Here is a 57,671-nt window from a genome sequence, read left to right as displayed (position 1 = left end):
AATCCTTAGTTTGCCGTGAGGCGTATCACGGAAGTGATTAAGTTTGGTAATTTTTTGATCTAAAGCCATTATTAATGGATCAATATCATTAAACAGCTGTTCTCCAGCCGGTGTTAATGACACACTCCGGGTTGTTCGTGTGAATAATTGAATGGCTAAGCGCTGTTCAAGGGTTTTAATTGTGTAACTTAATGCGGATTGTGCGACGCCTAGCTGCCCAGCGGCTTTTGTAAAACTGCCTGTATTGGCAATCATGACAAATGCGCGTAAGTCATTTAAATTTTCAAGCATACAAAGAGACCTATCAATGATCTATGTTGGGGAATAACAAGGCGATGATTGTAACCGTATTGAGTATAAAAAGCATAGATTAATAAAAAAAATATATAACTCTAATCAAAATGTCGGGCTTAATGAATATCGGCTGTTTCTGTTATAGTGCTTGCCGGTAAATCGGGCGCTATAATGTCAAGCGGTCGCTATTACTTTGATTGTAATTTTTAAAGGGCAAATTAAAATATTAACGAGTAGACGGTTAATGATAAAACATAATCACACAATATCAAATTGGCTACTGATGGTCATTCTTGCCACTTTAATGGCAGTTACCTCGTTGTCAGTTGATATATATTTACCTGCAATGCCACAAATGCAACATGATTTATCCGGCGATATTGAATTGACGATTACTGGTTTTTTAGTGGGTTTTGCTTTAGCGCAACTTGTTTGGGGGCCCATTAGTGATCGTATTGGGCGCCGGAAACCACTTTTTATTGGCATGATACTCTTTATCATTGGGTCTGTTGGGTGTGCACTGTCACAAGATATTGAACAAATTATTTTTTGGCGCATATTTCAAGCGTTTGGCGCATGCACTGGACCGATGATAGCAAGAGCGATTGTGCGTGATCTTTATAGCAAAACGAAAGCGGCTCAAGTGCTATCGACGTTGACTATCGTTATGGCGATTGCGCCTATTGCGGGGCCATTAATCGGAGGGCAACTCATTCAATTGAGTTCATGGCATAGTATTTTTTGGTTATTAGCCGCTATTGGGACTGTAATATTATTGAGTATTTTATTTTTACCTGAAACCCATCTGCCACCGCAACGGGTAGTGAGTTCAATTAAATCAACGTTTTCTACTTATTATGCTTTGTTAGGTAATTGGCAGTTTATGCGTTATACCTTATGCGTGACATTTTTTTATGTGGCGGCTTATGCATTTATTGTCGGTTCGCCATTTGTCTATATCGATTATTATGGTATTTCTGCACAATATTATGGCTGGTTATTTAGCATTAATATTATTGGGTTGGTTATGGTAAGTTTTATTAATCGCCGTTTAGTGATGAGATATAGCCTTGATTTATTGCTACGTTGTGCAACGATTATTGCCCTAGTGGCATTACTCATTTTAGCCATTTTATTTTATTGGCAAATTGGTGAGGTCTACAGCATTATTATCTTGGTGTTTATATTTTTCTCTATGAACGGCATTATTGCTGCCTGCTCAACTGCAGCAGCGTTAAATTCAGTCGCTAAAATAGCCGGTTCTGCATCAGCCCTAATTGGTTCATTGCAATACGGAAGTGGTATTATATCTTCCGCATTATTAGCATGGTTATCTACTGATTCGCCGGCAACAATGATTGTAATTATGACGCTTTTTAGCTTTGTCTGTGCTTTTGTTATCTTTTTACCCCATAAAGGTGCTAATCATCCCCATTAGCCATAATGTTTATAATAGTAACTTTACGAAAGGGCTATGTTTGGTTGAAAAACAGCATATCACTATTGAATCCCAGTTAGGATTGTTCCCATCGTAATAATGCAATAAAAGCAATCATGGCCGGGGTTTTATGTTTATTTGTTGGGTAGTAAAGATACATCGGTGGATAGGTAATGGCTGATTTTTTTAGCATCTCAACTAATCGACCGGCTTGGATATCCGCTTGTACAGTTGTGCGAGGGAGCCAAGCAATGCCTAAACCGTCAATGACTGACTGTTTGACTAAGGCTTGTGAATTAAAGATCAGGTTTTCGGGAACGCGGATTTTATTGAGCTGTTTTTGTTCCATAAACTCCCATTCACTTAAGCGATATTCTGGATTGAATGAGACGACAATACAGCGATGGTTAATCAAATCTTTAGTGTTTTTAGGTTCACCAAACTCGGTAATATATGGCGGCGCAGCCACTACTGCCATCGTATTTTCATCTGAAATTTGTACCGCTATCATATCTTGTGCGACATCTTTGCCTGAGCGCACGCCAAAATCAAAGCGTTCTGCAACAATATCGCAATAAAGATTATTAATAAATACTTCTAATTTGAGATCAGGATTGGTGGCTAAAAAACCGTTAATTTTGGGGTAGATTAACTCAAATGCCGGGCGCTCTGGGCAGTTAATGCGAATCCGTCCACTCATTCTATCGGTATAATCAGCCAGTGCACTGAGCTCTTGTTGGATACTGGTAAACATCGGTGCGGTGCGTTCCAATAATTGTTGCCCCGCTTGGGTGGTAGAAACTGAGCGGGTGGTTCGGTTTAATAGTTTGATTTTTAGACGTTTTTCCAAACTATTTATGCGATGACTTAAGGCGGATGGTTGCACGTTTAACACCGTTGCTGCTTGGGTAAAACTGCCCAATTTTGCCACCTGAACAAAGGCATAGAGATCGTTGAAGTGTTTGCTGTCGTCCATCATTAACCTATTGCTGAATTTTATTCACAAGCTCATTATGATTATTCTATCTTATCATGTTAATGCTGTCAGCCTATAATCTATCTTATCAAATAATTACTCAGCATATCACCATGAAATATTTAAAAATCACATTACTTGCAACGGTATTCGCTGCAATATTAGGAGGTAAGGCTATGGCCGCAGATTATAGTAATAACCCATTTACGCTAACATACGATAATGCCATCACGCAAAATGTGGCAGGCAAAGTGAATATTCATCCGGTTAAATACGTCCAACAACAAACGGGAATTGAAGTGGTTGCAAACGTGTATACGCCAGCTAATTATGATCCGGTCAAAACCTATCGAGCTATTGTTGTTGCCCATCCAAATGGTGGCGTGAAAGAGCAAGTGGCAGGCTTATATGCGCAAAATCTGGCGGAACAAGGCTATATTACTATCGCCTTTGATGCTGCCTATCAAGGCGGAAGTGGGGGTACCCCACGTTATACTGATAAGCCACAAAATCGTATTGAAGATATTCGTGCTGCCGCCGATTTTATTAGTCAATACCCAGGAGTGGATACTACTTATTTAGGTTTACTCGGCATTTGTGGTGGCGGTGGTTATTCGATAAAAGCGGCACAAACCGATAAACGTTTTACCTCTATCGCAACAATCAGTTTATTTAACTCTGGCGATGTGCGTCGTAATGGATTTATGCGTAGCCAAAAAGAGTCGATTGGGCAGCGTTTAGCGGATATTGCTAACGTGCGCGCGATGGAAGCGGCTGGCGGTGAAATCCAATATACACCTGCATTTGGCCAAAATATGACCGCAGAGCAAGTCGCCGCATTACCGTTTGAGTTATATCGTCAAGGTTATGAGTATTATGCACAAACTCATGCTCATCCCAATTCGCAAACGAACAATACGGTCGATAGTTTGCTCGATTTGATGGAATTCGATGTGAATACGAATGTTGATTTAATTAATCAACCTTTACTCATGATTGCTGGCGATAAAGCAGATTCACTGTATATGACGCAAGAGGTGTTTGCTAGCGCTACTGGTACCAATAATAAAGCGCTGTTTTTAGTACCTAATGCTACCCATATCGAAACGTATTGGAAGCAGCCGTATGTAAAGCAAATAACTGACAAGTTAACGGCATTTTATGGTGAAAATTTAAAATAATCATTTTTACACGTAATGCCATCGGCACCATCATTTAGATGGCATTGACAATCAAGAGAACAGAAATGGCTAATATTACTAACCTGTTGACGGCGCTTTCGCTGACGGTGTTTACGCAATTTGCCACGGCGGAAATTATGGATACTAAACTGACTGCAAAAACCGAGCAGCGCTTACAATCGGCAGATAGCCACCATTTTAGTGGTAACGCAGCTTTCGCTCGCTTGCCAACACTGCCAAGTCATGGCGATGTGATACCCGCAGTGGTGCATTTTGAGCCGAATGGCTTTACCGATTGGCATTCGCATAGTCAAGGGCAATATTTAATTGTTATTGATGGCACAGGGCGTTTTCAGCAGTTTGGGCAAGCAGAACAACTCATCACGAAAGGTGATGTGGTATGGATTGCGCCCAACGTTAAGCATTGGCATGGCGCGGGTGAATTTACCGCAATGAGTCATATTGCGATCAGCCCTGCACAAGGAAATACCGTAACATGGTTCGAAAAGGTGATACCAGAAAATACTAACTATCTTGTTCATATCGAGCGGATTGCGGCTGATGGATTTACGGCTAAACAACTTAAAATCATTCCGCTAGCAATTGCGGTTACTGACGGTGATCAAATTGCTGTCACCGCCGCAACTGAGCAAGGTTTGCATGCTGGTTTAACGGTGAGTGAATTGAAGGAAGCGATATCGCACCAATTTTCGTATATCGGTGCACCAAAAACGTTAAACGGTATGATGACATTAAAATTGGTGATAGAGCAGCGAGCTAAACAGGGCATTATTGATCCGCCAGGGAGAGCTGCAACGGAATTGGGTCAAGTTGACTATTACGCGTTAGGGACCCAAAAATTAGCCGCATTGACGCAGCGTTCGACCCATACGCCAATCTTTGATTTTGCGCCAGCGGTGGATTATGCCATTAAAGCGCAGCTATTTGGTTACCAGTTTAGCCGTGATAATTTGGGTGATGTTGAGCGTGAACTTGCTACTATCGGTAGCTTGCTAGGATTAGGTGAAAGCGTCAATGCTCAGTTACGTTCACATTTAACCTTACTGAAAAATCTTGGTTTGACTGAACATAGCTTTACTCAGCTTACTGATTGTGTCAATCCACAGCAGGCAAACAATCTTCGTGCTGTATGGGATGATGTGAATAAATAATCGTTTTATTAATGGAGTGTTAACATGACCCAAATTAATCGTGTTTTAGTGGTGGGGGCAACAGGTAGTATTGGGCGAATTGTGGTTGAAGAAGCATTAAAACAAAAATTAACAGTATATGCGTTAGTTCGTGATCCACTGCGGGTCAATTTTGAGAGTAATGTACGATTAATTCACGGAGATTTAACTAAAGCGCTTACATTAGAAGCGGTTGATGCGGTGATATTTGCCCAAGGTAGTTACGATAGTGAAATGGCCGAATCAGTAGATTACAATGGCGTACGTAATGTTTTGTTTGCCCTGAAAGGAAAAGTCAAACGGCTGGCATTAATGACTTCGATTTATGCTACCGCGGAGCGCGAAAATAGCCGTTGGAAGCGCCGTTCTGAACGTTTAGTTCGTGCTAGTGGTGTGCCTTATACGATTATTCGTCCAAGTTGGTTCGATCACAATCAAGCTGATGAGCTTACGTTGGTTGTTGCTCAAAATGATGATCGATATCATTACACATTTACGGCGCAAGATGGTGGTGTCTCTCGCCGTCAAATTGGTGAAGTTCTGGTTCGCAGTTTGCAAACAGTCAATGCGACTGATCGTACTGTAGAACTATTTTCAGTCAAAGGTGATCGTACTACCGATTTTGAAGCTTTATTTGCTGATGCATTAGTTGACCGCAAGCAGGATAATTTTGATGGTATAAATGATCCGAATAATTTACCTCTTTCACCAGAACCTGAAAGGGTATTGCGAGATTTGGCTGTAATAACAACATAATAGCAAATGCGATAGCACATCAATGTCGCTATTGCATTTTATGATTAAACCATCTCACCGTTTTATCTTAATATTTTAATCGTGTTATTTTAAGTGAACCTGAGACAATAATGGCAATGCAATCTTATAAAGGACAACATAATGAAAAAACTTGCGACCTTCACAGCACTCACTCTAGCGATGTCTTGCGCTAATGCCACCCCTGTCAGTGTAAATCCTTTAATTATTGAACAACAAGGCAGCTTTGCGGTTGGGGGCACAGTTAAAACCAGTGACGGAACTTACCAGCCTCGTCCCGAAATTACGCAAAATCACACCAGCAATGAGTTTATGGCGGTATTTAACGAAAGTATTGCGAGTGGTGGGCAAACCTTGCATGGTGATCATGCTACCGTCAGCTACCAAATTCCAAGCAATGCCAAAAAGTTACCGTTGGTATTTTTACATGGTGCCGGGCAGTCTATGCGGACTTGGCAAACCACACCCGATGGACGCGAAGGTTGGAACAACCTTTTTTTACGAAAAAATTATGCGGTTTATTTAGTTGATCAGCCGCGTCGAGGTTGGTCTGGGCGTTCAACCATAGATGGCAAAATTTCAGCCACGCCAGATGATCAATTTTGGTTTGCTCAATTTCGCATGGGGGAATATCCGCAATTTTTTAACGGAGTGGCCTTTCCGCAAGATGCTGCAAGTTTAGATCAATTTTTCCGTCAAATGACGCCAAATACTGGTGCATTTGATGTCGATGTGATTGCTGAGAGTTTAACAGCCTTATTTGAACGTATTGGTAATGGGGTATTGGTAACACATTCTCAAGGGGGAATTGCCGGTTGGTTTGCTGGCATCAAAGCGCCAGATTTGATCAAAGGCATCGTTGCGATTGAACCGGGTAATTTTCCTTTCCCTGATGGTGAAGTGCCCGCAACGATTGACAGTGCATTTGGTAATATTGAGCCGACTAAGGTGAGTAAAGCTGAGTTTAAGCAGCTGACTAATATGCCCATTATCATCTATTTTGGTGATAATATTGCTGATCAACCATCGAAAATTCAAGGTAAAGATCAGTGGCGCATTCGATTGTCTCTGGCAAAACAGTGGGCGCAGGTAGTCAATAAACATGGTGGCGATGTTACAGTAGTTCATTTGCCGGAGGTTGGCATTAAAGGCAATACCCATTTCCCAATGCAGGATTTAAATAATGTCGCAGTGGCCGATCATTTAGCCAATTGGCTGAAAGAAAAAGGATTGGCAGAATAAGGCGTTGATAAGATCAGTTGTGTTTGCCATTATTATGCCAATTGGGCTAATTCAATGATGACCGGGTTTTCGTATTGTAGGTAGCGTATTAAAATTTGATAACTATCACGACTAAAACTCGGTAATGGCCCAACTGGTGTATCACCTAAATCTGCTACCGAGCCTAAATACCGCCATTGATTGATAATATGAAATGCTTTGCATTGGTAAAGTGAGTCTTCCTCAACAATGGCTATAGCTGATTGCCAAGGCCAGGCTATCAGCGCATATTGTTCAAATGCTTGCATTAAACGATGATTATGACTATCAATTGTCTCTCTACCGCAGCAAGCGCCACGACAACGCTTCAATTGATAATTAAAACAGCAGTGTCGATGCGCTGATTCTAATCCAAGCACTTTAGCACACAGTTCATTTTTTTCAATTAACTGCAATAACCACTGCTTAGCACTTGCCTGAGCTCGGTACAAACCGATACTCATTTTATCATCACAAATATCATCGACTCGGTGTAATATAGGTTTAAGCTCATCATTTAAGACCCAAGAGTAGAGATTTTGATGCTTTCTTAAACGCCTATTGTAGATTGGCTGTCGTTTTTTGATTTCGGCTGACTCAAGTAATAAAGCACCTAATTCCCCTGCGGTACAGGTAAAATCAATATACGCTGTTTGTTTAATTAAATCGGCATGGCGCTTAGTTTCATCGTGACGATAAAAATGCGACAGTACTCTTTTACGAATGTTTTTACTTTTGCCTATGTAAAGTAAAATATTGGCGTTATCATAAAAATAATAAACGCCAGGTCGCTCTGGTAATGTATAACAGCAATCAAGAATCATGATTTAACCCTCAATAATTCATTCCACCGCGTTGTATAGCGTGGGCTTAGTAATTCGCGTTTAATCTGCCAAGGCGCTTGTTTTCTAACGCCGCCTAATTGCACCGTGTTTTTACCCATTTTTTGGTTAATGGCATCAAGGGTTTGCATTAGTTTATCTTTTTTAGCTATTTGTTGTGTCCCTTGTGAACGTGTAAATAAATCAAACTGAATGTCTGAATTTTTGGCTTTTAAGTCAACAAGCATGACGCCGGCTTTCATAAATAAAAAATTTTTTTTATAAATAGCCAGTAATCCTTTTTGTGCAGCTTGAATAATTAGCCTTGAGTCATCACTAGGTGAGGGCAGTGGCATAACAATTGAGGGATGATACTGCGTTAACTGTGCACGAAATCGATTGGTTTTTAAAAAGACCAGTACGGCACTGGCAACCGAATGTTGATGCCTCAGTTTTTCAGCACCACGACTGGCATGGACACGAATCGCTTCTTGTAAATCAAATAATTTATCCGTTAATTGACCAAAGCTACGTGAGGTCATGATATTTTGCTTTGGTGTCGTTAAATCATCCAACTCAATGCAAGGCGTTCCTTGAAGTTCTAATACTGTGCGCTCAAGCACGACTGAAAACTGTCGCCTAATTTGTTTGGCATTCGCCTGACGTAAATCCCATGCAGTATGAATACCTAATATCTGTAGTTTTGATGCAATACGCCTGCCAACGCCCCATACATCCCCAACTGGAAACTGTTTTAAAGTCTTAATCAACAACGCACTGTCGTTGGGTAAATAACACACGCTTTGATAAATGGCTTGTTTTTTAGCGATATGATTGGCTACTTTTGCCAAGGTTCGGGTTGATGCAATACCAATGCTCACCGGGATACCGGTATGACGTATTACTCTTGCCCTTAATGATTGACAATGTGATATAACGTCGGGTAAGCCATCTAATATGATAAATGCTTCATCAATTGAGTAAGGTTCGACATCGACAGTATCGTCTCGCACGGTATCAAAAACTCGCTTACTCATGTCACCATAAAGTTCATAATTAGAGCTTAATAGTATCATTTTTTTTCGGATATTTGCTGGGATCTGGTAAGCCGGCATGCCCATTGGCACCAATGGTTTTAATTCATTGGACCGCGCAATTACACAGCCATCATTATTGGATAAAATACCAATCGGCTTACCTTCGAGTTTGGGATTAAACACGCGTTCACAAGAGGCATAAAAGTTATTACAATCAACTAAACCAATCATTAATGTCCTCGTAATGAATGGATTGCGTGAATCACAATGCCCCAAATATGTACCTCTTTACCTACTAAGGCAATGGGCGGATAGAGTGCATTACCGGATAACAAATGATATTGGCCTTTAATTAATCCTAAACGTTTACAGGTCAATTCACCATCAATCGCTGCAATGACAATATCATCTATCTGTGGCGCTAAAGAGCGATCAACAATGAGCAGATCACCACTAAAAATACCGCAGTCAACCATCGAATCACCTATTGCTTTAATATAGTATGTGGCACTTGGATGCTTAACTAAGTGTTCAGTTAAATCAAGTTTAGCTTCTAAATAATCATCTGCTGGTGAGGGGAATCCTGCTCTAACTGGCGTATCTACCAATGGTAAAGGGTGTGTTACAGTATTATCCACACGGCCGAGCACGAGACAACTGAATTTTTGCAACAAAAATCTCCTAAAATTAGCGTAATCGTAATCACTATTTTTAGTAATTACCGTGATTAAAAACGATTATGTATAAATATACAGTATAAAATGCGAACTTCAATAGATTTTCGTGTAAAAAAATGGAAATAATTTATAAAGTAAGTAAAGTGAGATAACAGAATAAGGCTAAGTTCACTTTGTGTTACCAGTGTTTGATTAGTGAAGCACCTACCGCTGCTATTTGCTCGTTAAGCTGATTCATGTTTGCCCAACTGCCGGTTAAGTAGATAACGACGATACGGGCAGGTTTATCATCAGGACCCAATACGGCGATAATGCCCCGAGAACCACGTTCTCCTGCTCCTGTTTTGTCAGCAATAAACCAGCCATCAGGTAGCACAGAACGTAAAAGCGGTCCGCCGACTTTATCAGCCACCATCCAATCTATGAGTTGCTGCTTTGATGTTTGAGTAAGCGTGTTGCCAGTTAATAGCTTATGTAATGTGATTGCCATTGCTTCAGGCGTAGTGGTATCACGTTCATCATTAGGTAGTGATTGGTTTAACATGGGTTCAATGCGATCGAGACGAGTAACTGGGTCATCCATCTCTCGCAAAAATTGGGTTAAGGCGTGTGGTCCTCCGATTGTTGATAATAATAAATTGGCGGCGGTATTATCGCTCATTGTGATGCTTGCGCTGCATAATTCAGCCACGCTCATCCCCTCTGACAGGTGGTCTTTAGTAACGGGTGAATAGGTAATGAGGTCATTTGGGTGATAGACGATGCGGCGATCAAGGTGCTCTAATCCGGAGTCAACGCGCGATAATACCGCGCCGCAGAGCAGGACTTTAAACGTACTCATCATAGGGAAGCGTTCTGTTGCTCGATAGCTTTCAAGCATTAAGCCGCTGTTGAAATCGAGCTCGGCATAACCAACTCGAGTATTAAGCTGGCTTTCAACTGCTTTTATTTTATCGAGTGTTGCTTGTTCGGCAAAGGTCGGTAGGCATAGTGCTATGTAAAAAGCAATCAGTAATTGACGAAAATATGGCATATCAACATCCTTTCTAAATTTTATGGTCTATCATTTATTACATATATTAAGGAAGAGCAATTCAGTTAACATTTCGCTATCACGCCTTAAATATTAGTCATTATAGCCGATGTTGCTACGATCTTGAGCCTACACCTAATACTATTAACAAGTCATAACACAAGCGAGTGAATACCAAAATTTGATACAGATATCGTATTAAATATCAGATAGCTCATCAGACAAAAATCATTAATGTAGTACCATAACTTTTCTGTTATCTACTATCGCGATACTACAATATATGATGCAAATAATAAAATAGCGTTTTTGGTGCGGACTATTGGCTTTTTTAACGATGTGTTATCATCTATTGTCACAACCATCGCATCCACTAAAATATGGATTTGTTTAGCTCGATTTAACTTGGCTTAATAGTGGGGGAGCACGCCCCCACCAAGTGGCTTGATATTAGTCAGGGACTAGCTTAATGTTAGCTGTTCTGGTACTTTCAAATCACTTGCTTTACGCCAGACTAAGGCGGCAATAAAACTCACAACAATACTGGTACCAATGTATATTATTGGATTCATTGGCGTATCGCCGAAAAACATGGTCAAAATACTTAAATAAGTGGGTGTCATGGCACCAAATAAAACAACGCCAGTGTTATAGGTGATCGAAATGGCTGAAGCGCGAATTGCGACCGGATAAGACTCAGAGAACATGATCGGTACTACTCCCCAATGCGCTCCTATCGAAAATCCGATAATTGACATGCCAATTAATGCGCCGTTATAGTTGGCATTACCTGCTGTTAAATAGTAGAAAAAACTAAAAAAGGCGATACCAAAAATGGTGATCCCACTTAACATCACCGTTTTACGTGATAGTTTATCACTACAATAACCGCTAAGTGCTACACCAAATAGCGTAAAGGTTGGCGTTATCAGCGATATCCAGTAGCGTTGGATATCACTTAATCGTAATAATGATTGAATAAAGCCCGGCAAATAGACAAATACCCCATAAAATGAGACGGTTCCGACCATATTGAGCGCAATACAGCGTAGAATTTGTGCAACGTAAACAGGTTGTCTTAATGTTTGGCCGATGGTTAATTGCACCACATTACTCTTGCTACGCGCAAGCTCCGTTTTTTTAATATAGTCTGAAAAATCAGGCGTTTCATCAACACACTTATAGATATAATAACTTAAAGGTGCCGTAATAAAGCCGATTAAAAACGGTAAACGCCAACCGACATCCACAATCGCTTCATGGCCGATAGTATATTGCATTGATAACGCAACAATATTGGCAATAATCGGCGCTAATGCTTGCGCTAACATTTGAATACTGGTAAAAAAACCGCGTCTATTGGGCGGTGCAAACTCCATTAAAAAGGCGGTGGTAGTCGAAAATAATCCACCAATTGCAACGGCTTGGATTAGCCGTAAAAGAATCAGTAAAATTGGCGCAAGCATACCCGCTTGCGCATAAGTTGGCAGTAAACCAACCAAACCTGTGGTAAGTGCCATCACTAAAGTTAGTCCTGCAACGATTGGCTTACGGCCTATTTTATCCGCATAGTAAGACACTAGAATGCCGCCAAATGGGCGGACAAAAAAACTTAAACCAAAAACCGCATAAGCTGATATTTGTGAAATCAGTTGATTATCTGAAGGGAAAAAATGCCCAGCAAAGTAGATCGCGAAAAATGCATAAATCGTGGTATCGTAAAATTCCATGGTGTTACTTGGAACCGACACCATAATCGCCCGATAACGAGCTTTACGTAAAGATTGGGATGTATTCATATCGACTCACTAAATTAGATTTTATTATAAGGGTAAACGTGCTTGTACCACAGAGGCCCAAAACGCAACGCCAAAAGGGATCACCTTGTCATTAAAGTCATACTCTGGGTGATGTACCGGCTTAGCCGTATTGATACCAATAAATCCATAAACTCCTTTCGCATGTTGCAGGTAAAAAGCAAAGTCTTCTGAAGGGGTTTGTGGCACAACACTGAGGTTAACGTTGTCAGCGCCCATTTGCTTTTTAATGCCGTTATATACACTCATTGCCAAAGTTGTATCATTAATTACGGCAGGGCAACTTAATACAAAATTCAGTGCTATCTGGCAATTGAATCCGATTTCAGTTGCTTTTACGAGCGCTTGCATCCGTGTTTTAAGCAACTGGCGTACATCATCATTATATGAACGTAGGCAGCCTTTAAGTTGTACTAAATCAGGAATAACATTAAAGGTTGTTCCACCTTCAATTGCACCCAAACTTAATACTGCTGACTGTAATGGTGGAACGTTACGACTCACAATCGTTTGTAAATCAGTAATCAGCTTGGCTGCGATCATAATTGGGTCAATTGATAGATGCGGCGTTGCACCATGACTACCATTACCTTTAATATTGATAGTAAAATTATCCAATGCAGAAAGCGCAGGGCCGTCATTAATTGTGATATGCCCTAATGGTAAATCAAATGTGTTATGTACGCCATAGACTTCTTCAAAGGGAAAACGCGTCATTAATCCATCTTTTAGCATTTCAGCTGCACCACTTAAATTTTCTTCACCTGGCTGAAAAATCAATACGACTCGGCCCGCAAAATTGCGTTGCTCGGCTAAATATTTCGCTGCGCCGAGTAACATGGCGGTATGGCCATCATGACCACAACCATGAAAACGGTTCGGTATTACAGAGCAATGAGGACGCTCTTCACCTTGTGGTACAACTTCTTGTATTGCTAACGCGTCCATATCTGCACGTAACGCAATACTTTTTCCGGGTTTTTTACCATTAATGATGCCAACAACACCATAACCACCCACATTTTCATGCACTTCATCGACATGACATTGGCGTAAATAGTTGGCAACAATACCCGCTGTTCTTTTCTCTTCATAAGCAATTTCTGGATAGGTGTGAATATCTTGCCGTATGGCTGACAATTGGTCTAAAGCTTCTTGTGTTAGGTAAGACACCGTGAATCTCCTTATATTCAGCGTATTGATTAAAATGCCGGCAAATTATAGTCTGAAACGGATTAAAGCAGAAGATGAGAAGGAACGTGGAAAATAGACAAAATAGTACACGGTATAAGATGGACGTGCTCATGTTTTTTTTATTTCACCAAAAGAATAAAATGGTAGATAAAAGATAATAACGCAGTTAAATAAACTTAAAAGATTTTTTCTGGTTTATAAAGTTCATTATTGATGAATTGTTTTTTTTACTGAAAAAATAAATTTAAATTAATATGAAAATGCTAAAAAAATATCACATTATTGATGCAACAATTCGCACTAAATCATGAGTCATATGTGTTAGTTTGCCATTTTAGCATTAAATTTAACTAAAATTTTACTAAAAATGAGATCTATTTTTACGTATAAGTTTAATAGTGGCTGTAATCGTTATCGTTGATTGATCGGTGCAATTAGCGTTGTTGTATAAACAGAACTAATTAGACTGTGAGAATGTGATAAACCATAATAAGGGATAGATATGACTAAGGTAGAACAGATGGTTGGGATGCTGGCAACTTATGCGATGTGCTCGATTAACGCAAATGATATTGATTACCTGCAACTTAAAAACAGTAAAAAACTGTAAATTAATAATTGGAGCGGGAAACGAGGTTCGAACTCGCGACCTCAACCTTGGCAAGGTTGCGCTCTACCAACTGAGCTATTCCCGCATAGAGATAAGATAAATGGTGCCCGGGGCGAGACTTGAACTCGCACGGCCCAAAGGCCGAGGGATTTTAAATCCCTTGTGTCTACCGATTTCACCACCCGGGCGTTTTTAACAGAATGTTACCGTTGAAAACCAGCGTATTATACGGTTATAAACGGTAACATCAACTATAATTTTGCATTTTGATGATTAATTGATTATTTTTAAATCAGTCATCGGAATTTAGCAGGTCGTCACGTGAAACCCATAAATATTGGCACATTGACCAGAGGGTAAGTGCTGCGGCAACATAAAGGGCAATTAAGCCGGCATAAATGACCCAATCACATGGTTGCCATAATAACCAAGTTAAAGCGGTCATTTGGGCGACAGTTTTGACTTTACCTATGTACGAGACTGCAACATTTTTGCGTTTGCCTATTTCCGCCATCCATTCACGTAATGCAGAAATAATTATTTCACGAGAGATCATGATAATTGCTGGTATTGTTACCCACCAGGCATCGTAATCTTCAGTAATTAATACTAAAGCAATTGTCACCATGATTTTGTCAGCAACCGGATCTAAAAAAGCACCAAAGCGAGTTGTTTGACCGAGTTTCCTCGCTAGATAGCCGTCAAACCAATCGGTAAGTGCTGCAATTAAAAATATCAGGGCAGTAAAAAAAGCAGACCAGCTACCTGGAATATAAAACGCTAAAACAAAGAACGGAATTAAGATAACCCGAAATAGTGTTAAGTAGATTGGCACATTGAGTTTCATAGCAGACTCTAATTATTAATATTAAACACATCAAAATGAAATGTTATAGCATTGTTTAACTGGTAGTATAACATCATGTTGCACTAAACATTTCAATCTTTCAATACTTTAATTAAAATTATCATTAAAAAATTTTTAAAGATCAGCCGGATCAATGTGATGAATGTTATTTTAGCGTGTTGACGTTAGATAATTGCTTAATTACTGCTGCAAATTATCATAAATTTTTTGTGCTAAAGATTTCGATATTCCTTGTACTTGTGCAATTTCGTCTATTGTGGCATTTTTCAGTTCTCGAAGTCCTCCAAAATGCTTTAATAGGGCTTGGCGGCGTTTACTGCCTACGCCTTCAATATGTTCAAGTACGCTGTCGGTTAGTTGCTTCGCATTTTTTAAGCGTTGACCCACTATGGCGTGATCATGTGAAGCATTACGGATTTGCTGAATCAGTAACAGTGCAGGGGAGTGTGAATCTAAATAATGTCCGACACCGTGCGCTTGAAAAAAAAGTGTTTCCAGACCTTCTTTACGCTCAGAACCTTTAGCAACTCCGATTAAAATCGGGTGGTTTTTGTTCCAGTTGACATCCATCGAGTCAAATAATTTGATTGCCTGATTGAGCTGCCCTTTACCGCCATCAATAAAGATGGCATCGGGAATTTTCTCTTCTGGAAGATCTTTTTTGTTATAGCGGCGACTTAGCACTTGATCCATAGCAGCATAATCATCACCTTCGGTAATACCGCTAATATTGTAACGCCTAAACTCTGATTTTACTGGGCCTTTATCGTCAAAAACCACACAAGAAGCAATCGTATTTTTACCCATAAAGTGGCTGATATCAAAACACTCCATGCGTTTAATCTGTTCAATGCCTAAAAATTGTTTTAACGCTTCATAGCGTTGCTTAATGGTTGAACTTTGCAGTTGCTTGTTTTTGACCTCTTTTTGCGCATTTTCAATGGCAATTGATAGCAGCTTTAAGTTATCACCTTTTGGTTCATCAACCAGTTTAACTTGGTGATTAGCTACTTGTGATAAGGTGTCTTCCATCGCTTTTTTATCTGAAAATGAGTAGTTGAGTAAGATTTTTTTCGGAATATTACGATTAGCATCGCCTTGTAAATAAAATTGACCTAAAAAGGTTTCAATCACTTCTTCAAGTTCAGTATTTGATGGCACTTTCGGGAAATAAGCGCGGTGACCAAATGTTTGGCCACTGCGGATAAACAGCACATAAACACAGGCAATCCCTGCTTGATAGTGAAAACCAATGGCATCTAAATTATCATTATTATTATAGATAACTTGTTTTTCTCTAATCTGATTAATAGCGTTTAGCTGATCACGTAATTGTGCCGCTTTTTCGAAATTCAGTGCCGCACTAGCTTGTTGCATATCGTGGGTGATGATGTTGACAATTTCATCTGCTTCACCGCGTAAAAATAACCGTACATAATTGACTTGCTCATTATAATCATGGTCGCTGACCAGTCCTGCAACGCAAGGGCCAAGGCAGCGCTTTATTTGATATTGTAAGCAGGGCCGAGTACGGTTCATATAAGTGGTGTTTGTGCATTGGCGAATCGGGAACATTTTTTGTAATAACGCTAAAATTTGTTTCACGCCATAAGAGCTCGGATAAGGACCAAAAAATTCATCTTGTTTTTTATTAATTGAGCCACGATACAGCGAAAGTTGTGGGTGCGTTTCTTTACTGAGTTTAATAAAAGGATAACTTTTGTCATCCTTCAGTAGCACATTATAGCGTGGTTGGTATTTTTTGATGTAGGTTTGTTCAAGTAGTAAAGCTTCTGTTTCGGTATGGGTTAACGTAAATTCGACATGATGAATTTGACTGACTAAAATGTCTGTTTTAAGCGTTTTTTTGCTACTATTAAAATAGCTCTTTAAACGATTATTCAGATCTTTTGCTTTGCCAACATAAATGATGATGTCTTTATCATTAAACATCTGATAAATACCCGGTAAATGGGGTACTGTGGCTAAAAAAGATGCTGCATCAAATTTAACGTTATCCATAATTAGTGATCAGTAGAGGTCTGTTGTGGAAGCTTGACGACAATTAAATTCGTTCAAATTTTAATGCTCGCCATTCAATTAATCGCATAATAACACTTAATAGCCCATTAATAACTAAATATATTAAGCCAGTTAATATCAAAATCGAAAAATCATAATAGCGACCATTTAATAGCTGATTATAGCCCATCACATCCATTAGGGTGATAGTCGATGCCAACGCGGTTCCTTTAACGACAAAAATAACTTCGTTAGAATAAGATGACATTGCACGTTTTAGGGCATAAGGTAAAATAATTCGTAGCGATTGAAACTTAGTCATTCCAAGTGCGGAGCATGCTTGCCATTGACCTGATGGCACGGCTTTTAGTGCGCCATAAAAAATTTGAGTCGTATAAGCGGCGCTATTGAGCGATAAAGCCAGATAAGCACAGAACCAAGGTGAAGATAATAAACTCCATAAATGGGGTAGATATTGCTTAATTTGATTAAATTGTGCCGGACCATAATAAATTAAAAACAGCTGGACCAGTAAAGGTGTGCCGGTAAAGGCAATTAAATAAGCGCGAATCACTCTATTTAAATATTTTTTATTTAATGAGAGCAAGAGCGAAAGGATAATCGCTAAAAGACAGGCGGTAAATATACCTGCTACACTTAATGATAATGTAACAGGGAGGCCTTGTAATAATGTTAAGAAGTAACCTTGAAGTGTCATATTAGCACCTATTCCTTAACCAAATGTTGTGGTTGTTCAAAATATAATGAACGTTTCTCTAATGCATCAAGAATTTTTTGACTGATCATTGAGATAACAAGGTAAATGGCGGCGGCAATTAAGTATCCTGTAAATGGTTGATTATCACTCGCAATCGTCGTTTTAGTTTGTAGCATAATATCGTTTACGGTAATGAGCGATACTAAGGCGGTATCTTTTAATAAAACTAGCCATTGATTACCAAGTCCAGGCAATGCATGACGCCACATTTGCGGAATGATAATACGTCTCAAGGTTCTTGATTTACTCAGTCCAAGCACCTGAGCTGCTTGGATTTGACCTGTTGGAACCGCTTTAAATGCCCCGCGAAGAGTTTGCGAAGCATAGGCGGCATAAAGAAGGCTAAGTGCAACAATACCACAAAAAATAGGGCTAATATTAAAGTCAGTAATCTCAAGGTGGATAGTCCACTGGGTAAAATAGAGAGGAATGGTGATATCCATACCGCCATTTAATATGTTATCAGCAATAAAAATCAATAATAGTGGAATACCATTATAAATAGCAATGACCACTAAAATTTCTGGTAAGGCTCGAATGATAATAACAAAAATCGATACAAACCAAGCAAGTGGCTTAAATCGTGCTAGCTCTAATAGCGTTATCATAAATGCCAAGACTAATCCAAATACTAGTGAGATTAGTGCTATGAGTAATGTTGTTTTAGTCGCCTCTATTAAAGGAAACTGGTTAAGTAAATCAAACATAATAAATTATTATCAAGCCATAAAAAAAGAGCGCCGCATAACGCGGCGACAAAAATTGATGTCAGTTACGAGCAATTATTTGCTAAACCACTTAGCATAAATTTCATCATAACTACCATCATTTTTCATTTCGGTTAATGTGTTATTAAATTGTTCAAGCAGATCGGTGTTACCTTTACGAACGGCAATACCTAATCCTGAACCAAAGTACTCAGGATCAACGACTTTTTCACCAAGATCAACTAAGTCGCTATCTTTTTTCAACCATTCATCAGCAACAGCGGAATCACTGAATATCGCATCAATTCTACCGGCTTTTAAGTCAAGAACAGCATATTGATAGCTGTCGTAGCTGACAACTTCAAGTTGTGGAAATTTGTCCATTAAGTATTTTTGATGAGTAGTACCGTTTTGAATACCAACGCGTTTACCATCAAGCTGATCAATTGCATTAAAAGCTCCTTTTAAGGTTATAAACTGCGCGGAGTTATCATAATATGCTTGCGTAAAATCGACTTGTTCGCTTCTTTCCGGCGTAATATCAATACCAGATATTGTTGCATCAATACGACGTGTTTTTAAACTTGGAATTAAGCTATCAAAAGATTGATTCACAAATTTACAGGTATATTGTAAATTCGCGCAAATTTTATTGGCAATATCAACATCAAAACCAACTAATTGGTTATTTTCATTGTTATATTCAAATGGTGGATAAGTCGTTTCCATACCAAATGTAAGATCTTTTGCTGATACACTAAATACAGTACCGGCTAATGCAATGGCGAGTAACGCTTTTTTCATGATTTCACCTTAATATTCTTTAATAAATTAATGAGATAAATACATTTGGAACGCTTTAGAACAAGGATGAATAAAGCATGAATTATCACCTTCTTCAATGATTTTTCCTTTTTCCATATAAACAACACGTGATGCAACTTTTTTAGCAAAATCAACTTCATGTGTGACAATAATTTGCGTGATTCCTGTTGCTGAGAGTTCATTGATGATTTCAGCAACTTGTGCGGTAATTTCTGGATCTAGTGCCGCAGTGGGCTCATCAAACAGTAAAATTTTAGGTTCCATCATTAAAGCTCTAGCAATGGCAACACGCTGTTGCTGACCGCCGGATAGGTGGAGCGGATAACGTAGCGCCATGTTATCTATTTGTAGTCGCTCTAAAATTTTTAAGGCTTTTTCTGTCGCTTCTGCCTTATTCATATTTAATACCTGACAGGGCGCTTCAATCAAATTGTCTAAGACAGTGAGATGTGGCCATAAATTATAATTTTGAAAAACCATGCCAACATTGGTTCTTAATGAGCGGATTTGTTGTTCAGATGGTGGATGACTGAAGTCAAAATGTTTGCTCGCAATCGTCATGTCGCCAGAGCTCGGCACTTCAAGCAAATTAAAAACTTTTAATAAAGAGCTTTTACCGGCACCACTTGGTCCAAGTAAAACAATTGTTTCACCCAATGGATAACAAAGTGATATATCGCATAAAGCCTGATGCGAACCATAAAAGCAATTAATATGGTTTAACTCAATATTCATAATCTAGCTATAACAATCTCAAATTTTTTACTGACTAAATATTACATTTTCTTGCATAAAAATGCAATCTAAATTACGACAATATTCCGCTATCTAATGAGATTTTATTGAGGTGTTTTCTGGTTCTGTCTCTGCGACTATCGGAAGCAAAGGGCCTAAAAATTTGGGTTCTTTCTTTAAGATATAAAGATCAAAAAATGTCATCAGTCTGGCAAACATTTCACGAACGCGTATCATTTGAATGTTATCTGGTGTTGGGACAGCAAAACACTGTGCATCAATCCCCTGATATTGGGCAATAAATAGGGCTCTTTCACAGTGAAATTGCTGAGTAATAATGGTAAAATGATTCGCATCAAACACTTTGTTTGCTCTCACAATCGAATCTAGCGTCCTAAAACCCGCATAGTCAAGTACGATTGCAGAATTAGGAATGCCTGCTTTTAATAAATCGCTGCGCATCATAATTGGTTCGTTGTAGCTGTACATGGCATTGTCGCCACTAAGTAATAAGTAATCAACTTTTTCTAGCCAATAAAGATCAATTGCTCCATTAATTCGGTTTTTATAAAAGGCATTAATGCCACCACCTTTGATATATTTTGATGTGCCCAATACGACACCCACCGCGTTATGAGGGATGGCGTCATAATCTTCATAGATATAAGGCTTGGTTTTGAGACTAATCCAATAATCTAATGAAAACACTATTACAGCTAAGATAATGAGCAAACAAACTAGGTATTTTAGTGCTTTTTTTATCATCTATTGCCTTTAAAACCAGGTGTAAATTGTAACCATTATTGGGAATAAAAAGGGCGCTGCCAGCGAGGTGATTATACCGCATAACACAAGTGCTAAAGAGCTGTAAGCTCCTTCGTGATAATCCACCTCAATGCATCTTGCTGTGCCAACCGCATGAGCAACACTACCAATTGCAAGTCCTCTAGCTGCAGCAGATTTGATTCTAAACAAATTTAGTAGTTGGTGACCAAAAATGGCACCAAGAGTACCAACAAGGATGACACATAAGGCTGAAATTGACGGTAATCCACCTTGACTTTCAGAGATTGTAACAGCAATTGCAGTGGTAACAGATTTAGGTAAAATAGATGCCGCTATTTCAATATTTCCGCCCAGCCAAAAGGCAATGCAAACACCTGATATCATTGAGGATAATGAGGCAACTAAGGTAATAAACATGATTGATTTCCAGCGTGACTTGATTTGTGGAAGCAATTCATAGAGTGGATAAGCAAGTGCCACAACTGAATAAGGCAGCAGTTCGTGTATCCAACGTACGTTATGAAAATAGTCGCTATAAGCTGTATTGGTTAAGAGCATAATCGGAATCAAAACAATTACGGCAATAACGAATGGATTAAATAATGGGCTCTTGATTTTAATCGCAAGTTTACGAATAAATAAGTACACAATAATAGTTAGAGGTAGCATCCAGATCATTTAGCCACCTGCTGATGATGTTCATGCCGCTTTTGCGATCTGTTTTGCATATACTGTGTTAACCAACCTATAAAAATCATAACAAGGCAAGTACTCGCAATGCTACTAATGAGAATTGGCGCCCAGCTATGAATAAGATAAACATAATTATCCATAATTCCCATTGCAGCAGGGATAAAAAGTAGTGTCATATAGCGCATAAAAATATTACAACCGTTACGCACCCACTTAGTTGGAATAATCTGAAAAGCCAGCAAAAAAAATAAAATCAGTAGTCCAATAATACTACCAGGAATCGCAATTGGAATTAAGCTTGAGATGTAATTTCCTATCCAAAGGCAGAGAAATAAAATCACAAAACCGCGTCCATAGCTGAAAAGAGTATAATATAAAGAGTATAAACGGTGGCGTAATGTCGCATGCCGAGCTAAAAAGTGTTTCATGGTCATTCTTTATCAATAAAAACCGTTCTTTTATGAGCTTATCATACGCCTTTATCAATCAATGTGCAAAATTATCGCGGTATATTGTTAGGGGATTGGGTGATGCCGCAACTGACATTTATGTATCTTACATTGATGTTTAGGTATACTTAAGATGTGACGAGTCAATTAATAAAAATAAGAAGAAAATATAAAAATTCTAAATCTATTATTAAATACCAACATATTGAATGTGCACTTAATAGAACTTATATACGGAATTCTCAATATGATTTTTAGGGATAATTAAAGCCTTTTAGATAAAAGGTTTTTAGATATATGCCAAAGGCTAGTTAGTAAGTTAATAATCAATCAATACCGACAAAATATCAGCATTTACTGAGGTAATTATAGGTAACGATAGGAATGATAATATTGCCTCGGTAATTACAATAGGTATAATGATTAAACAGCGATCTGACCATTAAATTCACACTGTTGATGCGATGAAATAATAATTTATTGAGTAGTTATTAACACTTGGGCACCTTATTATGAAAAAAATCATTTTTATTGTATTGGGGTTTTTATCATTTGCGTTGGGCACGGCTGGTATTGTAATCCCCTTATTACCGACGGTGCCTTTCTATCTATTGACCGCTTATTTATGGTGTAAAAGCTCTAAAAAATTACATTCTTATTTAATTAACTCTCGTTATTATAAAAAATACATTCATGAAACGTTGGTGGAAAGAAAAGTGACACCCAAAAAGTTGATCAAGATGTTATCAACCCTCTTTATTATTTTACTCATTCCATTTATTGTGTTTGATTCGCTCCATGTCCGTATTGTTTTAGCTATCGTCTTTATTGCTCACATCATTGCAGGCTACTACTATTTTATCCGTAAACCAATTAAAGCATGATGCTTAATTGAGTATCGGTCTAAAGTGAGTATAATATCGTCATAATTTATTCTTAGCGTTTGGTTATTATGATTCATTTGACCGATAAAAATTCCCCTCTACATGAAAAATTAGAAATTGGGTTACTGTTGGCAATTGTCGGCGGTTTTTTAGATGCTTACTCTTTCTTGTGTTATGGCGGCGTATTTGCTAATGCTCAAACCGGTAATATGGTTTTATTAGGTATTTCGTTAATTAATGGTGATTATATTAGTTTTTTTCATTATTTAATTCCCATTATTGCTTTTTCGCTTGGTATTTTAGTTACCGAGTATTTATTAAAGCATCTATCTGGGTATTTTTATATTTGGATATTGATTATCGAAATCTTGATTTTATTTATCATTGCATTTCTACCTGAAAATATGCCACAAGTGATTGTCACAGCATCGATTTCACTGATGTGTTCGATTCAAATCGGCAGTTTTCGTAAAATTTGTGGTGCGCCTTATACCAGTACAATGTGTACTGGCAATTTGCGTTCAGCGATGGGGTTATTGTTTGTTGCCATGACAGAAAAAGACAGTAACGCTTTGGTACAAAGTTTACGTTACTTAGTGATTATTTTATTTTTTTGTATTGGTGCGGTTGTGGGAGCTATTTTTGTTGATTGGTGGGGTAAATTATCAGTATTAATCTGTTGCTTATTATTTTTTATTTTATTGTTGCTCATTATTAAAGATTTGATCCATATTAGAAGCAAGCAACAGCAACTCGATAAATTGTTAAAAAGTCAGGATTAATCAACTGAATGGGTTAAGCAAGAATACGAACGATAATCCAAGCTAGATTTTAGTGTTATAAACGATGATGAATGTAACGGCATAATATCGTTGCAATTTTAGTATTAAGGAATAGAAAAATTATGTTAAAACTACTGATGGATTGGTACCGTAGGCGATTTAGCGATCCCAACGCAGCATCGTTGATGATTGTGATTATATTGTTGTTCATCTCAATCTACTTTTTTAATCAAATATTATTACCGGTGATTATTGCGATTGTATTGTCCTACTTGTTAAATACACCGGTTAATTTACTACACAAAAAAGGGATACCCCGCACGCTTGCGGTGACGATTGTCTTGTTGTTATTTATTTCTGTCGTGTTACTGGGTATGATTATTCTGCTGCCACTGATTTGGCAACAAGGCGTAAGCTTGGTCAGAAATATCCCTAACATGTTGACCTTTTTTAATAATTTTTTAACCACTTTACCCGAGCATTATCCGGAATTAATTGATGTGGGATTATTTGATACGATTATTCAAGGGGTGAAAGATAAAGTGGCACAAACGGGTAATTCATTATTGCAGTTTTCAATTGTGTCAATTTTCAGCTTAATATCTGTGATTTTCAATGCCGTCATGGTTCCAATTATGATGTTTTTCTTATTAAAGGATAAAGACACGATTTGGAACTATTGCTCTAAATTGTTACCACGTAATCGTAGAGCACTAAATAAAGTTGCGGCGGAAATGGATAAACAAATTGCCAACTATATTGTGGGTAGTGTGTTGCATATTATTATTTTATTTTTACTGGCTTATGGCGTATTTTGGTTCTTAGGCCTAGATTATGCGTTATTGTTAGCTTTTATCGTCGGTATTTGCGTCCTGATTCCTTATGTTGGGATTATTATCTCAACGATTCCAGTTATGATTGTGGCGATATTCCAGTGGGGCATTAGTGCTGATTTTGGCGTATTTGTACTGGCTTATGTAGTGATTCAGATGATTGATGGTAATATTACAGTGCCTCTTTTGTACTCAGAAAAACTGAATTTACACCCGTTGGTGATTATTTTAGCAACGTTGGTTTTTGGTGGGTTATGGGGATTTTGGGGAGTATTTTTTGCTATTCCGCTTGCGACATTAGTCAAAGCAATTATTAATGCCTGGCCAAAAAATGATAGCGAGAATAAAAAGTTATCTACTAGTTATACTAAAGCTTGACATGATTTATTCGTAATTTATATAAAAAAGCGCGTTAATTCGCGCTTTTTTTAATACTGGAATAATATTATTTGGTGTGTTCTTTGAGATAATTCAAAACAATATCATGATGATTGCTGGTCTTGAAGTTATCAAAAATATGTTCAACCGTACCATCTTTAGCGATTAAAAAACTGATTCGATGAATACCATCATAAGTTTTACCCATGAATTCTTTTTCGCCCCAAACTCCGAATTTTTGTGCAATTTCATGATTTTCATCAGAAAGAAGGGTGAAATTTAATAGCTCTTTTTCAATAAAACGCGATAGTTTTTCGGGTTTATCAGTACTAATCCCAAGGATGGTTACGTTATATTTTTTGAACTCTTCAACATGGTCTCGTAAATTGCATGCTTGCACCGTACATCCTGGTGTCATTGCTTTTGGATAAAAGTAAATCAGAATACGTTGATTCTTCAAATCTTGAGAATTAATATATTCACCATCTTGATCGGGAAGTGAAAATTGCGGTGCTTTTTCACCTACTTTAAGTGGGTTAATCATATCATTATTACCTGTATAATCATTGGCTATTTTAATGTTTTAAAAAATCGTTTTGCTGCATCGATGGTTTGATTAATTTCGTCATCTCCATGGGCAAGGGACATAAATCCTGCTTCAAAAGCAGATGGTGCAAAATAGATACCTTCCGATAGCATATGATGATAGAATTTTTTGAATAATTCAACATCACTTTTCATGACATCAGCATAAGTTGTGACGTCTTTTTGAGTTGTAAAAAACAGGCCAAACATGCCACCGACATGATTGACAACAAGTGGCACGTTAAATTGGTTTGCTGCGGCTAAAAGGCCATTAGCAAGTTTTGCCGTTAGGCTATCTAATTGTGGATATACGCCTACTTGAGTTAATAAATTTAATGCTGTATAACCGGCTGTCATGGCAATTGGGTTACCCGATAAGGTGCCAGCTTGATAAATAGGGCCAATTGGTGCAAGTTGTGCCATGATTTCAGCACGGCCACCAAATGCTCCTACCGGCATACCACCACCTATAACTTTACCTAAGCAAGTTAAATCAGGGGTAATGTTGTAATATTCTTGTGCACCGCCTAATGCAACGCGAAATCCTGTCATGACTTCATCAATGATGAGCAAAGCTCCATATTGATCACATAAATCACGTAAACCTTGTAAAAAATCAGGTTTAGCCGGTACGCAGTTCATATTTCCTGCGACGGGTTCGACAATGATAGCGGCGATCTCATTAGGATATTGTTCAAATGTTTTTCGTACCGATTCGAGATCATTATAGTTACAAACTAGGGTATGTTTAACAAAATCAGTCGGTACACCAGGTGAGGTTGGGTGACCTAAGGTCAAGGCTCCTGATCCTGCCTTAACCAATAAATAATCAGCATGACCATGGTAACAGCCTTCAAATTTGATAATTTTATCACGTTGTGTAAATCCTCTCGCAACACGAATTGCGCTCATCGTCGCTTCTGTGCCTGAATTCACCATCCGTAGCATTTCGATTGAGGGCATAATACTTGTGACTAAATTGGCTAATTCAACTTCGATTCCAGTCGGTGCACCATAGCTTAATCCTTTATGAACGGCTTTACACACAGCATCGGCTATATCGGGATTATTATGACCTAAAATCATTGGGCCCCACGAACCAACATAATCAATATAGGCTTTACCATCAGCATCATAAATATAGGCGCCATCTGCTTTTTCAATAAAAAGCGGGGTACCACCAACACCATTAAATGCCCTGACTGGTGAGTTGACTCCACCAGGCATGACAAGCCTTGCTTGCTCATAGAGAGACTGTGATTTGTTCATTATGAATTCTCATTGCAACATAAAGTGCGTATTTATTCATAAAATTAATGAGAATTCAAGCGTCTTAATAAGTAATTAACGAATTTTACTAATTGGTTTTATTTGCAGTTTGATATTTAGTCCTGCATTATATTGTAATATAATAGACGTTTATTCAATGATTCAAATACCGTTATCGCTTATACTTTGCGCTCAATTTTGCGGTAACTGAAAAGAGTAGTTAATAATGTGCTGTTTCTAATGAGCGTTAGAATAAAACAGTGTAGGAGAAATCAATGAGCGAAGCATTACCGTTAGTTTTTACTGATGCAGCAGCAAATAAAGTAAAATCACTAGTTGAGGAAGAGCAAAATCCTGATCTAAAATTACGTGTTTATATTACAGGGGGAGGTTGTAGTGGTTTTCAATACGGTTTCACCTTTGATGAGAAAAATAATGATGGTGATTTAATCATTGAAAAAAATGGTGTGGCGCTGGTTATCGACCCGATGAGTTTGCAATATCTTGTTGGCGGGACAATCGATTATGTAGAAGGTTTACAAGGTTCTAGATTTGTTGTTGATAATCCAAATGCTACCACAACGTGCGGTTGTGGCTCATCATTTAGTGTATAAGCAGGCTCATTTTCATCTCTTACCAATTATTGTAAGAGATGAGGTTACTTAATGATACTTTTACCTAAGATTATTAAGTCACGCTTAATCTTATCCAATTCGGCCACTTTGGGTAAATGTCCCCATTGTTCGTACCCCAATTTTTTAAATAATGCTAAGCTTGGAGCATTATGACCAAAAATATAGCTTAGTATTGTTTCAATACCTTGTTGCTGAGCAAATTGTTCGAGTTTATAGGCAGCATATTGTCCCACTTTTTGACCACGATAATCAGAATGAATATATAGGCTAATTTCAACCGTTTTATCATAAGCAGGTCTGCCGTAGAATGTTGATAAACTGATCCAACCACATGGTAAATCGTTGAGCCAAATTATCCATAATGGTCTTGTTTGCGGATTATGAGAGTGATACCAGTTATGGCGACTGTCGACAGTTATTGGCAACGTATCTGCTGTTACCATTCTACTTGCAATTGTTTGATTATAGACCTCGACAATAAAGGGAAGTTCACTCTCTTTAGCATCGGAAAAACGGATATTTTTTGTTAAGTTATTCATGTTAAACTATTTCGATAATAGGGTAATGAATTATTATGTCGTTAATTGTTGAGATAGGGAATAGGGTTAGTCAAATTATTTGTCTTTGGCTGTAATTAATGATGAATGTACATTCACAGCTTAACTTCAGCAATAATCGGTTAAAAATTATTACTGTCTTTACCATTTATCGATATACTATTTTGCATAATCTCTTTTAATCAGTGTGGCTATATATGGCTAATCAGATCGAAATTTTTGATATTGCAAATCCCTGCAGGCGTGTGTGTGAAACTGACAAACAGGGGTATTGCTTGGCGTGTTTTCGTTCTCGTGAAGAGCGATTTGGTTGGTTAACCTTTTCGCAAGAGCAAAAACAAGACGTTTTACGCTTATGCCGTCAACGGGTATTACGAAAACGTTATAGTTTATATCAACAACAAAAAGCATTATCAGAGCATCGAGATGAGAGCGTGCAACTAGATTTGCTTTAAAACTGATTTAAGCCACAGTGATAAAACAAAATGCATCAAGCTTTTTTAACAAAGCAGGCTTTTAGCATTACCTTCATACCGTCCATTTTACAGTCGATTTCATGATCACCATCAACTAAACGAATTGCTTTCGCTTTTTCACCTTTTTTTAATACGGTAGATGACCCTTTTAATTTCAAATCTTTAATCAAAATAATATCATCGCCATCGCTTAGTAAGTTTCCATTACTGTCTTTAACGATTAATGTATCGTCATGTGTTACTGCTGCATTAGGATCCCATTCGTGAGCACATTCAGGGCAGATATAGAGTGAGCCATCTTGATAGGTATGTTCTGACTGACAAATAGGGCAATTAGGCATTGATTCCATCGTTTTAATAACACCTTTAAATAAATATAATAAATGTAGTAGATACTATAACAAAAAAACCAATTTAAGTCATGTTATCGACATTGAAATGTGATGTTATCAGGTGTAGCATGAATACTTAACGATACCATGCTGGATTTGATTATGAAAATGTGCATCGCCTGCGGTATGCCAATGACTAAAATTGCAGATTATCCGTCATATGATATATCGAGAAACTATTGTAAATATTGTGCTAAAAGTGATGGGACCATGAAAACGTTCAATGAAAAATTAGCGGATCTAACCCTACGATATACGCAATACCACAGTATGAATTATGCTGTAGCAAAACAGACGGCGACAGTAATTTTAAAAAAACTACCCGCTTGGAAACATAAATGGTAACGATATATAATTTAAATGATATTTAATCCAAACATTTTATATCAATTTTGAGACTAGTTATTATAATGATTGCTAAAATAACCCTCCGAAGATTTCATAGCGTGGTCAATCCTGTATGGCAGTAAAGATAATAAAAAACTTAAAATGCCCTAAATGTAGCAGTACACAAATAAATCGCATTGCAGAAAATTTTTTTCATTGTAATCAATGCGGTAATCGTTATTATGGTAGCACCGAGGTTGATGGATTACTTGTTAGTTCAACTCTCCCAAAAAAATCAACCAATTTGTTATTAATATTGGTAACGGGTTTTGTTATTTTTGGTGGGGTATTTTTATTAATCCAAAAATTTACAATGTCAACTGGGCATAATTACCTGACAGATAATGCTAATCAGTTAACTGAAGGTTCACAAGCACCTCGTACTGCTTATGTAATATACCAAGATTTAGATGAACAAAATAGTGTATTACTGCGGGCAGATTTTATGACGCAAAATCATAGTGACAGTGATCAAAATATTCTTAGAGTCGAAAAGATTGGTGGTGAATTATTTGGTTATGATAAATCAAGTGGTAAAATTATTGCTAATTTGTCACTTTTAAGTCTAAGACCATTATCTATTGATGCTGCAATTTTATATGTTGATACTGATAATATCATTGTTAAAAATAAAGTTAAATCTGGGTATCAACTAGAAATGATAGATCTTTTTTCTGGTGATGTGCTTTGGACATTGGCAGAAGAAGAGGTGCCCGGTATTAAAAATTTGACAGGCTTATATTCTGACGAGAGTCATAGCGGTATCAAATTACTGAATGATAATTTCCGATTAACGTTACCACCAAGCTATTATGTTTTTGATAAAAAAGGCAATATTATTGATTTTGGTAAACAAAATTAGATAAAAATAATTGCAATATCACACATAGCTAATTTGTATATACAGATAGTAACCCGATCTATATCGGGTTTTTTTATATCACTATTGATTGATACATTTTGTGACACACTCTCAAACTCATCTTAATTTACCAAAGTTATCACACTGCCCGTCTATTATCTTGATTAATCAAGCTTAATCGTTTCAGTAGGCACTAAACAACCCATCTTTTCTTCATCTTTAATCAATACTATTTCTATTTTTACAATTGTAAATAAGCTTGGAGCGATAAATTAAATTATAGAAATACAATTTTATAACTAATTGTAATATAACATTTTATGTTTGATATTGAATAATACTAATTAGTGTGATGATTTACTTATTTCGATTATCGATATAATATATCCAAATATTGAAATAATAGATAAATCAATCATCTTGATTAAGAGATTACATTAGATTACACAATCATTACGATAAAACGACACAATACTTGGATAAACAAACTAGCTTCGCAATTGTTATGGCTAGATTTGTAAAATTATGGATTATTGAAACTGACAGGTAAAAATATGCAAAAAGTAAAATTAACGCCATACCAATCTATTTTTTATTACGAGTGGTTATCAAATCCATCAAGAACAGACTATAATATTGTCGCCGACAATATCATCTCTGGCGAAATCGATTTGCAAAGATTGATGGATAGTTTTGAGAAGTTGATTCACGAACATTTTATTTCTTGCCATACCATTTCAAATCAAGCCGATGGGATATTTTGGCAGCCTAAAGGCCGTACACCAATAAACGAATTGTTTACTTATCATGATTATCCATTAAGCAATGATGAAATTAATCAGCTTGTATCTGCACCATTTGATTTAGAAAATAGCACGCCAGCACGCGTTGATGTGATTAATTTAGGTGAGCAGCGTTATCGTGTTATTTTTAGTTTCCATCATATTATGGTTGATGGTGTGAGCACGCAAGAGTTTTGGACTAAAATTAGCCAAAACTATAATAGCATTGATTATGTTGTTCCAAGTATTGATGAACAGACCAAACTACATCAACAGCTCAATGATACATTTGATGACATAATGGCAAAACAGAAACGGCATATGACAGATTTTTGGCAAAAACAGCTAAAAGAGGTTAAAAATATTGATTTAACTTTCTTAAAATCTCCCAAAATCTCGTCAGATAACTCAAATGAATTCAAGCCTTTTATCACCGAGTATCTATTTAGCTACGATGAACAAATCAATAAAAAGATCAGAACCTTGCGCCGGCAATATAAAATGACAACGTATATGTTTGGTCAACTGGTTTTGGCGCTATTATTACATAAAATGGCTAATCAATCTGATATTCCACTTGTATATCCTATTGTTCTTAATGAAGGGAAAGCATTATTATATGGCGCACATGTCAATACAATCCCTGTCGTTTATCATTTCAAACACCACTCAACATTACAAAGCGTTATTGACGATGTGATAAATTATCATAAAGAGGTTAAGCAAACTGGTGCGAAGTATCTACCCATTTATGACATCATGCAATATGCTGAAAATTCGAATATTCTTGATGTTGCTTTTGTACAAACGTTTTTCAGGGATCACGGACTGAATCTTGACGGCATCGCCGATGAGTGTGTTAATCACGAGTTTCAGATCGATTTATCTAACAAGCTCGTATTTGAGCAAGAAGAACATAATCATCAACTTAATTACCGTGTAAAATTTAATGAGCAGCAATTAGATGGTTCTTTAGTTAAACAATTTATTGCGCTTTATCAATCACTTTTTCTCACATTACTGGATTATTTAACCAGTGATCGTGCTCATGTTGCAATCAACGATATTGAGTTGCTCGATCGAAATGCCTACCAACATCTGGTTTATGAGCTAAATCAAACAGAAAAACCGTATGAACAAGATAAAATTGTTGCTCAATTATTCGAAGAACAATGTCAAAAAACGCCATTCAATACAGCGGTTATTTTTGAACAGACAGAGCTCACTTATGCCGAGCTTAATGCTAAAGCGAATCGATTAGCACATTATCTAAAAGCTGAATTTGATATAAAACCCAATGAGCTAGTTGGTCTTTATCTCGATCGTTCAGAACATATTATTGTCTGCATTTTAGCCATTCTTAAAGCTGGTGGCGCCTATGTACCGATGGATCCCAATGCTCCTGATGAGCGCAATAGCTTTATTATACAAGATGCAAACTTGAAAGCAGTGATAACACTCGGTAATTATGCTAAAAAAATATCAACTCTAGTGGCTGATTTAGCTGTGATCAGTGTTAATTGTTCGCAATTTAACTTGATGTTACACAATTATTCAACTGACAATGTAGCTGTTAACACAACGGTTAACGATTTAGCTTATGCAATTTATACCAGTGGTACGACGGGCAATCCAAAAGGTACGCTAATTGAGCAGCATAATATCAATCGATTGATTATTAATGCCAATTTTGTTGAACTTAATGAATCTGATCGTATCGTTAGCATTGCCGGTTATCAGTTTGATGCTTCAACCTATGAAATTTTTGGTGCTTTACTCAATGGCGCAGCAGTTGTGATTGCAACGAAAGATAATTTCCTTGATTTGGAGAAATTTAATCAATTAATTGAACAACATAACATTACTAATTTCTTTGCTACCGCGACATTTTTTAATACATTAGTTGATGCACAGTTACCTAATTTAGCGCGGTTACGTTGTGTTTTAGCCGGTGGTGAAGCGCTTTCGGCCGTGCACGTTAATAAATTTCTTAAACGCTATCCACACGTAAAATTGGTTAATGGTTATGGCCCAACAGAAACAACAACCTTTGCTTTGACGTATTTGGCAAACCAAAGCCGTTTTGCATTTATGCATAACGTACCAATTGGTAAACCTTTGTCAAATACTACGCTATATATTTTAGACGAAAACTGTCGCCCGGTTCCAAAGGGCTGTATTGGTGAACTTTATATTGGCGGTGCAGGTGTTGGACGTGGATATTTAAACAATCCAGAAATGACAAATAAAGTATTTATCGATAATCCATTTCAGACTGAAGAGCAACAAGCGCGCAGCTATAATAATCGCATCTATAAAACGGGAGATTTGGTGCGTTATTTACCCGATGGTAATGTTGAATATATTGGACGTAATGACTTTCAGGTTAAAATTCGAGGTTTTAGAATTGAATTAGGCGAGATCGAATCTCGTTTAATGACTCATCCTCAAATCAAGCAGGCATTGGTCGTGGCCTTAAATCATGGTGCCGGTCATAAATATCTGGTCGCTTATTACGTAGCTGATAACCCGCTTTTACAAGATGAACTGGCTGATTATTTACAGCAAACGTTACCCGAATACATGGTACCATCGGCATTTGTTTATCTTGAATCGATGCCAGTTAATATTAATGGCAAGATCGATCGTCAGGCGCTACCAGTACCATCATTACAACGTCAAACCGATTATGTTAAACCAACGACCCAAAGTGAACAGCAATTAGTTGCGATTATCGCTGAAATATTGGGACTTGAGCAAACCTCTGTAAGTATTATCGATGACTTTTACCGCTTAGGTGGTAACAGTATTTTGGCGATTAAGTTATCGAGTAAAATCGCACGCGCCTTTAATCGTGCAGTGCGAGTTGCAGATATTTTCACTTATCGCACCGCACAAGCATTAGCCGTATTTATTGATGGTAACAATCAACAACGCCAGTCAATTACAATTATGCCGATTGATAATCCTCAACAACAATTACTGTCTTTTGCACAAGAACGCCTTTGGTTTATTGATTGTTATGAAGGTGGCAGTAATGCGTATAATATCCCGTTAGTCTTTCAATTGTTACCGGGCACTAATATGCGATTTGTAGAGCAAGCCCTACATTCGATTATTGAGCGCCATGAGATTTTACGAACTTTAATTAAAACTAATCAAGCGGGTATTGGGTATCAACACGTTATTGATTTACAGCTCACACCATTTACGCTCAATACGATTGATTGTGCCAATCAAGCCGAACTAGATAAAGCAATTTATGCACATGTAAATCGAGTCTTTTCACTCGCACAAGAATTTCCTATTTCGGTAAATCATTATCGACTGGCAAGTGATAATTACATGAGTATAATTATTCATCACGTGGCTTTTGATGGGTGGTCGACGGATCTGTTTTTCGATGAATTTTTCCGCTTATATCAACACTTTTCAATGTGTTGTGCCGATGATTATGCTCTGAGTACAAATTCTGTTTTAGCGCCAGTTGAAGTCCAGTATAAAGATTTTGCCTTATGGCAACGTGAGTATTTACAAGGTGAAGTCATCGCTGAGCAATTACTGTTCTGGCAGCAACAATTAGCTGGTTTTGAACCACTAAATTTACCTACCGATTATGTTAGGCCGCTGCAAATTGATTATCATGGACAAGATATTCGATTTGAGCTTGATGCTGCTTTGAGTAAGCAAATCCGCTCATTAGCTAATGAGTTAAATGTTAGCGTCTATTCAGTGCTATTGAGTGGTTTTTATTTGTTACTCGGTGCATTTAGTAATCAAAAAGATATTGTAGTTGGTTCACCCATTGCAGGTCGACATTATCAAGGCATTGAAAATACCTTAGGCTTTTTTGTTAATACCTTGGCATTAAGGCAATCGATCGAGCCTAAGGCGTGTTTAACAGACTTTATTTTACAAACCAGCAAGTTAGTTGAACAAGCTCAGTCCCATCAGGATTTACCTTTTGAGCGCTTGGTCGATGCGTTAGCAATTGAGAAAGATGCGTCAAGGCATCCCATTTTTCAGGTTATGTTTGGTGTACAATCATTTGGCTCTTCGGTCAGTCAGGGCGATATTGCTCAGGTAGTTAAATTATATCAAAGTGACAATATTCATCAGTCAGCAAAATTTGATATGACGGTCATGCTCGATGACTCTAAACCGACTATATCAGGCTTATTTAATTATGCAACTAAGTTATATCATGAGCAAACCATACATCATTACATTACGATTTATCAATGTATTTTACAACAGTTTACTCGGCTATGTCAGCGGCAACAACCGGTAGCAGATTTGCGTTTAATTGATGAAAATACTTATCAACGGTTAATTTTTGATTGGAATGAAACCAATCATCCTTATGCGAATAAACACACTATTGCTGAATTAGTTGAACTACAAGTACAAAAAACACCACATAATACGGCGGTGATATTTAATGATATTGAGCTCTCTTATCAACAACTCAATGAGCAAGCCAATCAGCTAGCACATTATTTAAAAGAGACGTTTGATATTAAACCCAATGATTTAATTGGGCTCTATCTTGAGCGTTCAGAACTCATCGTGGTGAGTATTTTAGCGATTCTTAAAGCCGGTGGGGCATACGTGCCAATGGATCCGAATGCACCTGATGTGCGTAACGAGTTTATTATGCAAGATGCGCAGTTAAAAGCTGTATTAACGCAAAGCATTTACAGGGATAAATTAGCTCGATTAATGCCCGACTTAGCGGTTCTTGCACTCAATCAGCGTGATTTTATTGATAATCTACAACGTTATTCGATCGAAAATGTGCAAACAAAAACCACGCCAGCTGATTTAGCCTATGTCATCTACACCAGTGGCACCACAGGAAAACCAAAAGGCACACTAATTGAGCAACACAATATTAATCGCTTAGTGATTAATGCTAATTATACTGAAATTGATTGTAGCGATCGTTTACTGAGTATCTCTGGTTATCAGTTTGATGCTTCGACGTATGATATATTTGGTTCATTGCTTAATGGTGCATGTGTTGTCATTGCTGCTAAAGACGTATTTTTAGATTTGGCGCAATTTGATCAATTAATTTGTGATAAAAAAATCACTAACTTCTTTGCTACGACAACCTTTTTCAATGCACTAGTCGACTATGAATTAACAAACTTGAAGCAATTAAATTATATTTTAGTCGGTGGAGAAGCATTGTCTGCTGTACATGTTAATAAATTTCGTTCGCTTTACCCTCAAGTAAAATTAGTTAATGCTTATGGCCCAACTGAAACGACAACATTTGCTGTAACCTATCTAACAAATCACGCAAAACAACCATTCGATCATAGCGTTCCGATCGGTAAAGCGTTGACAAACACTTCACTGTATATTTTAGATGAATACCATCGCCCTGTACCCATGGGCGCAATAGGTGAATTGTATATTGGTGGCGCTGGAGTTGGGCGGGGTTACTTGCATAATAATGCACTCACCAGTAAAGTTTTTATTCAAAATCCATTTCAAACTCTTGCGGAAAAAGAGCAAGGCTATAATGGCAAGATTTATAAGACGGGTGATTTGGTGCGTTATTTAGCCGATGGCAATATAGATTATATCGGTCGTAACGATTTCCAAATTAAAATTCGTGGCTTTCGAGTCGAACTGACTGAAATTGAGGCGCGTTTGGTTAGTCATCCAGATATTCAGCAAGCAGCGGTGTTAGCATTAAATACCGGTGCGGGTACAAAGTATCTTGCAGCTTATTATGTGGCCAAGCAGCCATTGAATGACGTAAACTTAGTTGCTTATTTACAGCAATCTTTACCTGAATATATGTTACCCGCTGTGTTTATTCATCTTGATGCAATGCCGATGAATATGAATGGTAAAATGGATCGTAAAGCATTACCAATCCCATTATTGACCAATGATGAGAGTTATACTGCCCCTAGCAATGATACCGAAGTGATTTTCTGCCAAACTTTCGCGAAAATACTCGGACTTGATGCCAATACAATCAGTATTGATGATGATTTCTTTAAGCTTGGCGGTGATAGTATCAGCAGTATTCAACTTGCAAATCGAATTAAACAGTCGCTTGGTTATTATTTATCGATAAAAGAGATTTTTAATTTCAGAACCGTAAGAGCGCTGAGTGATTTTGTCAGCGGTAATAAAAACACGCCACCAATCACAATTAAAGCAGAGCAAGGAATACTCGACGGTTCTATGGCACTTGCCCCCATTCAGCAATGGTTTTTTCGTGATGCTGCGCAAGGGAAATTACCTGACTTTGCACATTGGAATCAATCATTTTTGCTGCATGTGCCCGAACTAGATATTGATTTACTTAAGCTTAGCGTTGTTAAGTTACTTGAATATCACGATATGTTACGTATGACTTATGAGCATAGTCAAACACCTTCTTATCAGCCATTACCTGATGAACTTCCCTTTGACGTAGCAAATATTGCGGGATACTCGGCGGATAAAATCACTCAATTACTGACCGATTGGCAAAGCCATTTCAAGTTTAATCAAGGGTTACTGTGTCACATTGGTTATTTAACTGGTTATGCGGATCATTCTGCGCGTATTCATGTTGCGGTGCACCATTTAAATATTGATGCGGTGAGTTGGCGTATCATCAAAGATGATTTACAAACGATTTATCAATTTTTTGTACAACAATCAGTACTTGATCCGTCAATGAGCGCAGAGGCTATTTTAGGTAATAAAGGCACGAGTTATCGGCAATGGGTAAATCAGCAGCAAGATTATTTACCTTTGGCAAATCATGAGCAGGCTTATTGGCAAACGGTATTAGCCGATTTACCTAGCTATCATGAACATATTAATCATTACCGAACCGATTCGCTGTATCACACTAAAATTCAATTATCAAACGTACAAACACAATGGTTACTTTGTCAGGCAAATCAAGCATATGGTACTGAAATTAATGATATTTTATTAACTGCATTAGCCCAAAGCTTGAAGCTAGCGTTTAATTATGATGAGCACTATGTATTATTAGAGGGACATGGACGCGAAGATCTTTTTGATGATATCGATATTAATAATACTGTCGGTTGGTTTACAAGTATGTTCCCCGTTAAGCTTGTCGCGACTAATGATAATGTTGTGCAAAATGTGGCTTCGATTAAGGATTCATTAAGATCGATTCCTCATCATGGTATTGGCTATGGTATTTTAATTGGTTATATTGATCAGGCGCTACCCGCTATCTGTTTTAATTATTTAGGTCAATTTGATAGTTCTCAATCAAATCGTTCTCAACAAATTTGCCAATGGCGATTTAGTGATGAAGAGAGTGGATTGTCAATGTCAAGCCGCAATCGGACTACTGACTTTTTATCACTAAATGGGGCAATTATTGATGAACAATTACAATTCACGATAACAGGCTATGTTAGTGCTGAGCAAGGTGAGCGCTTTTCAATGATATTTAGCGAACAGCTCGCTCATTTGATCCATCAATTAACACAGTGCGATCGTACCTATTTAACACAAGCAGATATCAATCAGATTATTTCACCAATATTATTAAATTCTCTACAAATGGATAGGGAAGTTGAGGCGATTTTTCCGGCTAATAGTTTACAGCAAGGATTCATTTATCATGCTGCCGCTCAAGGTGAGCTAGATAATGCCTACCGTATTCAAATGATATGGGATTACTATAATCCCATAAAAGCGGAGTTGCTTAAACAAGCATGGCAATTAACTCAAGCAAAATATCCAGCACTGCGATTACGTTTTTCATGGGATGAAGAACTGATTCAAATTATCGATAAACAGTCAGGATTTGATTGGCAATTTATTGATCTCAGTGAACTCAACCCAGCGCAGCAATCGTTAAGTATCAATGCGTTAGTCGAGCAAGATGAGCTGATCAGTTATGATTTAACTAAAGGTAATTTGTTCAGAATTTATCTGATTAAGCGTGCTGAAAATGATTTTTGCTGCTTATTTAACAATCATCATGCTATTTTAGATGGTTGGAGTTTACCCATTTTATTAAATGATGTGCATCATAATTACTTGGCGCTGTTAAATCATCAAGTTCTTGCACCTGAGACAGATAAAAGCTATTTAGCTGCGCAGTCATTTTTACAAACTCAGATCCATGAGACGCAATTATTCTGGCAAAACTACCTGAATATTGAATTGGAACAAGAAAATCTAGCAAGCCTACTTAAACCTAACGTGCGTCACATAAATTTAAGTGAACATAAATTAGTTGAAGATCCACAAGAGATCGCAACTGTCTTTAAACCTGAACTTTGTCGTCAGCTTAAAGCATTATGTAAGCATAACGGATTTACCTTGAATGCATTAATACAGTATTGTTGGCATCAACAACTCAGTGTGTTTGGGAATGCAACAACAACCGTAATTGGTATGACGGTATCTGGGCGCAATCTACCGATTGATGGCATAGAAAACTCTGTTGGCTTATATATTAATACGCTTCCGGTCATTTTGACGCACACTAATGATAGCGTAATCGATCACATCAAAAAGTTACAAATACAGATTAACGATGTCAACAATCACAGTAACATCAACTTAATTGAATTACAAAAGGCTGGTACAAGATTATTTAACTCATTATTTGTGTTTGAGAATTATCCTATTTCACAAAGTGATCAAGAGCAGTTGACCTTTGTATTTAAAGAAGGCAAAGAGAAGCTTGATTATCCTTTAGGCGTAGTTGCTTTTGATCGAGATGGTGAGGTCACCGTTAAAATCAAATACGCGGGTGAATTATTTAGCCAATCTGCGATTGAGCGCTTATTACAGGGAATCGTGTTGACTTTGACACAGTTAATTGAAAATCCCACAATTGACATAAAAGCGTTAGATTTACTGACTAAAGCAGAGAAGCAGCAGTTACTTGTTAGCAATAGCCATCATAATATTGTGCCATTTGAGCGGCATAAGTTGGTGAGTGAGTTATTTGAGGAGCAGGTTCAAAAAACGCCTCATCATATTGCGATAGTTTATGAGCAAGTCGCCTTAACATATCAATCGCTTAATGAGCAAGCTAATCAGTTGGCAAATTACTTACGACAGCAAATTATGATATACCCCGATGATCTCATTGCTTTATATCTGGATAAATCACATTATATGATTATCAGTATATTGGCGGTATTAAAAGCAGGGGCGGCTTATGTACCCATTAGTCCAAGTACGCCAGCTGAGCGTATTGAATTAATACTTAATGATACACAGGCTAAAGGCATATTAACTCATGCACATTACCAGACCGATCTATCTGCACTTAATACCGAGAAGAAACCGACGATTATTGCGGTGGATCAGCCAAATGTACTTGAAATGGTTGCACAATGTGATCATAACAACATCGACACTACAACCCAAGCTAACAACCTGGCTTATATAATTTATACCAGTGGTACGACCGGGCAGCCAAAAGGCGTCATGATTGAACATCATGGTATCTCGAATTTAGCTACTGTGCAGCAAGCTATTTTAGATTTAGAACCGGATGAGACAAAGCAAAGTCAGAAAAATGTGCTTTGGTATTCAAACTATATTTTTGATGCTCATGCGTTTGAAATTTATAATGCGTTATTAAATGGGCATAATTTACATATTCTATCCGAATCTAAACGCCTCGATTTTATGGCGTTAGCGCAGTACATTGAGGATAATCGTATCGATTTTGCCTTTATCCCGCCAGCACTACTTGATCAAGACATGGCATTGCAACTGCCCGTTCTGACGGTGGGGGGCGAAGCTATTAGCACGGAATTAGTGCAGCGTTATTGTCAACAAGGCGTTAAACTTATTAATGTTTACGGTCCTAGCGAAACCACCGTGTGGGCCATGGCGCATCACTATCGTAAAGATGATCTCAATACTAATTTAGGGCAAGCAATTTACAATGTCACTTTATATATACTTGATGAGCATTTGCGCCTTGTTCCACCTGGTGTGACTGGCGAACTGTACATTGGGGGAGCAGGTGTCGGTCGTGGCTATCTTAATAATCCTGATAGCACTAAACAATCATTTATTTGTAATCCATTCCAGACGTCTGAAGAGCAAGTTCAAAACTATAATGGTCGAATCTATAAAACGGGAGATTTAGTCCGTCACTTACCAGATGGTAATATAGAATATATTGGACGTAATGATTTTCAGGTTAAAATCCGTGGCTTTAGAATTGAATTAGGTGAAATTGAATCGCGCTTAATTAGCCATCCACAGATCAAGCAAGCTTTGGTTCTTGCATTGAATAATCGAGCTGGAAATAAATACCTAGCAGCTTACTATGTTGCTGATAGTCAGCTTGAACAAGCTGTAATTAGTGACTATTTACAGCAATCACTACCAGAATATATGTTGCCCGCTGCCTTTGTGCATTTACACGCGATGCCAGTGAACATCAATGGTAAAGTCGATCGTAAAGCACTGCCGATTCCCGATTTTGTGATGCAAACAGACTATGTTGCGCCACAGACAAGTACTGAGCTGCAATTAGTGAACGAGGTTTCGACATTATTAGGACTTGATGTTTCGTCCGTGAGTATCACAGATGACTTCTTCCGGTTAGGTGGTAACAGTATTTTGGCAATTAAGTTATCAAATAATATTGCACGCATTTTTGATCGTGCTATACGTGTTGCCGATATTTTTGCCTATCGCACGGTACAGGCATTAGCTCAGTACGTTGATGCTAGTAACGATCAGTGCCAAACCATCACCATCATTCCGGTTGTTGATGAACAAGATCAACGATTATCTTTTGCACAAGAGCGATTATGGTTTATTGATTGTTATGAAGGTGGTAGCAATGCTTATAATATTCCGCTGGTGTTTAAGTTATTACCTAAAACTCAACTCCCTGTCGTTGAACAAGTAATTCAAGCCATTATGCAACGCCATGAGATTTTACGGACCTTAATTAAAACCAATCAAGATGATGTAGGCTATCAACAAGTCGTCAGTTTAGAGCAAATGCCTATAACCATCAATACGATAAATTGTCATAGCCAAGAGGCGCTAGATAAAGCAATTCATTGTCATGTACATCGAGTTTTTGCATTGGCTCACGAGTTTCCAATTTCAGTTAATCATTACTCGTTTGCAGATAATGATTATATGAGTATCGTGATTCATCATATTGCGTTTGATGGTTGGTCTGTAGATTTATTTATTAATGAGTTTACTCACTTATATCGCTATTTTATGCTTATAGCGCAAGGCAATAGTGCCCTTGTTGCAAGTTATAATTTACCCCCAGTTGAAGTGCAGTATAAAGATTTTGCCTTATGGCAACGTAACTATTTACAAGGTAAAGTCCTTGATGAGCAATTACAGTTTTGGCAACAAAAGTTAGCGCATTTTGAACCACTAAACTTACCAACTGATTATGTTAGACCATTGCAAATTGATTACAGTGGGGCAGATGTCGCCTTTACATTTGATGTGAAACTAAGCAAACAAATTCGTCGTTTGGCCAGTGAATTGAATGTTAGTGTCTATTCGGTGTTACTCAGTGGTTTTTATTTACTACTCAGTTCATTTAGTAATCAAAAAGATATTGTGGTTGGATCACCAGTTGCAGGACGACATCATCAAGGCATTGAAAACACGATAGGTTTTTTCGTTAATACATTAGCCTTGCGCCAATGTATTGATCCAAAGACAAGTTTAACTGACTTTATTTCACAAACCAGTCAGTTGGTAGAGCAAGCTCAGGATCATCAGGATCTGCCATTTGAACGTTTGGTTGACGTATTGGCAGTTGAAAAAGATGCTTCTAGGCATCCGATTTTTCAGGTGATGTTTGGTGTACAATCCTTTGGCTCATCTTCGCAAGGTGGTGAAGAGGATAAGCTATTGGAAATTTATAAAAGTGATCATACCCATTATCAAACAGCTAAATTTGATATGACAGTGATGCTAGATGATTCAAAACCAGTTATATCGGGTTTATTTAATTATGCGACTAAACTATATAACCAAGCGACTATTGAGCACTATATCACGGTTTACCAAGGTATTTTGCAGCAGTTTATGAAGATGAAACAGCAACAACAGCCATTGACTGAACTGAGTTTGGTTGATACCGCGACTTATCAAAAATTGATCTTTGATTGGAATAAAACGCGCTGTGATTATCCAACCGATGTGACTGTGCATCAATTATTTGAAAGGCAAGTGCTAAGAACGCCAAATAATTTGGCATTAGTATATGAAAGCGATCGTTTGACCTATCAAGAACTTAATGAACAAGCCAATCAATTGGCTCATTATTTGCGTGAACAATTTGATATTCAGCCCGATGATCTTATCGCATTATGCCTTGAACGCAGTAAATATATGCTAATTAGTATTTTAGCTATTTTGAAAGCGGGCGGGGCGTATGTACCAATGGATCCTAATGCGCCTGAAGATCGTATTGGTTATATGCTCTGTGATACTCAAGCAAAAGTGGTCTTAACGACAGATTTAAGCTATGACAAAGTCAAACCATTAGTCTCAACAGATCAAGCTGCGCTCAATTTGCAATCTCTGCAAACGAGCCGCATGCTTAGTCAATACCCAACGAGTAACCCTGCGCCATGGGCTAAGCCAAAAAATTTAGCTTATGTGATTTATACCAGTGGTACGACTGGCAATCCTAAGGGGGTTATGTTAGAACATCAAGGCGCGGTTAACCGTATTGTATGGATGCATAATGAATATCCCATTACCGAGCAAGACCATATTTTACAAAAAACTAACTATACGTTTGATGTTTCTGTGTGGGAGCTATTTTGGGCCAACTGGTATGGCGCTTGCATTGTATTTGCGCACTCTGAGCTGTATAAAGACAACGTCTATTTGTCTGAGTTAATTGAAAGTGAACAGATTACGGTATTACATTTTGTACCATCTATGTTAGTTGCTTTTGTTGAAACATTAGAAGCTCAGCCTGATTTGCAGCCAAAAGTTCAGGGCTTAAAATACCTGTTTTGCAGTGGTGAGGCACTGAACTTATATGAAGTCAAAAAATGTCAAAAACTGATGCCATCTTGTCAAATTCACAATCTATATGGCCCAACAGAGGCAACAGTTGATGTGCTGTACTACGATTGTAACAACCCTGATATTGCACAAGTCCTCATCGGTAAACCGATTGCCAATACTTCCGCTTACGTTCTCAATGAATTGTTACAGCCAGTGCCGATTGGTGGTATTGGTGAGCTATTTATCGGCGGTGATAATGTGGCAAGAGGCTATTTAAACAATGTGCCATTATCCAATGAACGTTTTATTACCAATCCATTCCAAACTGCTACAGAAAAAGCGCAGCAATATAATGGCCGGATCTATAAAACGGGCGATCTGGTAAGAGCGTTAAGTGATGGTAATATTGAGTATTTAGGTCGTAATGATTTCCAAGTCAAAATTCGTGGTTTTAGAATTGAACTCGGTGAAATTGAAGCGCGTTTAACGCAATATGCCGGTGTTAAGCACAGCATTGTTATTGCGCATGAGCAAGCCTCAGGAAGTAAATTCTTGGTTGCTTATTATTTGGCTGATAACGAGATTGATAGTCCGTTATTACAGGCGCATTTACATGAAACATTGCCCGCTTACATGGTGCCATCGGCCTTTATTCATCTATCTGAGCTCCCAATCACCTCCAATGGTAAGCTCAATCGACGAGCTTTACCAAAACCAGAACTGACCGATAAAGTCGAATACGTTGCGCCAGAAAACAGTATTGAAGTAACATTGACCGAGATATTTGGCAATATCTTGAAGATTGCAGCCCAAGATATCAGTATGCAAGATAGTTTCTTTAAATTAGGTGGCAACAGTATTTTAGCTATGATGCTCAATAACCGTATTAATAATACGTTAAAAATCAAATTACGTTTGGTTGATATTCTCTCCGTCAGAACGATTCGTGAATTGGCAACTAAAATCGCCACAGCTCAGCAGCAATTTAATCCAATTGTTGAGTTTAATATCGCTAACGATAAACCCAAAATGTTCATGATTCATCCAGGTTTAGGTGGATGTGATGTATATATGTCATTGGCCAATAAATTATCAGCAAAATATAGCTGTTTTGGTGTGGATTCTTATAATTTGTATCACGACGATCGCATTGATGATCTTAAGGTTTTGGCACAATATTACCTTGATTATTTGGATAAAGTGGTTAAAAAAGGTGAACCAATTACCTTGCTTGGCTGGTCACTAGGCGGCAACATTGCTTTAGAAATGGCAATCCAGCTTGAAAGTCGGGGTATTAAAAATATTAAAATCTATCTGTTAGATACTTGGTTATTAAATCCGGGCGATTTGAATGCTGATGTCAGTCCAATTGATCTTAATGACGTCAAAAATCGATTTAATATACCTGAACATCTAAGTGATAAGTTGGAGTCAATGGTTCGAGTGGACAATAAGCTCGTTACTCAACATTTATCGGCGAAGCTGAAAACTAGCCAAATTGTCTTTTTTAAAGCCAAACACACACATCGGAGCCATGAGTTATCACAAAAATATACTTTGAATAACATCGATACTTATTTGGATAACCTGTCGCAGCTAAAATGGATAGAGATTGATTGTGATCACTATACCATTTTAGCGAAGGAGCTAGATATTATCGAACATATACGATAATAACAAACTCGCCCCTAGATACCTTAGCGGTAGAAGGGGGCGAATTGTGAAATATAATGAATTATATTTATAGCCTCAATATTAGCGAGTTAAATTGGTCAGATGTTCGTGCTCAACTAAAGATACTCAGTATCAGTGAGCAACATGATCTTGAACAATTTAAATTCGAGCAAGATAAGTGCCGAGCGTTAGTTGGTAAACTGCTGTTGTTGTATGTATTACAGCAACATGAGCACTATCGAGCAAAACTACTACCGAAGATTGGTTATGGTGTGTATGGCAAACCGATGATTGCTCGTATGCAAGGACACTTTAATATTTCTCATGCGCAAGATTGGGTTGTTTGTGCTTATAGTGACAATAGTATCGTTGGGATTGATATTGAACATCAAGTGACGATTAATCTTGATGACTATCAAGCGATGATGACTCCCCGTGAGTATCAACGCGCGATCACTAATCCTGATTTTGATTTTTTCCAGTTATGGACCTTAAAAGAGGCCGTAATAAAAGCCACAGGACAAGGATTCTTTCTATCACCGACTACTTTTGAATTACCATACCCATTCCAAAACAATGATTATGTACACATTGAAAGCCAAGATTGGTTTTTATTCAGTCAACGTTTTACACCTAATTATACTTTATCACTGGCTTCATCACGCCCAATTACAGGTAAAATTCATTGTATTTCGCTTGCATTAGACGCTATTAGCCAATAAAAGAAGATTTTTTGTTACGTTGTCACGATTTTGTGGCGGTTATTAACCCGACTTATTTTCAGCTTTTACTCCCGAGGTTCAACATGCGCCTTTAGTTGGCTTGCATACTGACGATATTTTTTGCATGAACTTGGCTATAGTAACGCAAAGATTAAGCAAATGAAGCAAGAGGGTGCAATATAATGACAACAAGCCACGGTTTAACAGCAATCGCGGCTTGATGAATTGACGATCAAATTATTGGAGTTTAGCAGCAATCGAATTAAACATGAGTGCCGATTCTAATGGCTGAGCACTAAATGATGGCTCAGCTTTTGGCCAGGTTGACCACTGCACGATAACCAAATTTTCGACTTGATTGACCATAATCATTTGACCAAAAATCCCTAATGCCCAAAGGGTATCACTACTTTTGAGTACGTTAGGATTGGTGGTGGTTAAGTTAGCCGGAATACGATTATTCCACCACTCATAACCATAAGAGCCGTCTGGATGACTTGGCGTGATAGAGTTTTCGGCTTGATTCCATGTTCTTGCTTCTTTAACCCAATGGTCTGGTAAAATTTTTGTGCCATCTGGTAAAGTGCCATCACTTGCAATAAATAAGCCAAATTTACCCCAATCTTCTAACACCGCATTAAAACCATGTGCACCAACATCGTGTTGACCTTTTTCATAACTATGCCAAACCCCATCGTGCACCATCCCAAATGGTTGCCAGATTTTTTCTTGTAGGTACTGAGCGACTGATTCACCAGTAGCTTTTTCGAGTGTATCGCCTAGTAACCAAGCGCCACCAGAAGAGTATGACCACGCCTCTCCCGGTTTAGCGTAGGCTTTGCGCTCAGGCGATTTGACTAGCGCATTAACACATTGATAAGCCTGATCCGTTGCTTCACACTGGGTTAATTTTGCAAAGTCAGAATTAGGATCAGTATAATCTTCACCCCATTCGACGCCCGATGTATGTTGTAGTAACTGACGAATGGTGACGTTTTCCCATGCGGTGCCTTTAACATCTGGATTATATTTGATCACTAAATCATCAAGAGACTGAATTTTACCCTCTTTCAAAGCAATGCCGACCAGTGTTGAAATCACTGATTTACCAACAGAGCGAGAGGTCCAAAGTGTTGTGTCGTTATTCCCCTTGCCATAATATTGCCACACAATTTGGCCATTTTTAATCACCATCATGCCCGTGACATCATTGCGTTTAATGTAGTCAGTGAGTGTATATTGCTTGTCATCGTAATGATAAACCACTGTTGATAAATCTTGTATCGCACGCGCAATAGGCTTAGCTTGATCGCCAGCTTTAAAGACATCACCCGTGTATGAGCGGTAATCATTACGAAAACCAATAACCCGATCTTGCTGATTCCAAGTTAACATATCTTTAACCGCTGGTGGATTTTGATCGACTACCGTAGGGCAGTTTAAGTTTTCCACGCCACAAGTGGTACTACCGGTTGCTGCATTCGCTTGCCAAGCCATCATTAAGCATAACACCAGTGTACTATTTTTTAATTTCATTTTTACCCACCATCAATTTCAATTTTAGTCATTGTTCACCGCTCGGCAACACCAACCTTAAGGCCGATGATTAAACGGCTATCCCATTATTCAAACTAAATACAAATAAATGATTAAATTTATTGGTCATGATCATGGTAAGAAGGATTGTATTTTTTTTCAAATCCGTTAATGTGGGGAAACCCATCATTATTTTAATGGTTGTTGTGATGTCGCAGATTCATTTTACTGTCGCGCAAATTGAAGCTTTTGTGGCCGTTTGTGAAACCAATAATGTGCTATTAGCAGCGAAAAAATTACACAAAAATCGCACCACAATTAGTGAATTAATTAGTACGCTTGAAATCAATTTAGGTTATGAGCTGTTCGTCCGCTCTAAAAAACCATTAGTCTTAACCGACGAAGGCAAACAGCTCTATACACAAGCGTGTCTATTTTTACAACAGGCGCATATTTTTGATCAATTTGCCATGCAATTACCTAAGCAGATGAAGCAAACTTTGACAATTTGTTATGATTGTTTTATTCCTAGCGCGTTTATTAAACAGTTGATAGCATTTTTTGCTCAGCAAAATATGGAGTTAAATCTACTCAATATTGATCGACAACAAGCGGAGCTGCAACTGTTGGCTGAAAAAGCCGATATTGGCATATACCCAGCGGTTAACCGCATGATTAATGCCGAGTTTCAATGGTATGCCTTGGGGGCAATTGAACTTGGTATTTACGCTCATCAGGATTTTTTTGCTAAAAAAATAGCGCGCGTTTCATTACTGGAGCTTGCCTCTAGCAAGCAATTGATCCCCTTTGCTGGCTTACCGCAGCAATTAAGCCAAATGATTAAAGTCTCCGACAAGTTACAAATCATCACCAATATTGAATTATTAAAGGATCTCATCAACGAAAAGCAGGGCTGGAGTATGTTACCAACCCATTTATTCACTAATGCGTATAAAAAAGTCTGTCGCTTTGATAGTGAGCAGTGGGATAAAGGCGCAATATTAAATATTGTGGCGATCTGGAAACCAACGACCAATGGCCAATTAGCGGCATTGATTCAGCAACTGGCACAGTTGTATACTCAAACACGGCAAACGACCCGTTCAAATTCTGGCGAATAGATTAGCTGCGCCGAGATAAATTTTTCATTTGCATAATTGCGGCGGCTAACTCTTCAACCGAGCGGTTAGTGGTCGATAAATTAGGAATATTATAACGTTTAAATAGCGATTCAGCCGTTCTAACTTCAAAATCACAATTGAGTGGATTGGCATATTTGGAATGCGGTCGACGCTCTTCGCGGATACGACTAAGGCGCTTATAATCAATGGTTAATCCAAACAGTTTATCGCGGTATGGCGCGATCATCTTCGGAATTTGATTATGATCTAAATCATCTTGCGTCAGCGGATAGTTAGCCGCCAAAATACCATACTGCAGCGCCAAATATAAACAAGTGGGTGTTTTCCCTGAGCGTGATACACCAATTAAAATAATATCGGCGGCATGATAGTTCTTTTCAGTAATACCATCATCATTACTTAAGGCAAAATTGACTGCTTCCATTCGTTCATCATAGCGCCTTTCATCGGCAATGCCGTGGGTTAATCCCGCAATCATTCGCGCTCTCATGTTTAACGCTTGTTCTAACGGCGGCATAAAAGTGCTAAAAAAGTCCATATGAACAATATGGTCATGATGATCAAACAGGGCTCGAAGCTCGGGATTAACTAGACTTGATATCACAATCACTTGCTGCTGAGTTAATGAGGCAATGATATTAATTTTATTTAATACCGCGTGAGATCGCTCAACTGAATCGACAAAGGGTACGGTAAAGCAATCAAGTGCCACACCTTCAAATTGATTAAGCAAGGAGTGGCCTAAATTCTCAACAGTGACACCGGTACGATCAGAAATAAAAAAAACGGTTCGTTTGCAGTCCATTATAGATCCTAAATAGAGCAGTTATAAAAGTCGGTGGTATGGTATTTAACTTTCTAATATAACATATTGATTTTTGTTGTGGCTTGAACATCTTATTCAAATTAAATAATGTGATCTTGCTCACGTAATCGTCATGAGCTTGCTGAATACCTTGTTAATATTTTCTAGAATGCCTAGTCGATTAAATAGGAGAAATATTATGGTTATGCAGAACGTAATTTGGTTTAACGAGTTATGCAAAGACGATGTTGAAAGTGTTGGCGGGAAAAACTCTTCATTGGGTGAAATGATTAGTCAACTCTATTCAAAAGGGGTGCAAGTTCCTAATGGTTTTGCGACAACCGCTGCTGCATACCGCGCTTTTTTAGCGCAAGATGAGTTAGATAAACGTATTGCATCACTCCTAAGCACGGTTAATATTGATGACGTGAATCAACTGGCAAACGCAGGTAAACAAATCCGCAACTGGATTATGCAAACTGAATTTACGGTTGAATTTGAGCGTGAAATTCATGAAGCATGGCATACTATGCAAGCCGATTATGGCAATGATTTTTCAGTTGCTGTGCGTTCTTCAGCAACGGCTGAAGACTTACCTGATGCCTCTTTTGCCGGACAACAAGAGACGTTTTTAAATATTCGTGGGATTGATAATTTAAAAGAAGCAATCAAGCATGTTTTTGCTTCGCTGTATAATGATAGGGCCATCTCGTACCGTGAACATCAACATTTTGATCATGCGCAAGTGGCGTTATCCGTTGGTGTGCAAAAAATGGTACGCAGTGATATTGGCGCCGCTGGCGTGATGTTTACCATGGATACTGAATCTGGCTTTGATAAAGTGGTATTTATTACTTCAGCTTATGGACTGGGCGAAACAGTGGTACAAGGCGCTGTCAATCCTGATGAATTTTACGTACATAAAACGCTTTTAAAGCAGGGTTATCCTTGTATTTTACATCGTGGTTTAGGGTCTAAATTATTAAAGATGGAATTTACGGACGCTGGTGCTGCCAATAAATCGGTTCAAACAGTGGATGTTGATGAAGCCTTACGTGGTCAATTCTCAATTAACGATGAAGATATTTTACAACTTGCTCGTTATGCGCAAATCATTGAAGACCATTATGGTCAGCCAATGGATATTGAATGGGGTAAAGATGGCCATGACGGCAAGCTTTATATCTTACAAGCAAGACCTGAAACCGTAAAATCACGAGAATCAAAAAATCGCCTGACGCACTATCATGTCAAAAATAAGTCAGAGGTTGTTTGCCAAGGACGAGCAATCGGTCAAAAAATTGGTCAAGGTAAAGCAAAAATTATCCATGATATTCGTGATATGGATAAGATTTTATCTGGCGATGTGCTGGTGACGGACATGACGGATCCGGATTGGGAACCGATCATGAAGAAAGCCTCAGCGATTGTGACCAATCGAGGTGGTCGAACTTGCCATGCGGCAATTATTGCACGTGAACTGGGTATTCCTGCCATTGTTGGATGTGGTAATGCAACGGCTACTATCAAAGAAGGTGATCTCATTACGGCATCATGCTGTGAAGGCGATACTGGCCTTGTGTATAAAGGCATTCTTGATATTGAAAAAACGCAAATTGATCTTGGTACTATGCCAGAAATACCATTGAATATTTACATGAATATTGGTAATCCAGAGCTTGCTTTCAATTTCAGCCAGCTACCAAACCAGGGGGTTGGCCTGGCAAGAATGGAGTTTATTATCAATAAGCAAATTGGTATTCACCCCAAAGCATTGCTAGAATTTGATACTTTACCTGCTGATTTGAAAGAAGCGATTAGTGAGCGTATTTCGGGGTATGCTTCTGCCCGTGATTTTTACGTGCAAAAATTAGCAGAAGGTATTGCGATGATTGCCGGTGCATTTTACCCTAAGCGGGTGATTTTACGTACCTCTGATTTTAAGTCTAATGAGTATGCGAATTTGATCGCCGGTCCATTATATGAACCGCATGAAGAGAATCCAATGCTTGGTTTTAGAGGCGCTGCGCGTTATGTTTCACCATTTTTCAAACCATGCTTCGAGCTTGAGTGTGAAGCGATCAAAATTGTCCGTAACCAATTAGGCTTAAAAAATCTGGAAATTATGATCCCGTTTGTTCGCACCGTGAGTGAGGCTGCTCAAGTGAGTGATATTTTAGTCGCAAATGGCCTTGAACGTGGCAAAGATGGTTTACGCGTAATGATGATGTGTGAGCTGCCTGCCAATGCGGTGCTTGCTGAGGAATTTTTAACTTACTTTGATGGCTTTTCTATCGGCTCTAATGATATGACTCAGCTGACACTTGGTACCGATCGTGATAGTGGTGGGCCTATTGCTGCCACATTTGATGAACGTAATCCAGCGGTTAAAGCGATGCTATCTATGGCGATTAAAGCGTGTAAAAAACACAACAAATACATTGGTATTTGTGGTCAAGGGCCATCAGATCATCCAGACTTTGCCCAGTGGCTAGTTGAACAAGGAATTGATAGCTTATCACTTAACCCTGATACGGTCATTGATACATGGTTATTTATTGCTAACTCAGCACATTCATAAAAAACTACTATAGAGTCAGGACGTTTTCTGGCTCTTTACCTGTTAACCACCTGCCTAACTCGCATAATATCGCTATGTGGCGGTGCGTTAAATAATCGTTTATATTCTCGATTGAATTGCGTAATACTTTCATAACCGACAGCCAATCCAGCTTGGTTTGCCGTATTATTTTCAGATAACATTAAACGACGGGCTTCGTACAGACGCAATTTTTTTTGATACTGTAGCGGCGTAAGCGTGGTGACGTATTTAAAATGCCGATGAAAGGTGGATAGCGCCATATTGGCTTGTTGGGCTAATTCTTCAACAACAATGGGCTGTTTATAGTGTACTTTAAGCCAATTAATCGTTTTCGCAATATGATGGCTTTGGGTGCCAGCAGTATTAATTGAACGTAACTGCTGACCAAATGGTCCTATCAGTAACAGATAATGAATCTCTTTGATAATGAGCGGTGCTAAAGCAGCAATATGCTCAGGTGTTGCTAATAGTTGTATCAAGCGTACAAAGGCACTGAGTATACCCAGTTCCACTTTAGTGACTAACATACCTTCAAAAGGCTGAGGTGGTATTAATGAAAGCTGCGGAAAATCACTAATTAATTGATTAATGATATCTTTATCTAGATATAGCGCTAGTGATAAAAATGGTGACTGAGGCGACACATCAGTCATGGTATTGATAGCCGGTACATCAACCGCCGTAAGAAGACAATCGCCAGCCTGGTAGCTGTACTGCTTTGAACCAATTAAAGAGAGCTTAGAACCTTGTACAATGATGGATACCATCGGTTGATAAAAGCAACTCGAACATGGTTGTGCTTCATCTCGACGAAACAGACTTAAATTGTCAATTGGCGTGGTATAATCAGTTGTTTTAGTCAGGTAGATCAACATGAGTTGCTTTAACTGATGATTAATGGCATATAACTCGGGTTGCAAAGGAATGATCATGACTTACTCCGCCAAAATAGCAATAAAACTGACGATTATATTAACAGATAATGGTTCATGGTAATAACAGTTTGAGATAATTAGGCAAAAATCTGGTCTTTTTGTCTCTATTATATTAGATAAATTTTAACTACAGTAATTCATATTATTAATCAACATGAGCATTCACATAATATGAACATCATTCATAATGATCAGCACCATTCTGCTACCGGGCCGGATGAGTGGTTTACCGGTACAGTCAGAATTGATATGCCATTTAGTCAACACACGCCAGGTACCGTAAGTGGCGGCAGTGTGACGTTTGAACCAAGAGCAAGAACTGCATGGCATACTCATCCATTAGGGCAGATATTGATTGTGACAGCCGGTTATGGCTGGGTACAAAAATGGGGCGAGGCCAAGCAAGTAATTCAGCCCGGTGACGTTGTGATTATTGCCGCTAATGAGAAACACTGGCATGGTGCTAGCGATCAACAATTTATGACGCATATTGCCTTACAAGAGGCACAACATCAACAAGTAGTGATATGGCTTGAAAAAGTCACTGATGCCCAATATCAAGGTAAATAATGAATAAGTGACTTAAAATACAAATGAGTATCAGTAAGTTACGCTCATTTTTGATATACAAATAGTTATTTTAATTATATTGGAAAAATCAACTCGCATACATCATTAGCAAGAAAAGATTACGCGGTAAATAAAGATGCCCTAACTAAATTTATCATCTAGTTAGGGCATTATTTTGCATTAATCGAATAGATTGGATAATGCGAGCCATTATTCAAGTGCTACGACTTTGTTAATTAATTTTTGGATGCTGATCAATCAGATTTTGACGCTTTTCTTGCAGCTCTTTAATTTGTTCATCAACCACATCAATACGTTGCTCAATATTATCAAAGTGTTCCGATAATATTTCTTTCGCCTCACTGCGATCAGATGCAGCCGGTAGTGCACCTTTTAGTGGTTTGTTTGCGGTCTCTTTCATTTTTAGTCCAGTGATTAATCCAATCACGGCGATAAACATCAGATAGTAAGCGGGCATGTACAAGTCGCCACTTTCCTCAACTAACCAAGCCGCGACAGTTGGAGTAATCCCCGCAATTAAGACTGCAATATTAAATGAAATAGCCAACGCGCTGTAACGCACATTGGTTGGAAAAATTGCTGGTAAAATAGATGCCATTACACCAATGAAGCAGTTGAGTAATACCGCTAAAATTAATAATCCTAAAAAGATAAAACCAACCATATCACTATTTATCATGATAAAGGCAGGGTAAGACAATAAAATCAAGCCAACACTACCAGCAATGATAAATGGTCTACGACCGACTTTATCACTAAATAAACCAATAAGGGGCTGGACAAACAACATGCCGACCATAATTGCGATGATAATAAGTACACCATGATCGGTACTGTAATTAAGATTATGTGATAGGTAACTTGGCATATAGGTAAGTAGCATGTAATAGGTAACATTCGTCACAACAACTAACCCGGTACAAATTAAAATGCTATGACCATATTTTGCCATGAGCTCTTTTACAGATAATTTCGGTTGATCAGGTTTATCTGCATCATTTTTAGCTTCATTTTCCATATGCTGCTGAAAAGCGGGAGTTTCTTCTAAGGCATTACGTAAGTAAAGTCCAATAATACCTAATGGTAATGCTAAGAAAAACGGAATACGCCAACCCCATTCATAGAACATAGCATCACCAAGTAGGCTTGATAACAGAACCACTAATCCTGCACCTAATAAGAATCCAGCAATTGAACCAAAATCTAACCAGCTCCCCATAAAGCCACGTTTGCGATCGGGTGAGTATTCTGCGATAAAGACCGCCGCGCCTGAGTATTCGCCGCCAATCGAGAAACCTTGAACCAATTTAGCTAATAGTAATAAAATCGGCGCCCAAATACCAATGGTGACATAACCAGGAATAAGACCAATACAAAAAGTACTTAACGCCATAATAATTATCGTCATCGATAATACTTTTTGTCGACCAAATTTATCACCCAGAAGACCAAATACTACCCCACCCAATGGGCGCACTAAAAACGGAATCGAAAATGTTGCTAGGGCAGCAATCATTTGAATGCTAGGTGAAGCTGTAGGGAAGAACACGTGACCTAATACATAGGCTAAAAAGCCATACACACCAAAATCGAACCATTCCATTGCATTACCTAAGGCGGCTGCAGTAATGGCTTTTTTAAGTTTACTATCATCAATAATAGTAATGTCGTTAATATTTAACGGTTTAGTTTTAATTATTTTTTTCAAAAGGGATACCTCACTAAAATATTATTCAAATTTTGATCGATGAGACCATTTTATGATCTGTGTTATAAACAAAATGTTAGGATGCTAAAATCATTTACTCAAACGTAAAATTCTGGTTATATTTTTTTAATTCACGGATGTTATAAATTGAAGCCGATAAAAACGAACAACTAGCCAGTGTAATAATGGCGAAAAAAGAGTGGGTATAAATTGTGTATGATTTGTAATATTCGTTTTATTTAAAAAATGCAAAACGTAAATAATTCCTTTTAGTTATAAAAAAACAGGTGCTATTATAGCAAAAATAATAACGCCTGTAAAATCAGCCCTTTTTTTAAACATATGATAGCGAGTCCTAAAATACGGCAATAATGTCATTGTAATCATTAACAAGCCAGTATGATTTGTGATTGAGTTAGATAATGCTAAGTTTATTAAATCCGTATATAATCATATGGATGAACACGTTAGCATGAATCAATTTATACGCGATGTATTAATAAATAGGCGTTTTATGAACAATACTTTAAATGATGATGAGTTATGTAGTGCATTAATTCAGTTATTTTCGACTGTATTCCCTGATTTAGAGATCAAAGGTGGCGCTGATGAACCATTTTATGAGGCATCAAAAAATGATACCAAAGCGATACTTTATTTTAGGAGTAATTATCCTAGAAGCTTATTGCATGAGCTGTGTCATTATTGTTTAGCAGGGGATAGGCGTCGCCAGCTTGATGATTTTGGTTATTGGTATTTTCCTTGCGGTAGAACTGCTGACCAACAGTTACAGTTTGAACAAGTCGAGGCAAGACCACAAGGATTAGAAAAACTAATGTGTGAAACGATTGGCATTACATTTATACCGAGTTTAGATGATTTTTCTGGCCGACCATCTTCAACTGATTTTTTAAGGCGGCTCGATGAAGCTTATCAAGAAATGAAGCTAACACCACCCCCCACCCCCAAAAAAGCATTAGATGCACTTATCAATATCGAGTTGTTTATTTAATCCTCGATCATTAATTCATCCTCGATTTTTTTACAAATTATTTACAAAATTAAGTCTTCACTTAAAAATAACAAACTAACGTTGTCATTAAAAAAAACGATTAAAATTGCACTGAATTTAGTGCAAAAAAACAACCTGTAAAAATCATAATTTAGATCAAATAAAATAACAAAACTTATTAAAAATAGCGGATTTTGTGTATTTAATAAACGTTATTGAGCAAGGTATTTATTATCACATTATATTAATCGATTTTAAAGATCAATTTAATTTAATTGATAGTTATTGCAAATTAAAATAATGAAAATGATCGTTTTAAACGATATGACAAATTGAATATTATTTAATCTAATATGTAAAATAAAAAATGCATTAATTAAGTATCTTTCTGTTAATACTATAAATTAATAGCAATCAACAAGAAAAATAATATAAGGCAATAAGGAATTATATGGGGAAGCAAATAAAAGCTGATTCGGTTAAATTATCACAGTCAAAACAGCATCAACAACGATTTATTGATAACCATAAATCAATCATTAAAACTCGCCACTATTTGTCATCTTTAAGCTCGTTAATTAACATCGGTTTAATTAGTACTTCTTTAGTTAGCTTACCATTATTAAGTTTTGCCTCTTTATCGGTGACAACAAGCCAAACGATTCAAGGTTCAGCACCCTATTTTTTGCTGGATAATGGCACCGAAAAGTTAAAAATCTTAACGACTGATGAATTAATCGGTTTTCAGTATATTGATGAATCAGGCAATGTGGTCATTGCCGATAAATCAATGGATGGTAAGGTAATACAAGTCAATACATCCATGAATCAACGTGACTTACTGGCGGTAGTCCCCATTGACGGAAAAAAATATTCATTAAGTGAGATGTTAACCATGCCTGATTCGGTGTTATTGGTTAGTGATACTGATGGCGATGCAAAAGGTGCCGATGCGACTGGATTT

The 57,671-nt window shown here is 37.8% G+C and carries 43 protein-coding genes, 2 tRNA genes and 1 pseudogene (2 of these 46 cut by a window edge); 19 read left to right on the top strand and 27 right to left on the bottom strand.

The window, feature by feature from the left end:
- Positions 1 to 291 carry the 5' portion of a LysR family transcriptional regulator gene (locus DES39_RS04000; RefSeq protein WP_121144452.1) on the bottom strand. The gene continues 636 nt to the left of window position 1, outside the view, so only the first 291 of its 927 coding nucleotides appear in the window; the start codon lies at positions 289 to 291; its stop codon lies beyond the left edge, outside the window.
- A 247-nt stretch (positions 292 to 538) separates the two neighbouring features.
- Here DES39_RS04000 and DES39_RS03995 point away from each other — a divergent pair, with 247 nt between their 5' ends.
- The gene (locus tag DES39_RS03995; RefSeq protein WP_121144451.1) at positions 539 to 1,732 is read left to right on the top strand and encodes a multidrug effflux MFS transporter; all 1,194 of its coding nucleotides are present in this window, start codon (positions 539 to 541) and stop codon (positions 1,730 to 1,732) included.
- Between the two features lie 76 nt (positions 1,733 to 1,808).
- Here the strand turns inward: DES39_RS03995 and DES39_RS03990 are convergent, their stop codons facing one another.
- A complete protein-coding gene (locus DES39_RS03990; RefSeq protein WP_121144450.1) occupies positions 1,809 to 2,711 on the bottom strand; it encodes a LysR family transcriptional regulator in 903 nt (300 codons plus the stop codon).
- 110 nt (positions 2,712 to 2,821) lie between these two features.
- On the opposite strand from DES39_RS03990, the gene DES39_RS03985 reads away from it, so the two are divergent.
- The 4 genes from DES39_RS03985 (at position 2,822) to DES39_RS03970 (ending at position 7,095) form a co-directional block, all read left to right on the top strand.
- Complete coding sequence (locus tag DES39_RS03985) at positions 2,822 to 3,889, top strand: alpha/beta hydrolase (protein ID WP_211324609.1); 1,068 nt, start codon at positions 2,822 to 2,824, stop codon at positions 3,887 to 3,889.
- Between the two features lie 65 nt (positions 3,890 to 3,954).
- The gene (locus tag DES39_RS03980; RefSeq protein WP_170143334.1) at positions 3,955 to 5,061 is read left to right on the top strand and encodes a cupin domain-containing carboxymuconolactone decarboxylase family protein; all 1,107 of its coding nucleotides are present in this window, start codon (positions 3,955 to 3,957) and stop codon (positions 5,059 to 5,061) included.
- A gap of 24 nt (positions 5,062 to 5,085) precedes the next feature.
- The gene (locus DES39_RS03975; protein WP_121144448.1) at positions 5,086 to 5,835 is read left to right on the top strand and encodes an SDR family oxidoreductase; all 750 of its coding nucleotides are present in this window, start codon (positions 5,086 to 5,088) and stop codon (positions 5,833 to 5,835) included.
- Between the two features lie 141 nt (positions 5,836 to 5,976).
- Positions 5,977 to 7,095 (top strand): alpha/beta hydrolase, encoded by a 1,119-nt coding sequence (locus tag DES39_RS03970; RefSeq protein ID WP_121144447.1) that lies wholly within the window; start codon positions 5,977 to 5,979, stop codon positions 7,093 to 7,095.
- A 32-nt stretch (positions 7,096 to 7,127) separates the two neighbouring features.
- Here DES39_RS03970 and DES39_RS03965 read toward each other — a convergent pair whose 3' ends face one another.
- The 17 genes and pseudogenes from DES39_RS03965 to DES39_RS03885 form a co-directional block, all read right to left on the bottom strand.
- Positions 7,128 to 7,937 carry a GIY-YIG nuclease family protein gene (locus tag DES39_RS03965; RefSeq protein ID WP_121144446.1) on the bottom strand — a complete coding sequence of 270 codons (810 nt, stop codon included), beginning with the start codon at positions 7,935 to 7,937 and terminating at the stop codon, positions 7,128 to 7,130.
- Entirely contained in the window at positions 7,934 to 9,202 is a 1,269-nt protein-coding gene (locus DES39_RS03960) for a Y-family DNA polymerase (protein WP_121144445.1), read from the bottom strand. Before DES39_RS03960 ends, DES39_RS03965 begins: the two co-directional genes overlap by 4 nt.
- Positions 9,202 to 9,642, bottom strand: coding sequence for a LexA family protein (locus DES39_RS03955; protein ID WP_121144444.1), 441 nt, complete (start codon positions 9,640 to 9,642; stop codon positions 9,202 to 9,204). Before DES39_RS03955 ends, DES39_RS03960 begins: the two co-directional genes overlap by 1 nt.
- Positions 9,643 to 9,826: 184 nt before the next feature.
- Positions 9,827 to 10,681, bottom strand: coding sequence for a class A beta-lactamase (gene bla / locus DES39_RS03950; RefSeq protein WP_121144443.1), 855 nt, complete (start codon positions 10,679 to 10,681; stop codon positions 9,827 to 9,829).
- 461 nt (positions 10,682 to 11,142) lie between these two features.
- Positions 11,143 to 12,480, bottom strand: a complete 1,338-nt coding sequence (locus DES39_RS03945; RefSeq protein ID WP_121144442.1) for an MFS transporter — start codon at positions 12,478 to 12,480, stop codon at positions 11,143 to 11,145.
- 24 nt (positions 12,481 to 12,504) lie between these two features.
- Complete coding sequence (locus tag DES39_RS03940; protein WP_170143333.1) at positions 12,505 to 13,671, bottom strand: amidohydrolase; 1,167 nt, start codon at positions 13,669 to 13,671, stop codon at positions 12,505 to 12,507.
- A gap of 640 nt (positions 13,672 to 14,311) precedes the next feature.
- Positions 14,312 to 14,387 (bottom strand) — tRNA-Gly (locus DES39_RS03935).
- Positions 14,388 to 14,403: 16 nt separating this feature from the next.
- Positions 14,404 to 14,490 (bottom strand) — tRNA-Leu (locus DES39_RS03930).
- 104 nt (positions 14,491 to 14,594) lie between these two features.
- On the bottom strand, positions 14,595 to 15,149 hold the full coding sequence (gene pgsA, locus DES39_RS03925; RefSeq protein ID WP_121144440.1) for a CDP-diacylglycerol--glycerol-3-phosphate 3-phosphatidyltransferase: 555 nt from the start codon (positions 15,147 to 15,149) through the stop codon (positions 14,595 to 14,597).
- Between the two features lie 201 nt (positions 15,150 to 15,350).
- On the bottom strand, positions 15,351 to 17,192 hold the full coding sequence (gene uvrC, locus DES39_RS03920) for an excinuclease ABC subunit UvrC (RefSeq protein WP_121144439.1): 1,842 nt from the start codon (positions 17,190 to 17,192) through the stop codon (positions 15,351 to 15,353).
- Between the two features lie 43 nt (positions 17,193 to 17,235).
- Complete coding sequence (gene artM / locus DES39_RS03915; RefSeq protein WP_121144438.1) at positions 17,236 to 17,910, bottom strand: arginine ABC transporter permease ArtM; 675 nt, start codon at positions 17,908 to 17,910, stop codon at positions 17,236 to 17,238.
- An 8-nt stretch (positions 17,911 to 17,918) separates the two neighbouring features.
- A complete protein-coding gene (gene artQ, locus DES39_RS03910) occupies positions 17,919 to 18,677 on the bottom strand; it encodes an arginine ABC transporter permease ArtQ (RefSeq protein ID WP_121144437.1) in 759 nt (252 codons plus the stop codon).
- A gap of 75 nt (positions 18,678 to 18,752) precedes the next feature.
- On the bottom strand, positions 18,753 to 19,481 hold the full coding sequence (locus DES39_RS03905; RefSeq protein WP_121144436.1) for a lysine/arginine/ornithine ABC transporter substrate-binding protein: 729 nt from the start codon (positions 19,479 to 19,481) through the stop codon (positions 18,753 to 18,755).
- Between the two features lie 27 nt (positions 19,482 to 19,508).
- Positions 19,509 to 20,237, bottom strand: a complete 729-nt coding sequence (gene artP / locus DES39_RS03900) for an arginine ABC transporter ATP-binding protein ArtP (RefSeq protein WP_121144435.1) — start codon at positions 20,235 to 20,237, stop codon at positions 19,509 to 19,511.
- Between the two features lie 132 nt (positions 20,238 to 20,369).
- Positions 20,370 to 21,002, bottom strand: a pseudogene (locus DES39_RS03895) (ElyC/SanA/YdcF family protein); the annotation flags it as partial.
- A 9-nt stretch (positions 21,003 to 21,011) separates the two neighbouring features.
- Positions 21,012 to 21,701, bottom strand: coding sequence for a CidB/LrgB family autolysis modulator (locus DES39_RS03890; protein WP_121144433.1), 690 nt, complete (start codon positions 21,699 to 21,701; stop codon positions 21,012 to 21,014).
- Positions 21,698 to 22,144 carry a CidA/LrgA family protein gene (locus DES39_RS03885; protein WP_121144432.1) on the bottom strand — a complete coding sequence of 149 codons (447 nt, stop codon included), beginning with the start codon at positions 22,142 to 22,144 and terminating at the stop codon, positions 21,698 to 21,700. The genes DES39_RS03890 and DES39_RS03885 overlap by 4 nt, the downstream gene beginning before the upstream one ends.
- A gap of 533 nt (positions 22,145 to 22,677) precedes the next feature.
- Here DES39_RS03885 and DES39_RS03880 point away from each other — a divergent pair.
- From DES39_RS03880 to DES39_RS03870, 3 genes are all read left to right on the top strand, one after another.
- The gene (locus DES39_RS03880) at positions 22,678 to 23,049 is read left to right on the top strand and encodes a YbaN family protein (RefSeq protein WP_121144431.1); all 372 of its coding nucleotides are present in this window, start codon (positions 22,678 to 22,680) and stop codon (positions 23,047 to 23,049) included.
- A 68-nt stretch (positions 23,050 to 23,117) separates the two neighbouring features.
- Positions 23,118 to 23,831, top strand: a complete 714-nt coding sequence (locus tag DES39_RS03875) for a YoaK family protein (RefSeq protein WP_121144430.1) — start codon at positions 23,118 to 23,120, stop codon at positions 23,829 to 23,831.
- A 122-nt stretch (positions 23,832 to 23,953) separates the two neighbouring features.
- Complete coding sequence (locus DES39_RS03870) at positions 23,954 to 25,042, top strand: AI-2E family transporter (protein WP_121144429.1); 1,089 nt, start codon at positions 23,954 to 23,956, stop codon at positions 25,040 to 25,042.
- A gap of 67 nt (positions 25,043 to 25,109) precedes the next feature.
- Here the strand turns inward: DES39_RS03870 and bcp are convergent, their stop codons facing one another.
- Entirely contained in the window at positions 25,110 to 25,583 is a 474-nt protein-coding gene (gene bcp / locus DES39_RS03865) for a thioredoxin-dependent thiol peroxidase (protein ID WP_121144782.1), read from the bottom strand.
- A gap of 29 nt (positions 25,584 to 25,612) precedes the next feature.
- On the bottom strand, positions 25,613 to 26,896 hold the full coding sequence (hemL, locus tag DES39_RS03860) for a glutamate-1-semialdehyde 2,1-aminomutase (protein WP_121144428.1): 1,284 nt from the start codon (positions 26,894 to 26,896) through the stop codon (positions 25,613 to 25,615).
- Between the two features lie 275 nt (positions 26,897 to 27,171).
- Here hemL and erpA point away from each other — a divergent pair, with 275 nt between their 5' ends.
- Positions 27,172 to 27,510, top strand: coding sequence for an iron-sulfur cluster insertion protein ErpA (erpA, locus tag DES39_RS03855; protein ID WP_121144427.1), 339 nt, complete (start codon positions 27,172 to 27,174; stop codon positions 27,508 to 27,510).
- Between the two features lie 44 nt (positions 27,511 to 27,554).
- Here the strand turns inward: erpA and DES39_RS03850 are convergent, their stop codons facing one another.
- On the bottom strand, positions 27,555 to 28,070 hold the full coding sequence (locus DES39_RS03850) for a GNAT family N-acetyltransferase (RefSeq protein WP_121144426.1): 516 nt from the start codon (positions 28,068 to 28,070) through the stop codon (positions 27,555 to 27,557).
- Between the two features lie 215 nt (positions 28,071 to 28,285).
- On the opposite strand from DES39_RS03850, the gene DES39_RS03845 reads away from it, so the two are divergent.
- Positions 28,286 to 28,543: a DUF1289 domain-containing protein gene (locus DES39_RS03845; protein ID WP_121144425.1), complete on the top strand. Its 258-nt coding sequence runs from the start codon at positions 28,286 to 28,288 to the stop codon at positions 28,541 to 28,543.
- 35 nt (positions 28,544 to 28,578) lie between these two features.
- Here DES39_RS03845 and DES39_RS03840 read toward each other — a convergent pair whose 3' ends face one another.
- Positions 28,579 to 28,914, bottom strand: a complete 336-nt coding sequence (locus DES39_RS03840) for a zinc ribbon domain-containing protein YjdM (RefSeq protein ID WP_121144424.1) — start codon at positions 28,912 to 28,914, stop codon at positions 28,579 to 28,581.
- A 129-nt stretch (positions 28,915 to 29,043) separates the two neighbouring features.
- Between DES39_RS03840 and DES39_RS03835 the strand changes: the two genes are divergently transcribed.
- The 4 genes from DES39_RS03835 (at position 29,044) to DES39_RS03820 (ending at position 46,376) form a co-directional block, all read left to right on the top strand.
- Entirely contained in the window at positions 29,044 to 29,301 is a 258-nt protein-coding gene (locus DES39_RS03835; protein ID WP_342773773.1) for a zinc ribbon domain-containing protein, read from the top strand.
- 115 nt (positions 29,302 to 29,416) lie between these two features.
- Positions 29,417 to 30,205 carry a hypothetical protein gene (locus DES39_RS03830; protein ID WP_121144422.1) on the top strand — a complete coding sequence of 263 codons (789 nt, stop codon included), beginning with the start codon at positions 29,417 to 29,419 and terminating at the stop codon, positions 30,203 to 30,205.
- 554 nt (positions 30,206 to 30,759) lie between these two features.
- The gene (locus DES39_RS03825) at positions 30,760 to 45,654 is read left to right on the top strand and encodes a non-ribosomal peptide synthetase (protein WP_121144421.1); all 14,895 of its coding nucleotides are present in this window, start codon (positions 30,760 to 30,762) and stop codon (positions 45,652 to 45,654) included.
- Between the two features lie 56 nt (positions 45,655 to 45,710).
- Complete coding sequence (locus tag DES39_RS03820; RefSeq protein WP_121144420.1) at positions 45,711 to 46,376, top strand: 4'-phosphopantetheinyl transferase family protein; 666 nt, start codon at positions 45,711 to 45,713, stop codon at positions 46,374 to 46,376.
- A 237-nt stretch (positions 46,377 to 46,613) separates the two neighbouring features.
- Here the strand turns inward: DES39_RS03820 and DES39_RS03815 are convergent, their stop codons facing one another.
- Positions 46,614 to 47,912 carry a serine hydrolase domain-containing protein gene (locus tag DES39_RS03815; protein WP_121144419.1) on the bottom strand — a complete coding sequence of 433 codons (1,299 nt, stop codon included), beginning with the start codon at positions 47,910 to 47,912 and terminating at the stop codon, positions 46,614 to 46,616.
- A 134-nt stretch (positions 47,913 to 48,046) separates the two neighbouring features.
- Here DES39_RS03815 and DES39_RS03810 point away from each other — a divergent pair, with 134 nt between their 5' ends.
- Entirely contained in the window at positions 48,047 to 49,033 is a 987-nt protein-coding gene (locus DES39_RS03810) for a LysR family transcriptional regulator (RefSeq protein ID WP_170143332.1), read from the top strand.
- 1 nt (position 49,034) lies between these two features.
- On the opposite strand, the gene ppsR is transcribed toward DES39_RS03810, so the two are convergent.
- Complete coding sequence (ppsR, locus tag DES39_RS03805; RefSeq protein WP_121144417.1) at positions 49,035 to 49,859, bottom strand: posphoenolpyruvate synthetase regulatory kinase/phosphorylase PpsR; 825 nt, start codon at positions 49,857 to 49,859, stop codon at positions 49,035 to 49,037.
- A 199-nt stretch (positions 49,860 to 50,058) separates the two neighbouring features.
- Here ppsR and ppsA point away from each other — a divergent pair, with 199 nt between their 5' ends.
- Complete coding sequence (gene ppsA, locus DES39_RS03800) at positions 50,059 to 52,440, top strand: phosphoenolpyruvate synthase (RefSeq protein ID WP_121144416.1); 2,382 nt, start codon at positions 50,059 to 50,061, stop codon at positions 52,438 to 52,440.
- 35 nt (positions 52,441 to 52,475) lie between these two features.
- Here the strand turns inward: ppsA and DES39_RS03795 are convergent, their stop codons facing one another.
- Positions 52,476 to 53,393 (bottom strand): AraC family transcriptional regulator, encoded by a 918-nt coding sequence (locus DES39_RS03795; protein ID WP_121144415.1) that lies wholly within the window; start codon positions 53,391 to 53,393, stop codon positions 52,476 to 52,478.
- A gap of 174 nt (positions 53,394 to 53,567) precedes the next feature.
- Here DES39_RS03795 and DES39_RS03790 point away from each other — a divergent pair, with 174 nt between their 5' ends.
- Positions 53,568 to 53,966, top strand: a complete 399-nt coding sequence (locus tag DES39_RS03790) for a (R)-mandelonitrile lyase (RefSeq protein WP_121144414.1) — start codon at positions 53,568 to 53,570, stop codon at positions 53,964 to 53,966.
- A 232-nt stretch (positions 53,967 to 54,198) separates the two neighbouring features.
- Here DES39_RS03790 and proP read toward each other — a convergent pair whose 3' ends face one another.
- Positions 54,199 to 55,695: a glycine betaine/L-proline transporter ProP gene (gene proP / locus DES39_RS03785; RefSeq protein WP_121144413.1), complete on the bottom strand. Its 1,497-nt coding sequence runs from the start codon at positions 55,693 to 55,695 to the stop codon at positions 54,199 to 54,201.
- 514 nt (positions 55,696 to 56,209) lie between these two features.
- On the opposite strand from proP, the gene DES39_RS03780 reads away from it, so the two are divergent.
- Together DES39_RS03780 and DES39_RS03775 are read left to right on the top strand one after the other, a co-directional pair.
- Positions 56,210 to 56,707 carry an elongation factor P hydroxylase gene (locus DES39_RS03780; protein WP_245959555.1) on the top strand — a complete coding sequence of 166 codons (498 nt, stop codon included), beginning with the start codon at positions 56,210 to 56,212 and terminating at the stop codon, positions 56,705 to 56,707.
- Between the two features lie 451 nt (positions 56,708 to 57,158).
- Positions 57,159 to 57,671 carry the beginning of a hypothetical protein gene (locus DES39_RS03775; RefSeq protein WP_121144412.1) on the top strand. It continues 1,002 nt past the right edge of the window, so only the first 513 of its 1,515 coding nucleotides appear in the window; its start codon is at positions 57,159 to 57,161; the stop codon falls past the right edge of the window.

Source organism: Orbus hercynius, from assembly GCF_003634275.1.
Classification (GTDB): Bacteria; Pseudomonadota; Gammaproteobacteria; order Enterobacterales; family Orbaceae; genus Orbus; species Orbus hercynius.
This window is presented reverse-complemented; position numbering and strand designations above follow the sequence as displayed.

Coding starts and splice junctions, on each gene's coding strand:
- DES39_RS03995 (WP_121144451.1), top strand. CDS start 539: ATGATAAAACATAATCACACAATATCAAATTGGCTACTGATGGTCATT.
- DES39_RS03990 (WP_121144450.1), bottom strand. CDS start 2,711: ATGATGGACGACAGCAAACACTTCAACGATCTCTATGCCTTTGTTCAG.
- DES39_RS03985 (WP_211324609.1), top strand. CDS start 2,822: ATGAAATATTTAAAAATCACATTACTTGCAACGGTATTCGCTGCAATA.
- DES39_RS03980 (WP_170143334.1), top strand. CDS start 3,955: ATGGCTAATATTACTAACCTGTTGACGGCGCTTTCGCTGACGGTGTTT.
- DES39_RS03975 (WP_121144448.1), top strand. CDS start 5,086: ATGACCCAAATTAATCGTGTTTTAGTGGTGGGGGCAACAGGTAGTATT.
- DES39_RS03970 (WP_121144447.1), top strand. CDS start 5,977: ATGAAAAAACTTGCGACCTTCACAGCACTCACTCTAGCGATGTCTTGC.
- DES39_RS03965 (WP_121144446.1), bottom strand. CDS start 7,937: ATGATTCTTGATTGCTGTTATACATTACCAGAGCGACCTGGCGTTTAT.
- DES39_RS03960 (WP_121144445.1), bottom strand. CDS start 9,202: ATGATTGGTTTAGTTGATTGTAATAACTTTTATGCCTCTTGTGAACGC.
- bla (WP_121144443.1), bottom strand. CDS start 10,681: ATGCCATATTTTCGTCAATTACTGATTGCTTTTTACATAGCACTATGC.
- DES39_RS03945 (WP_121144442.1), bottom strand. CDS start 12,480: ATGAATACATCCCAATCTTTACGTAAAGCTCGTTATCGGGCGATTATG.
- pgsA (WP_121144440.1), bottom strand. CDS start 15,149: ATGAAACTCAATGTGCCAATCTACTTAACACTATTTCGGGTTATCTTA.
- uvrC (WP_121144439.1), bottom strand. CDS start 17,192: ATGGATAACGTTAAATTTGATGCAGCATCTTTTTTAGCCACAGTACCC.
- artM (WP_121144438.1), bottom strand. CDS start 17,910: ATGACACTTCAAGGTTACTTCTTAACATTATTACAAGGCCTCCCTGTT.
- artQ (WP_121144437.1), bottom strand. CDS start 18,677: ATGTTTGATTTACTTAACCAGTTTCCTTTAATAGAGGCGACTAAAACA.
- DES39_RS03905 (WP_121144436.1), bottom strand. CDS start 19,481: ATGAAAAAAGCGTTACTCGCCATTGCATTAGCCGGTACTGTATTTAGT.
- artP (WP_121144435.1), bottom strand. CDS start 20,237: ATGAATATTGAGTTAAACCATATTAATTGCTTTTATGGTTCGCATCAG.
- DES39_RS03890 (WP_121144433.1), bottom strand. CDS start 21,701: ATGATCTGGATGCTACCTCTAACTATTATTGTGTACTTATTTATTCGT.
- DES39_RS03885 (WP_121144432.1), bottom strand. CDS start 22,144: ATGAAACACTTTTTAGCTCGGCATGCGACATTACGCCACCGTTTATAC.
- DES39_RS03880 (WP_121144431.1), top strand. CDS start 22,678: ATGAAAAAAATCATTTTTATTGTATTGGGGTTTTTATCATTTGCGTTG.
- DES39_RS03875 (WP_121144430.1), top strand. CDS start 23,118: ATGATTCATTTGACCGATAAAAATTCCCCTCTACATGAAAAATTAGAA.
- DES39_RS03870 (WP_121144429.1), top strand. CDS start 23,954: ATGTTAAAACTACTGATGGATTGGTACCGTAGGCGATTTAGCGATCCC.
- hemL (WP_121144428.1), bottom strand. CDS start 26,896: ATGAACAAATCACAGTCTCTCTATGAGCAAGCAAGGCTTGTCATGCCT.
- erpA (WP_121144427.1), top strand. CDS start 27,172: ATGAGCGAAGCATTACCGTTAGTTTTTACTGATGCAGCAGCAAATAAA.
- DES39_RS03850 (WP_121144426.1), bottom strand. CDS start 28,070: ATGAATAACTTAACAAAAAATATCCGTTTTTCCGATGCTAAAGAGAGT.
- DES39_RS03845 (WP_121144425.1), top strand. CDS start 28,286: ATGGCTAATCAGATCGAAATTTTTGATATTGCAAATCCCTGCAGGCGT.
- DES39_RS03840 (WP_121144424.1), bottom strand. CDS start 28,914: ATGGAATCAATGCCTAATTGCCCTATTTGTCAGTCAGAACATACCTAT.
- DES39_RS03835 (WP_342773773.1), top strand. CDS start 29,044: ATGCTGGATTTGATTATGAAAATGTGCATCGCCTGCGGTATGCCAATG.
- DES39_RS03830 (WP_121144422.1), top strand. CDS start 29,417: ATGGCAGTAAAGATAATAAAAAACTTAAAATGCCCTAAATGTAGCAGT.
- DES39_RS03825 (WP_121144421.1), top strand. CDS start 30,760: ATGCAAAAAGTAAAATTAACGCCATACCAATCTATTTTTTATTACGAG.
- DES39_RS03820 (WP_121144420.1), top strand. CDS start 45,711: ATGAATTATATTTATAGCCTCAATATTAGCGAGTTAAATTGGTCAGAT.
- DES39_RS03815 (WP_121144419.1), bottom strand. CDS start 47,912: ATGAAATTAAAAAATAGTACACTGGTGTTATGCTTAATGATGGCTTGG.
- DES39_RS03810 (WP_170143332.1), top strand. CDS start 48,047: ATGGTAAGAAGGATTGTATTTTTTTTCAAATCCGTTAATGTGGGGAAA.
- ppsR (WP_121144417.1), bottom strand. CDS start 49,859: ATGGACTGCAAACGAACCGTTTTTTTTATTTCTGATCGTACCGGTGTC.
- ppsA (WP_121144416.1), top strand. CDS start 50,059: ATGGTTATGCAGAACGTAATTTGGTTTAACGAGTTATGCAAAGACGAT.
- DES39_RS03795 (WP_121144415.1), bottom strand. CDS start 53,393: ATGATCATTCCTTTGCAACCCGAGTTATATGCCATTAATCATCAGTTA.
- DES39_RS03790 (WP_121144414.1), top strand. CDS start 53,568: ATGAACATCATTCATAATGATCAGCACCATTCTGCTACCGGGCCGGAT.
- DES39_RS03780 (WP_245959555.1), top strand. CDS start 56,210: ATGAACAATACTTTAAATGATGATGAGTTATGTAGTGCATTAATTCAG.